Raw genomic sequence first — 57,671 nt, 5'->3', positions numbered from 1 at the left:
TCGCGAATGTCGGTGTCTTGGATGACGATCGTCAGGCCGTCGTCCCCTTCGCCCCGAATGATGCGGGGGCCGGCCGGCAACGGATTGGGCTCGGGCAGCGCGCTGGGCGCTGGATTGGGATTGGCCAGAGGATCGAGATTGCCGGGGGCGGCGCCGTTGACTGGCGGCGGGGCCATGATGCCGCCATTGAATTGGCCGCCGTTAATCGGCGCGGCGGGATTGGCTGGATTGACCGGCGGATTGGCGACATTCTCATTTTGGGCGTTGATGCCGGTTTGGGCGACGTCACGGATCGAGTCGAGCGCTTTGGAGAAGAACTGCAGGTTCTCGCTATTGCGATCGTTGGCGTCGTTGATCGACTTTTGCAGGCTTTCGATATCAACCTGCTGCGTTACCGGCGGCGCATAGGGAGCGACGGCAGGCTTCGGCGCGGCTCGCGCGGCGATGGTTGGCTCAGCAGCGACCGGCACAGCGTCGAGGGGCGTGGTTTCGCTGACGGCGGCGACTTCGGTCGGCAGCGCGAAGAGCGGGTTGTCGAGCAGATCGTCCGAATAGCGCACCAGACCTATCGCCGCAGCGACGCCGGCGATGGCGCACAAGACGAAGACCGTCGTTCGGAGAATGAATTGCATTCGACTTCCATGTCGCAAAGGAAAGGTGACTTTCCGAGTTACGGTTGCAGCGTTCCTTGCCGCATCACCAACGTTTTGTCGGATTGGTTCACGTCGTAGGTTTTGATCGGCAGATCAAACGTCTCTCCGCCGCGAGCCAGCACGACGCCGGTCGGCTGAATCTCACTGATCACAAAGTTGACCCCGCGGGCCGTCTGGATCACGTCTCCCACTTCGTAGTTCGACTGGTTGATCCGCGCGATCGCCCGTTGGCGTCCGACGATCACCGAGCGAACGAACAAATCGTCCGGCTTCGGACTCGAGGCGACCACCGGGGCGGCGACTTCCTCTTTCGGGTCCGCTTTTACGGCGATCTTCCGCGTGCGGAACGGATCGAGGCTTCCCTTGGGAATCGCGGCCGACTTCATCCGCGGGTTTTCCCTCATCCGTTTCGCCCAGGCGCGCCAATTCGTCTCTTTCTGGTTGCCGCCGGCTGAGCCTTGCGGGGTCGTGGTCGTGGTGGGAACCAGCGCGGCCGTCTCCGGCGTCGAGCTTGACTTGGAGGCCGGCAGCCACTTTTTCACCAGCGGCGCCCAAAACCACAGCGCGACCAAAAACAAGCCAGCCAGCACCGCCGCCTTCTGCGGGCTCTTCTGGATCTCTTTCTTGATGCGAGCGACCAGGGATTGCGACTTCATGGTTTTTACGAAACGTTTCCGCTTCGTCTTTCTATGTATCGGACGCTGATAGCGTTGAGCTAACCGGATTTACCGTCAAAATCGACAAAAAACTCCAAGGTTAGCTCGCACTGCAGCAAATTCTCATTTGGCGCTAGCGGCGCAAGCTCGATGTTCTTTATCCAAAGGACGTAGGGTAACTGCTCAAATCGCCGCAGCATTTCGTGAATCTGTGTGAAGTTGCCTTGGCAGCCAATCTGGACCGGCTGGGCGACCAGGCTGGCGTGACGCTCTTCGGGCATCGGCACCATGCTCAGCTTCTCGGCGCCGGCGGCGCGGGCCTGGGCGGTCAGCAGATGGTAGACGCGGCCGGCGTCGATGTCTTTCTCGGAGACGGAATGCCAGGGCGAAAGGAACTGGCTGGCCTGATCAAACTCTTTTTGGGCTTCGGTCAACTGGGCGTTGAGGTCGGTTTCGGAATCGATGGTCGTCTGCATCAGGTTGATCTCTTCGCGAAGCTTCGAGATATGACGCTGACGCGGCAAGTAGACGAACGCCGCGTACGCGACGGCGATCACGGCCACCAGGGCCACGTATCGCCAGTTACGCGGTTTCGTCGGTTTTTTGGGGGAAAATTTCGAGTCGGCCATCGCCTTATCTTTCGGGTGTCAGTTATCGCGAGGCGGTTGTCGCGGCCGGAACCGCTTTGCCGCCCAGCGGAGGCGTCAGGACGACCTGCAGTTCAAATTCGGAGCGTCCCGAGTCGTCGCCTTGGGCGACCGGTTCGACCGATTCGATATTCGCCCGCTGAATGAGCGGATGATCGTTCAACTTCACCAAGTACTCGTACAGTTCCGAAACCTCCATCACGTCGCCATTGACGTCGATCTTGGCGGTCCGAGAACCTCTCAACGACTCGAAGTAGTCGTAGTCGCGCAGCGTGGGGGATTGGCTGGCGGCGGCTTCGTCCTCTTCCGACTTCCGCCGGGCGATGGCCGTGGTCTCTTGGTAGAGTTTCAGTTCTCGGAACGAGAGAGACTCTGGCGTTTGCGCCGTAATGCAGACCAACAACTGCGTTGCCGGCCAATGACTGCACAGGGCGGCGTAAAGCCGAGCCTCGCTCCGTTGATCGGTTAGTTTCGATTGCAACGCGACCAGTTGATCGCGTTTGGCGACGGCGGCCTGGTAAGGGGCCTCCAACTGGTTGCGTTTGGACTGCAACTGATGTTGCACGCCCAACTGCAGCAAAGCGGCGATCGCCAACAGCGCGCCGATCGACGCGGCGCCAATCCAACGATACAAGTTGGCCCGGCGGCGTTTTCGCCGATCGCGGAACTTTTTAGGTAAGAAGTCGATCTCTTGCATGTTCGTATCCTGGCGTCGCCGTTAGGTTTCTCGCAGGGCGAGGCCGGCCGCGACGTCCCAGGTGCTGCGTCGGGGGATTTGTTGCGCGTCGTCGTAGACTCGTAGCGGGTCGCCCAATTCGGCGTCCAGCGCCAGCCGTTTGCCGAGGGTATCGACCAGTTGTTCGTTCGCTTCGCCGCCCGAGAGAACCATGCGAACCAGCGGCTTGCCGCGGAAGGTGACGCTATGGTAGCGGACGCACATCGAAAGTTCGGCCAGCAGCTTTTCGACGATCGGCCGCATCGCTTCGGTCAGGCTGCGGGCGATTTCGGGGTCTTGCTGCGTGCGGCGGCGATCGCCATTGTGCTTGCGCAGATCGGCCGCTTGCTGGGCCGACATATCGAGCCGCTTTTCGACCGCTTCGTCAAACTGACGCCCGCCGAGAGCGAGATACTTGATGAACAAGATCTTGTCCCCTTCGGCGATGACGACCACGGTGGTGGCGTTGCCGATGTGGACGTACATCACGCGATCGGTGACGTCCGATTCGCGGCGATATTGAGTGCAGTAGCTGCGTAGGATCGCGGCCGGCTCGACATCGACCGCCAGCGGTCGCAGACCGGCCGCTTCGATCGCTTCCAAGCGGGTTTCCAGCGTCGGCCGATGGCAGGCCATTACGACCACCTCTTGCGCGGCGACGTCTCCTTGCCGCACGTCGCAGGTGGCGAAATGCCGGATCTCGGCGTCGGTGACCGAGTAGGGAATGCGCCCCGCCGCTTCTTGCTGCACCAGCAGTTCCAGCGGCTTCGTTTCGTTCTTGGGGATGCGGATGTTTTGCAGGAACAGATCGCGGCGGCCCAGACATACGATCGCGTCTTTGCCTCGAAAGCGGCGTCCTTCCAAACAGTGATGCAGCGCCGCTTGCAGCGTCTCGCCGGTTGGTTCGGTATTCGAGCCGCCGGGCAGATCGTAGGTGGCGTATTCGTACAACGACGAGCGATCGGCGCTGAACTGCACCATTTTGATCGAGCGCGAGCCGATATCGACTCCGATCGGGCCGGTCGAATTGAAAGGAAGGCGGATCATGCGAGCTAACGAAGGCGATTCCGGAAAACGTTTCGCCGGTCGTCGTCCGCAGCGGGGCCGTTACGACTCGGGGATTTCCAGAGGGGTTTGCGTTGAATCTTCCAAAGTTGCGACGCCCGTGATCGGGTGAATTTGGACGCCTGCGTATTTGGAATCTACGCCACGCCCTGCGCGCAGCCAAATGATTGTCGGCTTTGTAGCCGTAGTTTCTCCCAAAGGGCCGAATTCGACGAAGTCGGTCGGGGTGTTGGTATTGCCGGTGATAACGGCTCCCACGATTGAAACGGTTACGCCGACATGCGGCAGGTCGGCCAGGGAGGTCACCTGCTGGGTGCGATCGTCGGCGTTGTTATGAAACGGCGAGAGGGGAAGCGTATCGAGCGTCGCGTTGCCGCCCACATGCGTCAGCGAATAACTGTTGGCCGCGACGTCAAACGTCACCCGATAGGTAGAGCCGTTGGCGATCGCCAGACTGCGGGCATAATCGAGGTCGCCGACGACAATCTCGCCGCAGCCCTGCAGTTGTTGATCAAAGGTCGGCGCAAGCTGCGGCAACACCACGGCGGTGACGATGCTGATAATCGCCACCACCAGCAGCAGTTCCATCAAGGTAAAACCACGTTGCCGAGCCGCTTGTCGCATCGACCTATTTCTCCACCAGTTGCACCTTCAGTTTGCCGCTTCGCAGCAGCGCATTCTGCTCTTTCAGCTGTTCGTTCGATTCCTTCAGCAACTGAATCATCTGCTCGCGCTGCGCCACGGCGTTGGCGAACGGCATGTTGGCGGCCGGGGCTTGCGCCTGCGATTGCCAGGTGATCATGCCGACGATCGCCAAAGCGTTCAGGCCGAGCAGCGCGAACCAGCGTTTTTCGTTAGTCATCCGACGTAAACTCCTAAATGCGATTGGTTAACCACCGCCGCCTGCGCTGCGGCGCACATATTTCCAGACCAGCCCAGCGTCTTTGGGATCCGCCAGGTATAGCGGCCGCGACAGATCGGGCCAATAGTAGCTTTTCGGCTCGGCGGGGGGAGAGATAGAGAGGTTCTTGTCCAACGGCAAGTCCTCTTCATCATCCAGCCACTGCGGAAAATAGTCGTCCGCATCGGCGCCGGTATCATCGACGAAATTATCAAGCTGATCGTCCCACTTGTTTTGGAACTGGTCCCAAGATTCGCGGGTTCCGATGGCGGTTCGCTGGGCATGTAACATGCCGGACAGAAGAAATTTCGCGTCGTCTTTCCCCTGGTCGATTTCAAACTGATCGTGGGCGATCACGGCGCCTTCAACGACCGCCTGGGCGTCGTCCACGATCACATCGTCGCGGCTGTAAATTACCGGCAACTCCCAGGGGGTTGTGTCGCCAATTACCGCGGGAAGCGTCGTCGCGGTTAGCTTGATGCCGTCCCCGCTCAAATGAATATCGGTATTGGCGGTGGGGGTGATGATCAGGCCTTCGATCGTAACGTCGTCGCCGACATCGAGTGCGCCTTGCACTCTGAGGACTCCCAGCGGATTGTCGGTCATGCTGGGAACAAACGAAACGTCTCGGATGTTGCCGTTGATCGAGGGCACGGTATACGTCTTGCCGCCGGGGAAGAGCTGGTAGGTTTCGGCGTCGGCGGTGATCTCGGATGGCGACGTGACGCTATGGTTGGCGAAATTGACGTTCAGGCCGAGCATCCGCGACAGCGTCAGCCAATGCGAGTTGGGGTTGGTCGCCGAGTTCAAGCGAATGTCGCCGGTAAAGGGGCGATAGTCCCCCTGCCCGGCGGTTTGCATCTTGAGCAGGTCGCCGAGAAACCGCGTGCGGGCGGCGCCAGGCGGATTGTCGCCGATCCAGACTTTGGCGTTGGGGTCGGTCCCGGGGGCGCCGCTGATCGAATAGCCCGAGATATACACCCCATTTTTGTAAAAGCGAAGCGCGCTACCATCGTAGGTGATAGCGACCATGGACCAGTAGCCGGGGATGACGTCGCCGCCGGCGGCGACATTGGTGTAAGCGGAGTTGCCAAAGGTAATATGCGTCCGCAACCGAGCCGAGTTCGTGTTGCCCTTCTGAAAGCCGAACATGAACGAGTGATCGCTGGCGGATGTGCCGGTCGCTTTCGAGATGATGCGGGCCCACTCGTTGGTCGAGTCGCCGGACATGGGGGCGATCCAAGCCAAAATCGTGAACTGGCCGCCGGCCGGCAATTCAAACTTACCCAGGTCCAAGTGACCGCTTTCGCCGTCGAAGTAAGCGGCCCGGTTGGCCCCAGAGACCGTCACGCCCGGCAATGTGCCGCCGTGGTAGGTTCCTGTCCGTCCACCCACTTGCGGCGCGGTGGTAGCCGAACTGGATGACGATTCGTTAAACCGCCACCAATAGCTGGGACTCTGATTGCTAATCTGCGACTGCATGGTCGAGTTGTTGCCGTTGCCGTTGAGGTACATGAACAAGAGCGACAGGTTGCTGATCGGATGATCGAAGATCGCCACCTCGTCGACCAGGCCATGAAACGGGCGTTCGGTCGCCGGCATCGCCGTGCAAAGGTCGAGGGGACCTTGAATGTGTGCGGGGCCATTGATCGAAACGGGCATCTCGATCGAGTTTGACTGCGTGCCCCACAAATAGGTCGTATAGGTCTGGGCCGAGGTAAAGTGGGCCGGGTTGTCGTTGCGCTGTTTGCGGACCAATTGCACGACCGCTTCGGCCTGGTATTCCGACTTGTAGGTCGGGTCGAGCGGATCGAAGGCGATGCCGGTCGCTTTGACCGTGATGCGATAGGGGTATTCCTGCCAATCCGGATCGGCCGGGGTTAGCTGCGCGTCTCCCGCTTCATAGGTGACGATGTAGCTTTCGACGTCGCTCAGCGAACCGGTCAGCGGAACGCCGACCCCTTGCCAGTTGCCGGAGTGCATCTTGCGCACGCCGATCGCCAAGGCCGAGTGCGCCGCATGCCGCGCCGAGCCGGTGCGATGCAGATTGCGCTCGATTTGGCTGGCGTTCATCTGGGTTCGCATCATCGCGTACGACATCGCCAGCGTGATCGACAGCAGCGCAAGCACGACCACCACGGCGATGCCCGATCGTCGTTGGCTTGCAGGTCGGCGTTGGCGGGGATGCGGGCTCATTGTTCTAACAGGTAAAAAATGGCGGCCGAACCGAAAAAAGGAGCGGCTTCGGGATCGATCGACGAGCGCTCGGCGGAGGTCTCATCGGGAGCAAGTTGAAACTGAAACGCGACCCATGATTGTCGCGTACCGGAATCGTGACTGTAGGCCCGTTGCGGCCAGCGGAGCGTGTCCCAGGCTTTGACTCCATTGCGGAAGTCGGTGATCTCGTCAAGACTGGGACGAACCCGCATTTCAAACCGGAGCGTGCTGTACGAGCGGACGGCGCCGTCGGTCATTTTGGGCGCCGCCAGCTGATCGGTCAGTTCCACCTTTTCGACATCCTCGGCGTTGATCAGTTCCTCTACCAGGTTTTGCCAGCCGGCGTTGGTGGTCGGCGCGGTGCGGGGATCGCTGGTCGCTTGAAACTCGAGCATGCGGTTCGGATCGTCCGGATCGGCGGCGAAGAACTTGAGTTCATCGATTCGCGGCCAGCCGGCGGGATCCACCGCCACGGTTTCAGGACGCCAAATGGCGATCGCCTGCGGAAAAGGATAGGTCGAGTCGTAGTAAGTGACGACCTGGGCGCCGGGAAACGTTTCGCTGGCGGTCGCGGCCGAGAAGTCGCGTTGAATGCGATCGACGATCACGCGGGCATGTTGAGCCATCACCCCCTGCTCCGCTGCGAACTCGTGCGCCATCTGCACGGCCAAAGCGATCGTGCTAAGCGCAGCGGCCATCATGCCCATAATGGCGGTCGCCACCAGCATTTCGGCCAACGTCAGGCCGCGGCGTGTCGTGCGCTTAAGTCGCGGGGGGAACATAGGTGATTACACGGCGACGAGTCAGGACTTTCCGCCAGGCGTCGCCGTCACGATGAAAGACGGAGACGGCGACGGCGCGGTACGGGCCTGAATCGCTATCGTCGAGCTCCTGGCTAAGGTCGTCTTCGTCGACGTAATAAACCTCGCACTTGCAGCGCCACCGCTGCAAGAATGTGCTGCTCATCTGAAAGCTGGCCGGCAAGTATCGCCCTGCCCCATCGGTTTGTCCAAGCGCTATTCCATCGATCGCGGTGGGCGGAGTCGACTCATAATCGTTGTAATCGTCGGTGTCGTCATATTTGGTCCGCCCGGTGCCGTTGGTCTCGGCCGCCGAGGCGCTGAGCGAAGTCGGATAGGGATCGGATTGCGATGGATCGACCCAGTCTTGTCCCAAGACTTCGTCCAGCATTTGATCGGCTAGCCCCGATGCGATCGTCATCTCTTGGGCGTCCAGCGTGGCTTCCAACGTGCTTTCGACGCTGAGCAACAGCGCCGCCGAAGTGATCGAGATCACCGTCAGGCAGACGAGCGCTTCGATCAGCGAGAAGCCGCGGCGTGGGAGTCGGGTGCGAGAGTGCATGGCCAGATCATTGGGTAAAGCAATAAAAAAAGCGCGGCGAGGTCCCCTCAAGCTCCTAGCTTCCTCGCCGCGCAGCGAACTTCACCCCTCCCCAAGGCTTCAGTTCAACTGAAAGATAGAATCTGTCTGACGAGAGTCAAATGCCAACGAAAAAAGACGTCTTGCCGCCGCCGAAACGTTGCGAAAAGGAAACAAAACGGGCCCGCAGCGCAAGCAAAAGAGTGTGGCCTGACGCAAGCAGAGAGCGACGATCCCCCGATTTAGTAGCGACTGTCTTGAACGTCAAGCGGTTGGGTGCAGCGGAGCGCAACCCAACAAAGAGCTTGCAAGCGAAAGGTGGGCCCGCGCAAGCGAGTGACGTCGATTCAAGAAGGTCACGTCTAGCAGTCCGTTGAATTTCTCGACGGACTGCGTGATCGCGAAGAGCTATGCTCTGAGCCTGGCGAGGTTGGAAAATGCCACGATGGGATTTTTCAACAGGCAGCTAGTGCGGTTGCTCCACACACCCTACAAGAAAACTACTGGGCGCTCTTCCAATCGAGACCCAGGTCGAGCGACGCGGCGCCATGCGTCAGCGCGCCAACGCTAACTCGCTCGACGCCGGTTTCCGAGATCGGGCCGATCGTTTCCAGGTTCACGCCGCCGGAAGCTTCAAGCTGAACGCTAGGCGCCAACTTGTTGCGCATTGCGACCGCCTCTTGGAGCGTCGCCGGCGGCATGTTGTCGAGCAAGATAATATCAGGCTGCGACGGAAGAACCGCGGCGAGTTGCGCCAGGCTGTCGACTTCAATCTCGATCAATTTTTCGGCGGCGGCTGCGGCGCCGAGCTGCGCGGTGAGAAACTCGCGGACTTGCGGTGTGATATCGGCCAGGGTCCGCTCGGTCGCGCTCCAGGCGAGATGGTTGTCTTTGGCCATCACTGCGGCGTACAAACCGACGCGATGGTTGACCCCGCCCCCGCACCGCACGGCGTATTTTTCCAGGCGTCGCCAGCCAGGGGTCGTCTTCCGCGTGTCGTAAACTTGCGCGGCGCCGGTCGCCGCAGCGACATAGGTGCGGGTCAGCGTGGCGATGCCGGTCAAGCGGCAGAGGAAGTTCAGGATCGTTCGTTCGCTGGTCAGCAGATCGCGGACGCTGCCCGACAGCGTCCCAATCACGTCGCCGCGGGCGATCGCGTCCCCATCGTGCTTATGCGGCGTCCAGGTCAGCTCCAACTCGGCTTCTTCGATAATCAGCGGAACGAGCGGCGCGCCGGCCAAGACGCCGTCAGCGCGAGCCGCGATGTCGGCGCTCCCTTGCGCGTCGGCGGCGACCAGCGAAACGGTCGACCAATCTTGCTCGTTGTCGAGGTCCTCGCGAAACGCCAAGCGAATCAGGTGGCGGCAATCATCGGCGAGCTGGGCGTTCCACTCGATCTGGCGATATTCTTTCGGCATGGCGGCGCTGCGGAAAACAGGAAGGGTTTAACATGCTTAACTGCCTGTTGAAAAATGCCCTCGTGGCATTTTCCAACCTCGCCAGGCTCAGAGCATAGCTCTTCGCGGCTCGCAAAATAACGACTTACGTCGCTATTTTGGGATCGCATCCCTGGGATCCAGCAGCCCGTTGAGAAAATCAACGGACTGTTAAGTCTCGCTTGGCGGGACTCTTTTGTCGATAATAGGAGGCTACTCAGAAGCCTGGAAAAGCGATGCCCGCCAATTTGCCGCCGCCGAAACCGTCCCGCCGCATGCGGTGGACGCTGCGCCGCGGCGATCAATTGGCGGCGGTAATCGTGCTGTTGCTGCTGGTAATCGGGACGACGCTTTACGTCTGGCGCGATCAGCAGCGTCGCAGTCGATCGATTCATATCGAGCAGGTCGAGCCGCTGCCGGCAACCTTTATCGTCGACGTGAACCAGGCCGATTGGCCCGAACTGACGCAGCTGCCGGGCATTGGCGAGACGCTGGCCAAACGGATCGTCGAGTCGCGATCGGACGAAGGGCCGTTTCTCGATCACAACGACTTGCAGCGCGTCCGTGGCATCGGGCCGCGAACGCTCGAGCGACTCAGGCCTCACTTGCTGCCGACTGCGAACGTAGAAAACATCGCCGGCGAGGCGCTGTCGGGCGGCGAAAGCTAACGGAAATTTCGCGGGCGCCATGCTCTTAATTCGTCGAGCCGCCGCTTTCGGTTGGCGAGGCGGACGACGGACCATGCGGCCCTTCGACTCCCTTGCCCTTGCCGTTTCCATGTCCGTTGCTCGACCGGGGCGATTGCCGCCAAGCTTGCGTCCATTCTTCGGGCGCCGAGCGAATGTGGAGGCCGGTCTGCGGGAAGGCGATCTCGATGTTCTCTTCGCGGAACGCGTCGTCAATCTGTTGATGCAATGTATGGATCGTTTCCAAACGATGATCAAAGTTCGCCAGGTAGACGCGCACTACGAACGACAACGTGCTGTCGCCAAAACCATCGAACGTGATCAGCGGTTCTGGATCGTCCAGCACATGCGGATGGTTCGAGACGATCTTCCGCAACGTCGCCTCCGCCTTGCGGGTGTCGGAACCATACGCGATGCCGACCGGAATCTCGATCCGGTTCAGCGTGCTGGTCAACGTCCAGTTCAGCACGCGGCCGGTGATAAACTCTTTGTTGGGGACGATAAACTCTTGGCGATCCCAGTTGAGAATCGTCGTCGAGCGAATCTGAATCCGGGCGATCGTGCCGGTCACCCCTTCGATCGTCACAATGTCGCCGATGCGAATCGGACGTTCGATTAGCAGGATCAAACCGGCGATAAAGTTGGCGAAGATCTCCTGGAGGCCAAAGCCGAGACCAACCGACATTGCCGCGACCAGCCATTGAATCTGGTCCCACTTCAGGCCGATCCCGCCGCAGGTGACGATCACGCCGATCGCGACCACCACGTATTGAAAGATCGTCGCCACGGCGAAACGTCCGCCTGCGTCAAGTTCGAGCCGCGGCAGAATGAACAGCTCTAACACCCCGGGCAAGTTGCGGGCGAATACATAGGTAATGAACGCCGCCAAACAGGCCAGCGCCAGTGAGCCGATCGTCAGGCGATACGTTTCGCCCCTGGACGAACTGGGCGCCACGGTCGGCAGCGACATCGACGAGGGAAGCACGCTCTGCCCTTTGCCAGAATCGGAGCTGGGCGTCGGCGCTGCGGTGGGAGCGACCACGACGTCATCGGCCGACTGTCCGAACTCGCCAATCGGATAGATCGTGGTGCGGCCCAAACTGCGCATCGCCGGCAGCACATCGTGCCAAATGAAGGTCAAGCCGACCAGCAGGATGCCGCCGAACATCACTTTGACCAGATGCCGCGTCTGTTCGCCGACGATCGAAGGGTCAAGCTCTTGCGTTTCTTGGGCGGTTCCGGCGATTTCGCTCAACTGCGTTTCTTTCTCGCTCTTTTGCAGCTGCGCCTTCAGGCGTTCGCGCAACAAGAGGGTCCGCTTCAACATGATCCAGCGGAAGAAAAAACCTTGGCCGACGCCGATCGCGATCACCAGGTACAGCGTCGAGTTCAGCGTTTCCGCGATTCGGACGGCGCCGTAGTAATAACCCCACAGGGCGGCCAGGGCCAACGCCAGGGGAGTCGCGATAAACAGTAGGAACATCGCCGGCGCCAGATAGCGGAAGACGCCGCTGCTGTAGTTCTCCATGATCCACTTGCGGGGCGCTCGTTCAGGACCGAGCACTCGCCAGAAGACGAACGAGACGATCGCGATCGAGACCACAAACACCGCCCGAGCCAACGGATCGTCGACCGCCGAGCCGCTATGTTCTTCGGCCGCGGCGTTGATGCCGGCGGCGACCGGCAACAGGTACTTCAGCGTGCCGCTGGTCCAGCGGATTTCTTTGGTCACCTCGTCGGGGACGCGGAAGTGGGCCGCCATCACGCCGTTGGGCCGCGCGAGTTGCCGGAGCATTTCGAGCGGAAAGAGCACAAAGGTTGTGGTGTAAAAGCCGGCCGAAAGGGCGGCCGCAAATGCCGACTCGGTCCGCAACAGCGACAGCGAATAGCCGATCCACATAAAAATCAACGGCCAGATCATGGCGGTCAGCGTCGTCAGCACCAACGCCTCGGTCGTCATCCGCATCGGCGACAGACGCTTCCAGGCTAGTTCCGACCCGATGTCGTTCAACCGATGTCGCATCCGCCGCTTAAAGAAGATCAAGCCTCCGAAAAAGACGATCGCCAGCAAGAACGCGTAGGGCGCTCGTTTGAACTGGTCGAACGTCAGCGTCGCTAGGCTGCTCCAATTGGTGGGCGATAGGAACCAACTGGCCGTCTTCCATACCTCGCCAAACTCTTCCCAGTCGAGCGAACTGGGGGAGCGAATCCAAAGTATTCGTTCGTCGATAAAGGTCTTGAATTCGCGGGTCACTGCGGCCAGTTGTTGTTCTTCGTCCTCAAGCTTAATCGTCTCTTTGTAGAGTTTTTCGGTCGTTTCGTTGGAGTCGGCGACAATCGTCAACTGGGTATCGTAGGCGGAGGCGATCCGCTTGACGATTTCTGGGTCACTCAGGTCCGGCGTCTGCAGCGTCGCTATTTTGCCCTCCACCTTGGCGAAGGCGAACGAGTCGTCCATTTCCGCGAAGCGGTTCAGACTGCGGGTCAAGCGGAGACGAATTCGGCTCGCCCGTTCCTTGAAGTCTTTCGGCTCGATCACGCCAGCTTCGACGTCCGATTTAAGCGCCAGCAGATCTTTGGCGGCTTCCTCGACGTCGGCCGTGTTCAAATGCAGCGTCTTGCGCTCTTCATTCAAGTTCTGCAATTCAACTTGAAACTGACGCTCTTCGATTAGCTGCGCCCGGGCTTCTCGCAGCATCAAGCCAATCGCATCGGGCGGAAGGTCCTGTCCCGCCTTGGCTTCGGTCGTTTGCTTCAGCGCGCGGAGGTCGGCCAGGCGGGCTTTGACCTTCTCTACCTCATCTTCGCGCTGCTGCAAAACGTCGAGCAGCTTGGTCCGCACCTCGAGCAGTTTGGTGTTAAGCTCCAGGGACTGGGTGATCGCATCGGAGTTTTCGGTCTGTTCTTTTTTCGCTTCTTCCAGCTGGTCCTTGGCGGCGTCCAACTGCATCTTGGCTTCCGCTTCGCGCTTCATGGTCGCCAGCTGGCGAACGCGTTCCAGTTCCTTTTTGAGGAACGCGTTTTTCTTGCTGGCCAACTCTTTTTTCAGGTCCAGCGTGCCGCTGGCGGCTTGGTACGCTTTCAGTTCGATCGCCAGGGCGTCGAGCTGCGCTTGAATCTCGGCCAGCTTCGCCTCGATCTCGGTCCGCCGCGCAAGTTGAGATCCGCTCGATTCAATCGGCGGCGGCAACATTCCCAGTTCGGACCGCAGTTTGGTCGCCTGGGCGGTCAGTTCCGAGACATCCTTCGGATTGGCGACCTGGCGTTCGGTGCGACGGTTCGACTCGGCGGTATCGGCCAGCAGGTCGTTCTGTAGCTTTGTCTGGGTGGCTTGCAGCCGCTCAACTTCCGCCTCCACGGCCGGCAGTTTCGAGAGATCGTCGACCGATGACCGGATCGATTGCTCGGCCGTTTCGAGCTGGCTTTTCAGCTTCTCGGTCTGCTGGTCGGGCTGGTCGATCATCGCCTGCCATTCCGCTTTTTTGTCTTGCCATTTTTGGGCCGACTTCAAGCTTTGGGCGGCGGCGTCAAACTGTCCTGCCAGCTTTTCTTTTTCCGCGTCTTCAATTCCGTCGAACTCGATGACCGCTTTTTTGCGGGCTTCGACGTCTTTGGACGTGATCGACCCATTTTGCGCCGGGGGGGCGGCGGCGTCTTGAGAAAGCGCAAGCGAGGGCGCCAGCAGGATCGCCGCAACAATCGCCACTGCCAGAAATGGGGTCTTTTCCGTCATTCGTTTCAGCATTTTCGTCTCCTACGGGAGAAGATTCTACGGCAACAGGCCGGTGCAGGTGAAGACGAGACGCCGCCGGAAATGGTGTGGGGATGTCATTTACCGCCGATACGGCGATAATGAAAAGATTCGCCCGGCGCTATCCCGTGACCGATAGCGCCGCTTTCTTCTGTGATGTACGAGATTGGTAATGCAGTTCGAGCTTCAAGCCCCTTTCGCGCCTGCTGGGGATCAGCCCGCCGCTATCGAGCAGCTTGTTGGCGGACTTCGCGACGGTCGCAAACACCAGACTCTGCTGGGCGTGACCGGTTCCGGCAAAACATTCACGATCGCCAATGTAATTCAGCAATTGCAGCGGCCGACGCTGGTCATTTCGCACAATAAAACGCTGGCGGCGCAGCTTTATGGAGAATTCAAAGAATTCTTCCCCAATAACGCGGTCCACTACTTCGTCAGCTACTACGACTACTATCAGCCCGAAGCGTACATCCCGCAGCGCGACATCTATATTGAGAAAGATGCGTCGATCAACGACGAAATCGATCGGCTGCGGCTCGCATCGACCAGCGCCCTGGTTAGTCGCCGCGATGTGATCATCATCGCCAGCGTGTCGAGCATCTATGGTCTCGGTTCGCCGTCGGACTACAAAGCGATGATGGTCAGCGTCGCGAAGGGGCAGATGATCGACCGTGATGAAGTTTTAGGGAAACTGGTCGGCATCCTCTACGAACGGAACGATGTGGCGTTTGAGCGCTCGAAGTTCCGCGTCCGCGGCGATTGCATCGAGATCTGGCCTTCCTACGAAGAATTCGCCTACCGGATCGAACTGTGGGGAGACGAGGTCGAGCAGCTCTCGATCATCAACCCGCTGACCGGCGAAGTGATCGCTCCGCAAGATCAGCTCTATATTTATCCCGCCAAGCACTTTGTGTTGCCGGAAGAGCGAATCGGCAAAGCGGTGGTCGAGATTAAGCACGAACTGGCGGCCCGGCTGCAAGAGCTGGAGTCGGCTGGCAAGCTGCTCGAGGCGCAGCGACTGAACGCACGCACCCGCTTTGATATCGAGATGCTGCAGGAAGTCGGTTTTTGTCCCGGCGTCGAGAACTACAGCCGCCCCCTTTCAGGTCGGCCCCCCGGCTCGGCCCCGAGTACGTTGTACGACTTTTTTCCGAAAGACTTTTTGCTGTTTGTCGACGAGTCGCATGTTACCGTCTCGCAGATTAGGGCGATGTATCACGGCGACCGCAGCCGCAAGATGAACTTGGTCGAGCATGGTTTCCGCCTGCCGAGCGCGCTCGACAATCGCCCCTTCAAATTTGAAGAGTGGGAAAACATCCTCAACCAGACGGTCTTCGTTTCGGCCACGCCCGGCGACTACGAACTGGAAAAGACTGAAGGGGAAGTGGTCGAGCAGATCATTCGTCCGACCGGGCTGCTTGATCCGGTCGTCGAACTGCAACCAGCCCGCGGTCAGGTGCCCCATCTGCTAGAGCAAGTCCGCGAACGGGTTGCGATCAAAGAGCGGGTGCTGGTGACCACGCTGACCAAACGCCTGGCCGAAGATCTGGCCAACTACCTGTGCGAACAAGGAATCGCCTGCAAATGGCTGCATAGCGAGCTCGACGCGTTTGAGCGGGTCGAGTTGCTTCGCGATCTGCGGGAAGGCAAGTTCGACTGTCTGGTCGGGATCAACCTGTTGCGGGAAGGTCTCGACTTGCCGGAAGTTTCGCTGGTGGGGATTCTCGACGCCGACAAGGAAGGCTTCCTGCGGAGCGAAACTTCCTTGATCCAGACGATTGGTCGTGCGGCTCGTAACGTCAACGCGAAGGTGATTCTGTACGCGGACAAGATGACCGACTCGATGCAGGCCGCCATCGACGAGACCGAACGTCGTCGCAAGATCCAGCAAGAGTACAACGAGAAGCATGGCATCACGCCTGAGACGGTCAAAAAGAACATCCGAAAAGGGATCGAGTCGGAAGCGGAAGCGCACCGCGCGGCCAATGCGGCGGTCGGCAAAGAGGATGACGCCGAGTACATCACCCAGGAATACATCGCCGAACTGCAGGCCGAGATGCTAGCGGCGGCCGAGAACCTCGAGTTCGAGCGGGCAGCCGCAATTCGCGATCGCATCACCAAGATGCAAGACGCCGTCGGCAAAAAGGTGAGCGAGGTCGACAACAAGGAAGCCAACAAAGGACGCGGCAAACGCCGCCGCGGAGGCGCCAAGACGCCCAGACCCAAACGGGGGTAATTGGCAATTCTGAGGGCTGAGTCAAGACCAGCAACTCTTTGCCGGTTCCCACCGCTGGCTTGTCCAGCAGTGGGAACCACGAAACGATTCAGCAAGAAATGCCACCGTTGAATCTCATGGCAATTCTTTCTTCAAAGAACTTGGAGGCCCGGCACTGCTGGACAAGCCAGCAGTGCCGCACGTGGGGGAAGGTCTGACGTGTGACGCTGCCGCTTTCGCGCTTCTTCTCCCCTTCGATTGGCGGCATTTACCGCTAGCGAAACGGCGGCTTGGCAAAGCACGTCGACTTTACCGCCGCCGTCTTGGTCGACTCTAACGGTTCGTCCAAATTATTCGAATCTGCCGGTCGAAAACGCCGAATTGAATGTTGTGCACGGACGAGTCGCGTCTGGGCTACCACCCTTGGCTGAAAACCGCCAGCGAACGAACATTGCCTGGAGTCGAATAATGAAGAAGATGATTTGCGTCGCCACGGCGCTGACGACGTTGCTGGTCGCCTCGGCCGCGATGGCTCAAGACTTGACGATCCGCGGAACCAGCAGCCCGAGCGACATGCCGGCCCAGCCGCTGGAACAAGCCCCGGCGCTGTCGTCGTCGACGCCCGATATGTGGTTCTACCTGATGGAAAACCGTCGGGCTCAAACGCCGTCGGTCCTGCGTCTGCAACGCGCCCAGTTCCAAGCCTGGCAACGGATCTCGCGGATCGAATCGCGCGAATGGTACGGCGTCTCGAAGGCTCGTCCCGAAACCAATTCGACCCCGCTGTTCCGCAACTACTCGAACCTGCGGACCAACATTTCGTACAGCCCGGAAACGCAACTGCGTTATTACACCGGCGCCCGGCCGATCTACGTGACCGAAGGGGTCCAGTTCTAAGCGACGGCTTAGAACAACTCGATTCAAGCGAAAGGGCCGAGCAAACCAGCTCGGCCCTTTCTCGTTCTTGGTTAGCCGCCATAGCTCTCGCCATCGGGGACGACGAAGTCGGCAGGAAGCATCAATTTACGGTAAGAAGACCCAAGCGAGATTCGATGTCGAACGGGATTGAAGCAGCCGACGAGAATCGAAACGCGGACTGACGCTTCCTGCAGCTGCGCCGCCGCGATAGCGGAGCTATCGCGGCTAACCCTTATCTTAAAAAGGTCGGATGAGGGCGCGGAAGAACAGCAGCGCTACATAGATCGTGCCGGTCACCAGGAAACTGACGCCGATCCAGGCGGGCCGTTTGCGGGCTCCTGCGAAGAGGGCGCCGATAACCAGCGCGACGGCGGGAGCAATCCACAACTGCTCGAACCAGGGAAAGTGATAGTCGAGGTAGATCTTGCCGATCGCCGTGATGCCAAGCATGATCCCCAGGTAGCGGAGATCGATCTTTCGAATCGGCTCGGCTTCTCCTTTCCGTTTGGACCGCAGGGGCGCCAGGAAGAAACGTTGCAACAGAGTCAGCTCGGCATCGACAGGCCGCTGTAGCCCGGTCTCTTGCGATTCCTCCCACTTCTTCATCGCCCGCTCGAGCGCCTTCTGGCTGGGCGCCACTTCCGCATCGGGAAAGCCCTCGGTTGAAAACTGAAAGCGGGCGAGTTCCGGCAGTTTTTCAATCGCCGCTTCGGTCCGCTCTTGGATCGGCGCCATATCTTCCGGCGACAACTTCGACTGGATGCCGAAGAAGGTCATTCGCTCTAGCGGGCCAATCTGCAGCAGCGCCTGGCTTGGATCGGCCAAGATCGCCACGACCCCTTCGTAGGTCCGCTCGCCGATCGTAAAGGTCCAGCTCCATCCGAGATCGCGCCAGTTCGAGAGCGTTACCTCCATTTCGTCTTCCGGCAGAAACTCGGCCGCGATCTGCTGCGCCAGTTTTTCGCCCGGCGGTTGGCCTGACTTTTCGCCGCGGTGCAGCTGAAGTAAGAAGTTGAGCGCTTTGACCGGCGCCGGATGCGGAAGGGGATGAATCTCTGGCGGGCGATTGGGGGCTGTTGGCAGCGGCGGTTCGGCCAGATCGGTGAGGGGAAACGAAAACTCGACCAGGTCATACGCGCGGACGTCCGGTACGCTACTGAATAAGACGATCGACGCCGCGTCCTTTCGGTCGGCAACCGCCGAGACCGAAACGCAGTCCAATTCGCTCGCTTTGATTCGCATCCGCAGCAACAGTTCCTCCGCCACGCCGGCATCCCGCCAAGCGGACGTCACTTCGATTCCCGCCAGGAACAACTCATCGGGACGATCCAGATGCGTCAGGTGCACGCCGGCGGCGTAACCGATGGCGATTCCTTCAACAAAACAAACGCATAACTGGTTGCGCGAGTCGGCCAAAAACCTTTCGAGCTGCTCCAAATCGAGCGAGCCGCCCAATAGGTCGTCCGGCAGGTTACGCAGTCGCGTCGACTGATCGGGGGAAAGAAAGCGAAATTCCACGAAGGGGCTCGGCAAAATTCAGAGGCGTGTCGATCTGCGATTATCGTACACGCTGGCGTCGCTACTTTCACGCTTCGAGAACAAATTATGCCCTTCAAAGGTTGTAGGTTGGGCCAGCGCTGCGCTACAAACCCAACCTACGCCGGATGGCGGCTTACGCCCGCTTGTAGACCGCCTTCATGAAGGTGCTCCACTCGCCGTCGTCGGTCTGAACGGCCGAGGTGAAGGTCCGCTGGTTGTCGTTGATCAAGTGAATCGTCTCGCGATAGTTGGCCGTTCCGGTACCGTCGAATTTGGGGCCGATCGCGTTGAGCACCAGGATCCCCTGGTCGAGATCAAGCGATCCTTCGTAAACCCACATGTGGTTCATCATCGAGCCGATCCACGTGCCGAGCATCGCCTGTTTTTCGGGCGAGTAGCCAAGCGTGATGCAGGTGTAGCCGGTCTGCGGCTTCTCTCCCTCGGGGCACGGCATTTCCCCCTGGCCTTCGCCAATCATCCAGTTGGCGCCCAGCATCCGAATCGATTCTTTGCCGGTGCTCTTATGCGTCATTTGATCGGGTTCGTCTTCCACCGTCGCTTCAAACGTCCAGTCGCCAACCAACCGCTGCAGCCACTCATGCTCTGGGGTTACTTTAACAGTCCGTTGATTTTCTCATCGGGCTGCTGGATCGCAGGGATGGTATCCCAAAATAGCGACGTAAGTCGTTATTTTGCGAGCCGCGAAGAGCTATGCTCTGAGCCTGGCGAGGTTGGAAAATGCCACGAGGGCATTTTTCAACAGGCAGTTAAAGTTAAACATGCTCGATTATCCCAAGTTGGATTCCAACGAAGTGTGAACATTGAATGTTACGAGGTCGACCCGGCCTCGCCAGGCGAAGCTTGCTTCACTTCCTCCTCGGTGATCTGCTTCAGGCTTTCCAGCCCTTCGGTAAATTGGTTGCCGCACATCTCTTCGAAGTTCATGAACAGGCTCGTTACCTTGGCCATGAAGTTGTTCTTGCCATCCATCCGCCAAGTGACGTTGGTCTGATCGCCGTCGGAAGCGAAGGTGAAGAAGACGTCATTCTCACACGCGAACGGGCGAAGGATCTTGAGGTCCATTTTGATTTTCTCGTACGGCTGCGACTCGGCGATGGTGATCGCTCCTGCGCCTACGTTTCCATCACCGTTCCAGGCATAGTAGGCGCCCTCCCCTTCGACCGTATCGCCGTAGGTCTTTTTCATGTTGGGGTCGAGCTTTTCCCAGGGAGACCAGGCTTCCCACTTTTGCAGGTTGTTGACGTGCGGGAAGACTACCTCCGGCGGAGCGGCCATCTTCATCGAACGCGCGTACGAAAACTGATTGGGACGGGTCATCGCCGCGATCAGAATGACGACGACCGCCAAGACCAGCAGTAGGACGATGCCGAGAACAATTTTGAGGATCATAAGAACGTGTCTCCACGAGAATGGATAACCAAAGCGACATCCGACATTTGTCGAGGGCTCGCGATGACGTTGAATAGAGCATCAGTTGGCTCGGGCGGCCAGTTTTTCTGCGAATTCTTTAGTCCGCTGATTTCGAAAGTCCCAGCCAGCGTTTGCGCCGTCGAAAACGTCTTGCGTGATCTGCCCCAGGCCACGATGCGTTAGCTGCAGCGTCGTCATGTCGCCTGTTTCGATCAGTCGATATTGCACGTGATTGGTGGCGGCGTAGGACATAAAGAGGGGGCCGCAGATCTCGAGCAGCTTCGGCGGTTTGATTACCTGCACGTGACCCCAGAAGTGCCCGGCGTTATCGCCCAGATCGCGGAACCAGCGTCCGCCAGGCCAGGCTTCCAGCACCATGGGAAACGGCTGCGTCTTGTCGTTGGGCATGACCCCCTCTGGGCCCATCTCGGCCAAGATCGCCTCCCAGGCGATGGCGATCGGGGCGTTGATTTCGATTTCCTGATAGATGTGAAGTACGCGGACCGCTTCGGTATCGTTGACGGCGACCATCGCTTAGATCTCCTTCGGTTTTTTCGATTTCGGCTGGGCGGCGCGCTCGGCCGCCAGTTTCTCGGCGCGTTGTTTGATTCGATCGAGCTGATTGCTCCAGAATCGTTCGTACGTTTTCACCCAGTCATGCACCGGTCGTAACTCCACCGCGTTCAGTTCGTACAGACGCTGTTTCCCTTGCTTGCGAACGGAAACGACGCCGACCTTGCGGAGCACGGCCAGGTGTTTCGACACCGCCGGCTGCGGCAACTGCAGCGCCTCGACCAGATCGCCAACCGCTTGCGGACGGCTGGCCCCAGCCAACAGGTCGATAATCTGTCGTCGCCGCGGTTCGGCAATGGCGTTGAAGACGTCGGTGGTGGTGGCGGCTCGTGGCATGGCTTTATTTATATTCCCATAAGGGAATGTGTCAACAGGCGAGGTTTCAGAAAGTTCAAATCCAGCTTGATGCATCGATCGGGCGGCCTGGGCAGGTCGCTAGAACTGACCTGATAGTTGCGCAATCCGACCAGTAGGAAGCAGTCTGGTCGGGGTACCCAAGGATAGGCGACTACGCCTGATCCTTGGCGCGATGGATCGATAGGACGAGCGACGTGAGCGACACACAGGTTATCAGCAGCGCCAGCAAGAGGAACGTCCAGTGGATCCAGAACAGCAGGAGAAAGAGAAACTGCTGATTGTCTGAAATGATCGAAAGGCGAAAAAATCGTGGAGGACTCGATTGCAGCCAGGCGAAGCAACTGGCGATCAGCGCCAACAGCGCGGCGAGAAACAGATCGACGCCGGCTTGGTAGATTCGCTTTCGCGTCACTTCCGAAGCGAAGTTATGCGTAGCGCGGCTCCAGTTGAACGATGACGCGCTGAACGTCAGGATGACCAGAAACGAGGTGAGCGACAGGACCTCTTGCCGCGATGTGATTTCCGTAAACTGCCAGATCAAGACGATCACTGCGACCAACAGCAGGAAAATCGGTGCGATCAGGCACGCGATCCAGCGCAAGACTTGTTGAATTTTCGAGATCATGTCTTGTCGTGGGGCATTCATGGCGGGCGGCGGATCGAGTTTTCAAGACTTCGCGGTATTACGATAGCGAACGAGCGAACCAACTGCCATAACAATTTGTCTCGCCAACTTCCCCCGTCATTTCTCGCCAGAGCCGTTTGCATGAACGACGATCTCTCCCAAGTTCGCCAAGGCGATGATCGCTGGGCGCCCCACTACGACCATGACTTGAACCCGATGCAAGGGATGGAGCAGTCGCACATCCAGCCGGCGCTAGGCGAACTGCTGGCGAAACGCCTCATACGTCTTCTTCTCTGACGTGAAATCAAGCACCGCGAAGTCAACCTTGGCAAACGCCCCGACAAACCGCGGGTCTTGCGTCAGCGCTTCGTGCATCCAGCGGGCGACCTCGCCCGGATCGTTGCGGAAGACGCCGCATCCCCACGCTCCCAGGACGATCGCATCGTGCCCATGTGCAAGGGCGACCGCCAAGACATGGGCTAGTCGCTCGCGCATTACCGGCTCGATCTGGGTGACGTTTTGCGGCTCGTTCTGGCGAACCGCTCCGGCATTGACCGCCGGCGAGGTGATGATTGACGTCGCGTACGGCTGCGGCAGCAGTTGGTCGTCGTCATCCCGAAAGACCGGCGCCCGCGGCGAGTAGATCAAGTGATGCGTGTACAAGCAACTGCCGCCGGCGCGATTCACTTCGTAGTAGGTTGGCGCCTTCTGCAAGCTGGCGTATAGACCGGAAGCCCGGGCCAGGGATTCTTCTTGAGCCTGACTTCCGCCCAGGAATCCGCCGCCCTGGTTTTTCGCCGAGGCAAAGTTCAGGCAGACCGGATCGCGGAACCCTTCGGCAATCTGCCGGCGGACCGCGGCGAAGGTGGTGCAGTTGTCGACCCGCAGTTGCGTGTTGTGCGGCGAATCGGGCGCGGCAAGCTTGGCGGCGAGCGATTCGGCCTGCTCGGGTGTGTAGAGTCTTGTGCCGGCGAGAGACTCGGTTAATTGGGGTTCGATGGAGACTTGTTCGCCGTTCGATACGTAAGTTCCGCGGTCGAGAATCTCGACCGTTTCGCCGGCGATCGACCGGCGAGTGCTGCGACTTGTCATTTCTCGCGCTTTCTTTGTGTTTGTGTTACACTATCTTGTTGCCGGTAGGTCACCAGAGAAAGTCCAAAGGTTCGCGCGGCGAGATTTCTCCTTATGCAAGCGCTGGAAATGTCGTCGCGACGGTAGTAAGTTAGGAGCGGCGGAACGCACCTGGGACTAGTCGCACGCAGAAACCGAAGAATTGCACCATGGGATTATTTCTCTCGATGTCCGGCGTCATCGGTAAAGACGTCGCCGCCGTAGAAGCGGCGCTGTCCGCCTTCGCCGATGAAAAAGAGGGGGACTTTGCCGAGGCGACCCGCACGATCGTCGACGAAGACTGTCTGGTGCTGGCGGGCGACGGAGATCGGACGTCGGTCCTCTACCCGAGCGACTTCTTCGATTGGGACGCCGCCAGTCAGTACCTGTCGCGGAAGCTGGCCGCCCCGGTATTTTCGTTTCACATCCACGATGAAGATCTGTGGATGTACCTGCTGTTCCGCAAGGGACAGCCGATCGACGCCTTCAATCCGATCCCCGACTATTGGGACGACAATCTGAGCGAAGAAGAGATCAAATACTGGGCCGGCGATCCCCAGCAAGTCGCGCAGGCAGTCCCTGGGCTCGCCTCTGGAGAAATCGAACAGTACTTGATCCGCTGGGAAGACCCCGACTACGACGAAGTCCGCCGCGCCTACGCCGACGACGAGTTTGGCTCGGCCGATTGCTGGCAACTGCTCGACTTCATGAAGAAGCTCGGCTTCGAATACCCGATTACCGTCGAAGGACGGATCGAAGGCAAGACGTTCCGTTTTGCCTGTGAGACCAAAGGGGAAGGCGTGTAGCTCCCAGGGCGCCTTCCGAGCCCGTCGCCTAGTGCCCAAGTTTGCAGGTCGGAGCGGCTGAATTTTCTCAGAGTAGGCTGCCGACGTCGCCGAGCAACGTACGCAGACTTGGCAATCGATTCAATTCTGACAGCAAGAGAGAAGACTTGGCTGCTTCGTACACCCGCGGTAAATGGCTTTACTTTGCGATTGCGATTCCGGTCGCGCTGCTCGAAATGACCAGCCTCGCGCTGGCGTTGATCGGGCCTTGGAACGAGATCGCCTGGTCGCGATTGAGATTGACTTTGATACCGAATCGCAACAGGCGAGCATGGAGTCGTTACTCGGCGGCCAAGCGAAAACGTCGGTAGCTCCGCAACAGGAAAGTCACCGCGCCGCTAACAAGGGGAGCGCGGCGATTGGGAATGACGAATGCACCACACTGATTCGTCATTCCGGTTTCGACATTAATCATTTGGTCGGAAGCATTTCCCTCGCTCGCGCGTTGGGCTACTTGTGGCGATTCGCGCTTCCGTCTTGGGCCGATTTAAAAGCCGAGCCCCGGTCCGTTAAGCGCCGCCGTGCCGACCGTTCCATCGGTGATGTGGAACATGCTGGGGAATCGCTTCGCCCATTCGACATTGCCGGCCGGGCAGTATTGGCGGCCGTTCCCTTCGATCGCGGCGATCGTCGGCAAGCGGGCCGCCAGGCTGGCCGAGTGGAGGAATGAGTAGCCGGGGCAGGTCAGATCTTGCACGCAGAGAAACATCCCAAACTTCTGCGCCGCGGCGCCCATCAGCAGCGCTTCGCTTTGTCCCTTACAGGCCTTCAGGGCGACGCCGCTATAACCTTGTTCGCGAGCCAGCAACAGCGACTCGTAATCGATCAGCGACTCGTCGATCACCACCGGCTTGATCTTGGCGGCGGCGTGCATGCGGTTTTCGGGATTGGCTCGCAGGTCGCGACTAGTCGGTTGTTCGATGTACTGCACCCGATCAAGCGCCGTCGGGCTCGACTCGTTCAGCTTGGCGAGGAAGTCGAGAATGTACTGCACATTGGGGCAGCGCTCGTTGAAGTCGAGCGAATACTGCCAGGTCGTGACGCCACGCTGCGTTTGGGCGGTGGTGGCGACCGCGTCGATCTTGGCGACGCGGGCCGCGTCCCAATCGAGATTGTCGCCGTTGAGCTTGATCTTCAGGTGGGTCAAACCGTCGGCCAGGATCCAGTCCCCCAGCGTCTCGGGCAGGCCGTCGCCGACCGGGTTTTCGAGCTCGTCCTGATCGAGCGGATCGAGCGCGCCGATCAGATGATAGAGCGGCATCTTGGCCTGGGGCGTGCGCGACGTGTATTGATCGAGATATTCGCCGGCGAACTCGCTGGAGAGATAGGTCGCGATGTCGGTGTTGGCGTACTCGGCGCCGAGTACGTTGTAGCTGTTCTGCCCCAGCGCTTTGCCGTAGGCGTCATGGATCGCCGCTTCGGTCGGGCTGGCCGCGACCAACGCCGCCAATTTGGGGACCGCTTCGGTAATGCCGGCGTCCTGGGCGATCTTGGCGGCGATGTCGCCATACTGCGTATGCGCGGCGGCGGTCAGTTCTAGCGGATGGCCGCTTTGGTCGAGCTTTGGCCCTGACTCGGCGATGGCGGTACCGATGTCGATCATCGCCTGCAGAGTCGCATCCCCCGAGGTAAGCGAAGTTGGCCACGCCCAGACGTTGCCCATCGGCATCGAGCCAAACCCCGTGCCGCGGCGACCATCGGCCGTTTCGACATCGAGCTTGACGTTCAGAAGCGTCACGTCGGTCACCACGCGTCCCCCAAACTTGATCGGGGTGCGGTAGTTGATGTGCTCCGCCGAGATGCGGACGTCGCGAATACGGATATCGGTAGGTTTGGCCATGCGGTTGCTCCTAGGTTCGACGTGAGCGGATTCATTCCGCCGATTTGAAGAACCGTAGAATATGGCGCGAGACAGGCTCCGCCGCAACCAAGCTAAGAGGCTTTTAGACTGTTGCATCTCAGGAAAAACGCCCGGATGACGTTTTTCCACATCGCCAAGCTGCTGGCGAAGTCTCTCGCGGTTTGCAAACGAACGTCCTACGTCGTTAGTTGCGGAACGCATGGATGCACTACAGCAGCCCGTCGCAAATCAACGGGCTGCTATTCCCCGGTTGAAAACATCAACCGGATGCTAGAGCGTTTTTCTGATAGCTCTTCGCGGCTCCCAAAATAACGACTTACGTCGCTATTTTGGGATCGCATCCCTGCGATCACGCAGTCCGTCGAGAAAATCAACGGACTGCTAGACCAAACCTTTGCGAACCGCCCACACTGCCGCTTGCGTACGATCGGAGACGCCGACTTTGCGCAGAATGTGTTGGACGTGTTCTTTGACCGTCTCGTAGCTGATGTGCAGCGCTTGAGCGATCTCTTTGTTCGTCAGCCCCAGGGCGAGTTGACGCAACACTTCGCTTTCCCGTTGGGTTAGCGGCACTTCGACGTCGGCGTTCAAACGCGGGGTGGCCAGGGCGCCGGTCACGCGACGCAGCTCATCTCGCGTCCAGGCGCTTTCGCCATTGGCGGCGGTGTGGATCGCATCGACCAGACGGTCGCGGGGATCCCCTTTCAAGACGTACCCATTGGCGCCAAGGGCAACGGCCCGGGCGACGTAGGTGGGGTTGTCGTAGGTCGACAAGATCAGGATCGGCAGGTCGGGCCGTTCCAGCTTGATTCGTCCCAGGGTGGTCAGGCCATCCCCTTCGGGCATGCGGATATCAAGCAGAACGACGTCGGGATTAACGGAGGTAACCATCCGCACCGTTTCTTCGCCGGTTCGGGCTTCTCCCGCAACTTCAATGTCGGTGCCCGAAACCAGGCTCTTTAAACCGCAGCGGACGACTTCGTGATCGTCGGCAACTAACAATCGAATGGTCATTCAACACTCCAGATGCAACGCTCGACTTATCGATTTTAGACTTATTGTACCCGCCATCGGTGTTACTGACGGGGCTGCACTAGCATCTTTTCGGAAAACCATCCGGTTTTACGACAAATTTCTAGCACATCCGGCGCCAAGTAGCTTCATTGGGGTTTAGCTGGCTGTCGGCAGCGGGTGTGAAAGCCTAAAAGCGATAAAAAATTGGTTATTTGGGGCTTGGCGATTTGGCTGAGATTCCACAGGGGGGAATGCTTGCCCTCTTCCCACCTTTCAAATCATTACGACATCCAGCGTTTGTTGCTACAGCGGGTTTCCGCGTAATCTTCACAAACTACGTGTTTTTCAAGGAAAAAGCAGAGCACTTTCGACTTGTGTGCAAAATGGTGCGGTCGATGCGCATTATCTTGCACCGATGTCTAGATGCTCTACCTCCTATCTACTCGACTGTGAGCCGAACTGGGCCGACCAAAATTGCGCTCAAACTGTAGATAGATGATAAGAAAAAAATGGCAGGAAAAAAGGTGGATCTTTTTTCGGTGATCCCCGCTAGTGGAGGACCGGGCAAACGTCAAACCATTGCCGCCCTTGTTTGTACATCCACTTGGTCGACTCTTCCGGTCCCCAACCGCCGGGCTCGTATTTCATCAAAGGCGATGCGGCTGGGCTGTTCCAAGCTGCCAGGATCGGATCAACGATGCCCCATGCGAGTTCCACTTCGTCACTGCGGGCGAAGAGACTGGCGTCGCCTTGAATCGCGTCCAACAACAGTCGTTGGTAGGCGTCCGGCAGGTCGCCGGCGAACTGTCGGCGGAACCGGAAATCGAGGTCGGTCGTGCGGGTCCGCATCCCGGCGTCGGGAACCTTGCTTTGAATATGGACCTGCAGTCCTTCGGCCGGCTGGATTTGAATCACCAGGCGGTTTCCTTCCAGCGACTCGCAATGCTCAAACAGCGTCAGCGGCGGCTCTTTGTACTGAATGACGATCTGCGTGGTGCGGCAGGACATCGCTTTGCCGCTTCGTAGATAAAACGGAACGCCCTGCCATCGCCAATTGTCGACCCACAGCTTTAGCGCCGTGAAGGTGGGCGTTTGGCTATTGGACGGAACCCCTTCTTCGTTAAGGTAACCGTCGTATTGGCCGCGCAGCGTGTTTTGGGCGAAGTCGGCGCCGGTCATCGGGCGAATCGCCTGCAGCACTTTGACTTTCTCGCCGCGAACCATCGACGCGTCAAAGCGGACCGGCGATTCCATCGCGGTGATCATCATCAATTGCAGCAAGTGGTTTTGCACCATATCTCGCATGACGCCGGAAGTGTCGTAATAGCCGCCGCGGCGACCGACGACCACTTCTTCGGCCACGGTGATCTGCACGTGATCGATGTAATTGCGATTCCAGAGCGGCTCAAAAATCGAGTTGCCGAACCGCAGCACCAACAGGTTTTGGACCGTCTCTTTGCCCAGGTAATGGTCAATGCGATAGACGTGATCTTCCGCGAAAACCTTATGAACGCGAGAGTTCAACTGCTGGGCGGTCGTCAGGTCGGTGCCGAACGGCTTTTCGATCACCACGCGACGTGGGCCTTGCGATTGATCGGCCATGCCGGCGGCGCCAATCATTTCGACGGCGATCGGATAGAGCTTCGGCATCGTGGAGAGATAGTAGATACGGCTCGCCTCGCCCCCTTCCAGTTCGTTCAAGAAACCGGCCAGGGTTTCCATATCGCCCGAGTCTTGCAGGTCGCCTGGCTGGTAATAAACCTGGGCCGCAAACTCGGTCCACGCGGCGGCGTCGAACGAGTCGCCGGTGAATTTCCTGGTCGTTTCTTCGAGGTCCGCCCGCCAGGCGTCGGACGTAAACGTGGTCCGGGAGACGCCGACCACGCGAGTCGACTCGGGCAAACGACCTTTTTTGTGAAGCAGATACAGAGCGGGTATAAGCTTGCGGCTCGTCAGATCGCCGGAAGCGCCGAAAATCACGATTGTGTGCGACATGGTTGCTTTCGTGGAGTGTTCGGACAGGACGCGCGCAGTGCGATCTGGTTATTCTAGGTTTTCTTGAGCAAGATGCGAAACCCGGCAGTGGCCGAGCGACGCATCACGTGAAATCTAGAACCGCATCGCCGTAAAGCCGCCATCGACGTAGATTGTCGCGCCGGTAATGAAACTGCCCGCGGTGGGAGATAAGAGAGTGATCGCCGCCCCTACTAGCTCTTCCGGCTCACCGAAACGCTTCATCGGGGTTTGCGCCATGATGTTGGCGACGCGATCTTGATCCAAGATTTTTCGGTTTTGCTCGGCTGGGAAGAAGCCGGGGCAAAGGACGTTGACGCGAACCTTTTGCGTGGCGTACTCACGCGCGACGTTCTGCGACAGATTGACGACCGCCGCTTTGGAGGCCGAATAGGCGTAGACCCGCGACAGCGGCAAGTGGGCGGTCACGCTGCCGATATTCAAAATCGACCCACCGCCAGGCTGTTTGGCCATGAAGGGAGCAAACAGCTGGCAGGCTAAGTGGGTTCCGGTCAGATTGGTCGCCAGGACGCGGTCCCAATCTTCTTCGGTGATTTCTTCGTACGGAACGGACGAGTTGACGCCGGCACAGTTGACCAGCATGTCGATCGAACCGAATTTTTCGAGCGTTACGGCTTTCAACTCTTCCAGCGACGCCTTGCTGACGGCGTCGACTGGGTGAAAAATCGCTTCGCCGCCAAGTTCGGCAATGCGGGTCGCTTGCGCATCGCCCCGCTCGGGGTTCATGCCAGATACGACGACCTTGGCTCCGGCTTGGGCCAGCCCTTCGGCGATGGCCCCGCCCAAAACGCCCGTGGCGCCGATAACGATGGCTGTTCGACCTTCGAGACCGAACAAGCCCCGCAAATAACTATCCGACATTTCGCCCTACTTTCTCGTCCGTTGATGCTAACTCACGCGGTTGGTAACCAGCGGCGCCGATTAGGCTTCCGGCTCTTTCCGCAGTTTCAGCCATTCGGCGTGGAAGGTCCCTTCCTCGTCGGTTCGCTGGAACGTGTGGGCGCCAAAGTAGTCGCGCTGGGCCTGCAGCAGGTTGGCCGGCAGGTTGGCGCGACGGTAACCGTCGTAGTAGGCCAAGGCGCCCGCGAACGCCGGAGCCGGGATGCCAAGCGTCGCCGCGGTGGCGACGACGTTTCGCCAGCCCGCTTCCGCCTTCTTGACGGCGTCGGTGAAGTACGGAGCCAGCAGCAGGTTCTCCAGGTTCGCGTCGGCGTCGAACGCTTCTTTGATGCGATCCAGGAACTGAGCCCGAATGATGCAGCCGCCGCGCCACAGCAGGGCGCAGTCGCCGTAGTTGAGCGGCCAGTCATGCTCGGCCGCAGCCGCTTGCAGTTGGACGAAGCCTTGGGCGTAGCTCATGATCTTCGACGCGTACAGGGCGTCACGAACATGGTTGATGAACTCTTGCTTGTCGCCGCTGTAGGTTTCGGTCGGACCCGACAGCACTTTGCTGGCGCGAACGCGGGCTTCCTTAACGGCCGAGAGCGAACGAGCGTAAACCGCGGTCGTCACCAGCGTGCTGGGAACGCCCAGGTCGAGCGCCAGTTGGCTCATCCACTTGCCGGTACCCTTGGCGCCGGCGCGATCCAGGACCTTGTCGACCAGGAAGTCGCCGGTCTTTTCGTCTTTGACGCTGAAGATGTCGCGGGTGATCTCGATCAGGTAGCTTTGCAGCTCGCCCTTGTTCCACTCGGCGAAGACGTCGTACAGCTCTTCGTTGGTCAGGCCGATGCCATGCTTCAGCAGGAAGTAGGCTTCGCAGATCATCTGCATGTCGCCGTACTCGATGCCGTTGTGGACCATCTTCACGTAGTGGCCGGCGCCGCGGGGACCAACCCATTCGCAGCACGGGATGTCGTCGTTCGGACCGACCTTGGCGGCGATCGACTGGAAGATCTCTTTCAGTTCCGGCCAGGCCGCTTCGCTACCGCCCGGCATCAAGCTCGGACCCTTCAGGGCGCCTTCTTCACCGCCCGAAACGCCGGTGCCGGAGTAGAGCAGACCCTTCTCTTCGACATACTTGGTGCGGCGTTCGGTGTCGCTGTAGAGCGTGTTGCCGCCGTCGATGATGATGTCCCCTTTGTCCATCAGCGGCAGCAGCGATTCGATGATCGCGTCGACGGCCGGGCCCGCTTTGACGAGCATCATCACCTTGCGGGGCGTCTTGAGCGACTTGACCAGGTCTTCCAACGTGTGGCACCCGACGAACTTCTTGCCGGCGGCGCGACCAGCGATGAACGCGTCGGTCTTCTCGGTCGTGCGATTGTAGACGGCGACGCTGTAGCCGCGGCTTTCGACGTTCAGGGCGAGGTTTTCGCCCATGACGGCCAAACCGATCAAACCGAAATCACATTTTTCGGACATGGTTGTTCACTTTCTTGCAAGATGACGGGTCCGACGCCATAGCGCGGACAGGCGGATACTATTTTAAAATCTTGACGGGTTGGTTTAGCAGTCCGTTGATTTTCTCGACGGACTGCGTGATCGCATGGATGCGAGCCGCGAAGAGCGATGCTCTGAGCCTGGCGAGGTTGCAAAATGCCACGAGGGCATTTTGCAACAGGCAGTTAGTCTTCGACCGGCCAGCTGGGACGCGACGGCAGGTAGCGATCAAATTCGTCGAGCAACGCCTGTTGGTAGTCGCCGGCGAATTCGCCGCTGAGGAACTTGTCGACGCCTTCATCGCGGAATCGCTTCCAGCTGTTTTCTTCATCGCCCGGGTTGATCGGGTAGAAGAGGCAGTTGTTGGCCTTGGCGGCGGCGTAGTCGCCGGGGGCGTCGCCGATCATCAGGGTGTGGTTCTCGGCGTACTTGGTCGCGTTGGTCAGCGTCTCTTTCTTGTTGCCGGCTTCCTGGCCGCAGATGGCGGTGACGTACTGCGTCAGGCCATGTTCCGACCACTCGGCTTCGAGCGCTTCGTTCGGCGTGGCCGAAACGACCAGCATGTCGGCGCTGTCTTTCAGCTTTTCGAGCGACTCTTGCACATACGGGAACGGCGGAACGCCGCGGACCATGCCGGCTATCATTTCGTTGACGGCGACCGACCACTTCAAGGCGTGGGCCAGTTCTTCGTCACCCGTTTCGGCAACCTTCTTTTCGAGCGCCGGGTTGCCGAGCTTCGTCTCTTCCTTCATCCATTTGACGACCGCCTGCGGGATCTTGATTTCGTAGCCGCGCGACTTCACTTCGGGACGCTTCGACAGCCACTCCATCGCTTCGATCAAAGCCGGAAAGCGGTTGATGCCGCGGCTTTTACTGTAGAGATTAACGAACTCGGCCGCTTCGCGAGCGTACTTGCTGACGCCTTGCAGTTCGTAGTAGTTGATGATGTTGGGGATGAAGCATTCTTTGTGCTTCAGTTCCATCGTGTCGAAGACGCAGCCGTCAGAGTCGATGCCGACGAGGAACTTTTTGCTCGGTTCGATTTGATAGGTCATCGTATTGATTCAGTTCGTGTGTGGTGGATTGGGGTAAACGCCAAGATCGGCCGGTTACTTCGGCGCCTTTTGGCGATCGGCTTGCGGCACGTAAGCCGGCAGTTTTTGGTCGGCGAAGATCGGCTGCAGGCGGGTCATGCGTTGACGGCCATCGATCATCGGCAGCGAGACCATCCCTTCGCCCAGCAGCGGCTTGGCGTAAGCGATAAAGTCGTCGGTGACGTCGTAGCCGTTCGGCGTGATCCATTCTTTGGGGAAGGTGCGTTCGCTGTTGGCGACTTCCGACAGCGGGGCTTTGTCGTAACGGACGCTGTAGACCGGCCCTTCGTTACGCAGGATGGTCGACATGAAGCCCGACTCGCGATTCGAGGCCAGCAGCGCCGCTTGTTGGCCGGCGTGGTAGGCTTCGTCCAGGTCGACGCTCGAAGCGTAGGCCATCGCGTGACGTTGATCCGTACCCGAAACGTTGCAGCGAGCGGCGCCCTTGGCGGCCAGGCCCTTTTGGTTCAGGAAGTTGGTGACCGTTTGAGCGACGGTGATTTGGCTCGAGCTGAACGAGGTGTGCCCGAACGCGTCTTTCACTTCGCCAATGTCGCCCACGTTAAAGCCTTCGCTGATGACGACCATGCAGCGGCCATCTTTCTTCAGCTGTTCGTTGACGTTTTGGTGCAGCTCTTCCAGCGAGCAGGGAGACTCGGCCAGGTAGATCTGCAGCGGCATTTCGCGGTTCGGATCGGCCAACCGAGCGGCGGCCGGAATGTAACCGATCTTGCGACCCATCGCCTGCATGACGAGAACCGGGTCAGCCGGGCTGCTCCCTTGGTTTTCTTCGTTGGCGTACTGAACCATGTGCATCCAGTACTTGGCGGTCGACGCATAGCCGGGCGTATGGTCGATCAACTTGAATTCGCTGTCGCCGACGTCATTGTCGATCGTCTTGGGGCCGCCGATGCCGATCAGATCGAGCCCGCGCTCTTGGGCCATGATCGCCATCTTGTTGGCGGTGTCCATCGAGTCGTTGCCGCCGATGTAGACGAAGTAGCCGATGTTGTGGGCCTTGAAAACTTCGATCACGCGATCGAAATCTTCGTTCTGCCAATCCTTCAGCTTGTAGCGGCAGGTGCCGATCGAACCGGCGGCCGGCGTGTAGCGGAGCAGCGAGATTTCTTCGGCCGGCTGATCCGACAGACTGATCAATTCTTCTTTCAGCACCCCTTCGATGCCATGGTGCGCGCCGTAGACCGTTCCGATGTTGTCCATGTCGCGGGCCATCTCGACAATGCCGCGCAAGGTGTTGTTGATCACCGGACTCGGGCCGCCGCTCTGGGCGACGATCATATTCTTGGGAGCGCTCATTAGGTAACTCAAGCAGCAAAGGGGCGAGGAAAACGGACGACGCTGGTCTCCAATAGTGAAACCAAGAACCGCGACAAAACCGCCAATTTTAGACGAGTAAAAAGAACCCGACAATTAGGGGCGAGAGAACCCAGGCAAGCGCCAGCGATGGCGGGATTGGGGAGTGGATTGGGAGATTAACCCCAGAAAAGTGGAAATGGCCGAAGGGCGTGCCGTAGGGTCCGCTGTGCGGACCAATCGCGAGCTTGGCCGACTCAGGGGACCCTGGGCGGGGAATTTGCCATCGAGAACGCATTTGGTCCGCACAGCGGACCCTACGTTAACAGTCCGTTGATTTTTTCGACGGACTGCGTGATCGCACGGATGCGATCCAAAAATAACGACGTAAGTCGTTATTTTGCGAGCCGCGAAGAGCGATGCTCTGAGCCTGGCGAGGTTGCAAAATGCCACGATGGCATTTTGCAACAGGCAGTTAAACCATTGTTTTCCGGCCGGCGCGGGCGTAGGCGCCCAGCAGTTTCAGCACGTGACGCCCCGCCAATTGCTTGTCTCCGCCGGCGGCGGCGTTGCAGACCGAGCCCGCGATTTCGGCAATTTCGGGGTAGCCGTAGACTTCGCTGCAGCGATAGATGAAGTGGCTCAAGCGGCCCGCTTCGGTCCAATTTTTGTCTTTAACCGCGGCGACCAGTTCGTCAATGTGCGGGGTGAGCCCATCCAAAAACTTCTGCACACGGACGTTGTCGAGCGCAAGTCGCAGCGAGGTACCCGAAATGTCGGGTAGTTGAGTGTCGGTCAAGGTCGGGGGCTCCATGCTGGGAGAGGGAGAAAAGTCGTTTGGCTACGCCGCATTGGCGAGACGGATGTAATCTCGCGGCTGATCGGCGGTTGGCTTTAGCAGTTCGGAGACGAGCATCAGCGCCAACGACGCGTCATACAGACGCTCGCGATGGCGAATCACCAGGTGACGCTCGGCGCCCCGCACCTTGTCGAGTTCGGCGTGAATTGCCGCAGCGGCCCGAGCGCGAACAAATCCTCGGAATTCGGCGTCCGACATATCACGACATTCGTCATCCAGACGGCGTCGGACCACAGGAATCGCTGCGGTAGCGATTTTGGCGGATAATTCAGCAACCACGCGACGTCGCGAGCAACCCCAAGGGTTCAGCCACTCCATGGCGTTCCCTCCCCTGTTAAGGCGGTACTGGAAAAAATGCATTCGCCCGGCCAGACGCCGGTTTAACGCATCTCCCATTTTCGAACCAAGCGGCCCTGGGCGATCAAACTTCTCGCCGCGGGTCTCGTTAGAGCGTCCAGCGAATTCGGTCCGCTCGTAACTTTCGTAACATTTAGATCAAGCTGAACGATCATGACGCCGATATTCATCCTTGTCGCTTGCCAGCAATCGCTACGATCGGAACTGCTACCGCCACTTGACCAGCAGAAGCAGTTTCTCTAAGTTTGCGTGAATGACACCGCGGCGCCGTGGCCAAGTGGCTAAGGCAACGGATTGCAAATCCGTCATCCCCGGTTCGAATCCGGGCGGCGCCTCTTGCTAAAACCCAAGTCGGATAACGACTTGGGTTTTTTATGCGCAATTGGTGAGTGCAGATTTTGCGACGATTTTTCGGCCGCAATTTCACGGCATTCCTATCTTTTCTGGATTGCCTGTCTTCTCGGCGTTCGGGGGTGTCTGGGGCCCATCTTGCTCGTGCGGTCGCGGGGGGGCGAATTCGCAGGAAAGCCGCTGGCGGCAGCAAAGTGCCCGTAGTTTGAGCCTGCCGCGGCCGGAAAAGCTCCACCAGGACTCAATTGGCAGGTAAGCTTGTGGTATCTCGTCGAATTATTCCGCCCCCCTGCTCTTCCTGCGAAACGAGCGTATGTCTACTTCTGACGACCCGCTTAGCGACTCGAATATTGGCGAAACGATCGCCCATACCGAAGGTGGAGATTTCAGCAAAGAGCAGCAAGATATCGCCATGTCGGCGCTATTGCTGCGCTCTGGCGCGCTGACCGAGCGGCAGTTGGCCCAAGGTTTCGCCTCGTGGACGATCCATGGCAGCCTGCCGCTGAACGATCATTTGCTGGCGCTGGGGTTAATTGACGACGATACGAACCGAAAAATTGCCCGCAGCGCGCCACGCTTGCTGGAAGAAGTCGAGGCCGGGGCCGAGCGAAATTCTTCGGTCGAATGCGTCGTCGCCCAGACGCTCGATGCGGTCGACCCGGCCGGCACGATCGCCCGGCTGATGGGCATTCGAGCCGTTGCCGGAGCGGGCGCTGCTGACGTTACCGGCATGCGCGCCTCGGAAGCTCGCTTCAAACTCTTGCGAAAGCTCGGGCAAGGTGGCTTGGGCCGCGTCTGGCTCGCCTACGACGAACATCTCAAGCGTCCAGTCGCCGTCAAAGAAATCACGGCGATCGATCAGCAGACGGCGCTCGAGCGGTTTCGCCGCGAAGCGGAGATCACCGGCCGGCTTGAGCATCCCGGCATCGTGCCGATTTACCAGTTGGGAGAAGACGCCGCGACCGGTCAGGCGTTTTACGCGATGCGGTTTCTCGGTAAGACGACGCTGCATGATTCAATCATGGAGTACCACGAGCGACTCGCCGAAGGAGATCATAGCCCGATGCTGCTGCGGCGGCTGCTGACCGACTTCGTCAACATTTGCCAGGCGATCGGTCACGCCCACTCGCGCAAGGTGATTCACCGCGACTTGAAGCCCGAAAACGTGGCGATCGACAGTTTTGGTCAGGTGATCGTGATCGACTGGGGGATCGCGAAAGTGATTGACGAACTGCAGTCGCTCGACAACCTGGCGGGCAGTCAAAGTGTGGCCGGCAGCGGCAACAGCACGATCGAAGGGCAGATCTTAGGGACGCCCCTTTACATGGCGCCGGAACAAGCGGCGGGCCGCGTCGACGAACTGGACGAGCGGACCGATATTTACGGCCTCGGAGCCATCCTTTACGCCATCTTGACCGGCGCCGCGCCGCACGAACAAACGCGAGAAACTTCGAAATCGACCAATGGTCGTCAATTGTTATCGGCCATCGCCGGCCGCCCCTCGCCCAATGCCCGCGATGCGAACCCGCACGCCGACCCCGCGCTGACGGCGATCTGCGCAAAAGCGATGGCTCGCCGGCAATATGCTCGGTATCAAAGTGCGACCGATCTTGCCGACGACGTCGAACGCTGGATGGCGGGAGAGAACGTCAGCGCCTATCAAGAGAAACCGCTGCAGCTGCTGGCGCGCTGGATTCAAAACAATCGCATCCTGTCGCAAGCGATCGCCCTGGTGGTGGTGACCGCCATTGTCGGTGTGGCGGTGATGATCGTCACCTCGCATCAAGCGTCGAGATCGAATCGTCAGATCCGCTTCGACGAAATGCGCGCCTACAGCCGCGAATTGGAAGTTCAACTGCAGTCGACCGCCGAGCAGGTCTCGAAAGACGCCCGCTTCATGTCGAGTTTGCCGCCAATTCAAGCGTTGATCCCGGCGAAGCCGGATGCGGCGGTTGGCGAATCGCCCGAAGTGTGGCGTAGCCGGCTCGAAATGATCTATGAAGAGTTCTTGCGGGCGAATCCGGACTATGTGTCGATCGCGTACATGCAGCTAACCGAGGAAGCGGCGACCGATATTGTCCGCGTCGAGCGGAATACCGACGATCCCGCCTACATCCGGCGAGTGCCGGCAAGCCGTTTGGCGAAGTTTGAAGAGCAAAGCGTGCTGCAGCAGACGTTGAAGCTAGAGCCGGGCGACATTCAACTGGTGCTGCGCGACGCCAATGATGATCCGGCCGACGCGGTGACTGACGGCGTGCGGCTGTTTGCGGCGACGCCGGTTTACGCGGCAGAATCGGGCGACCTGTTTGGCGTGGTCGTGGTTCAGGTCAATTTACTGCGTCGGCTGACGCAGTTTCTGACGCGGGTCGAACAAAATACGGCGATCATCGACGTCACCGATGGCGAAGGTAACGTTTGGATCAGCGACACGCCGAGCGAAGGAGTCATCGCCAATCCGAAGATGGTGTCGATTGGCAGTCAGATTCCAAGTCTCAAGCAGTTCTTCAGCAGCCCGGAAGAGAAGACGAAGGTCGATCTGGAAAGTGGCTTGATCGCTTCCAAGCTATCGCTCAATCGGTTTGACGACTCGACATCCGTTGGGGTCGTGCTGAAGCTGATGGAGTAGCGTAGGTCCCTAGTTCCCTCAAAGTTGCTGTCTCGCCATGTCGGCCGAGTTGATTCGCTCGCTAATGTGTTGCATCTTACCGAAGCCTTCCCCTCAACTTCGGTAGCATGGGCGGTTCGGTCACGGTTTGCAATTCGATTGGCAAGTTGGGTCGTTTCACGCCCTAGTTCCCACCTTTCCGCATGTTGCGGGCATTCTGCTGCAAATTAAGCTCCTCTTATTCCCCTGAGAGAGCTGTTTTTTGGTTGATGTGTAAACAAATGTCCGCAAATCTATGTTCCATGGAAAACATTCCTAGGCGAATCGTTAGCGTGTAGTATAAGATTGCCGCAACGAGATCACGCTGGGCGCATTACGTGTCTGGAAAACTCCAAAATGTCCAAGCAGTCCCTCAATCAGTCGCTTGCCTCTATGAAAAACAGCCAAACTCCATTCCTTGTCTTGGCCCTCGCAATATCAGGCGGATTCGGTTTCGCGGCCTTCTCGGGCTGCCAACCGGCAGCCGGTCCGGCGATGACCAAACCTGTGCCGACGGTCACCGTGGCGCAGCCGATTCGTAAAGAAGTTGTCGAGTGGGACTCGTACACCGGCCGGCTCGAGCCGATCGAGTTTGTCGAGATCCGTTCGCGGGTCAGCGGTTATCTCCAATCGATTCACTTTGACGAAGGCCAGATGGTCAATGCGGGCGACTTGTTGTTCGTGATCGATACTCGCCCGTTCGTCGCCGAATTGAATGGCGCCAAGGCGGCCTTGAATCAGGCGAAATCGCAACTCTCGCAAGCCAACGCTCAGATGGACGAGTCGGAAGCGCAGCAGCAGCAAGCTGACGCCCGATTGAAGCTGGCCGTTTCGCGCGTCGAGCGAGCCCGCAAGCTGCGAACCTCGGCCGCGATTTCGCAAGACGAACTGGACGGGCACGAGGCCGAGATCGAACAAGCCCAGGCCGACGTCGCCGCCGCCGAGGCGGGAATCGGTTTGGCGGCCGCCGGCGTCGCCACCGCCCAAGCCGCGATTGAGTCGGCGCAAGCGGGCGTCGAAACGGCCGAGCTGAATCTCCGTTACACGCAGATTCATGCCCCGGTCGCGGGACGGATCAGCCGCGAATACGTCACTGAAGGGAACCTGGTGAGCGGCGGCACAGCGACTTCGACGCTGCTGACGACGATCACTTCGATTCAACCAATCTACTGCACTTTCGACATCAACGAGCAGCAGGCGCTGAAGTACATTCGCCTGGCCCAAGCCGGCAAACGGGTCAGCTCGCGGGTTGCGAAAAACCCGGTCTACCTGGGGCTGGCTGACGAAGAACGATTCCCGCACGAAGGGCACATGGACTTTGTTGACAACCGTTTTGACAACGACACCGCCTGCATTCGGGTCCGCTGCATTTTCCGGAACGAGAAAGAAGACCTGGTGCCGGGGATGTTCGCTCGCGTGCGCTTGCCCGGCAGCGCCGCCGAAGAGCGGGTCTTGATTCCCGATTCGGCGATCGGCACCGATCAATCGACGCAGTTCGCGTACATCGTCGTCGACGGCAAAATCGAACGTCGCGACCTGAAGTTGGGCGCGATCGTCGATGGTCTGCGAGTCGTTCATGACGGCTTGAATGGCGACGAAGCGCTGGTGATCGAAGGTCTGTTGATGTCGCGACCCGGGATCGAGGTGAACGTGCAAGCCGAGACGATTCAAGTCGCTGACGACGGTTTGCCCGATACGTATCAGCCGTTGCCGCCGGAACGCTGGATTTCGGCCGGCCTGACCTCGTTGCCGGAGACGGAAGCGACGGCCGTCTTGCCGGATATGGATGAAACGGCCAACGCAGCTCGGCAGAAGCGGGAGCAGGTTCAGTGAAGTTTCCTCACTTTTTTATCGAGCGGCCGATCTTTGCGTCGGTGCTGTCGTTCATCATCGTGCTGGTCGGCGGCATTACGTACCTGACGCTGCCGGTCTCGCAATATCCGAACGTCGCGCCGCCGACGATTCAGGTGCGAGCCAGCTATCCTGGCGCCACGCCGCAGGTGATCGCCGACACCGTCGCGACGCCGATCGAGCAAGAGATGAACGGCGTCGACGACATGCTTTACATGGAGTCGTCCTCTAGCGCCGACGGCACGATGCTGCTGACGGTGACGTTTAAACTGGGAACCGACCTGGACGACGCCCAGGTGTTGGTGCAAAACCGCGTTTCGGTCGCATTGCCCCGCCTGCCGGAGGCGGTTCGCCAAATCGGGGTGACGACCACCAAGCAGATTCCCGACATGCTGCTGGTGGCGCACCTCACTTCGCCCGACGGCAGCCGCGATCAGCTGTACATCAGTAACTTCGCCTTCTTGCGCGTTCGCGACGCCTTGATGCGTTTGGATGGAGTCGGCGACGTGCGGATCGCCGGCGGTAACGAATACGCGATGCGGGTCTGGCTCGATATCGAGCGGATGACCTATCTCGACTTGTCGCCGGGCGACGTCGTGGCGGCGGTTCGTGGTCAAAACGTGCAAGTCGCCGCGGGCGTGATCGGCCAACCGCCGACCGACGATACCGGCGCCTTCCAGTTGAACGTGACGACGCAAGGTCGTCTGCAAGAACCGGAAGAGTTTGAACAGATCATCGTCAAACGGGGAGACGACGGCCGCGTGACGCGGTTGGGCGACATCGCCCGGTTGGAGCTGGGCGCCCAAGACTACTCACGGATCAGCTATCTCGACGGCAAGCCGGCGATTGCTGTGATCGTGTATCAGCGTCCTGGAACCAACGCCGTCGACACGACCAATCAGATCAAAGCGACGATGGCCGCTTTGGAAAAAGACTTCCCGCAAGGGGTTGGCTACGAGGTCGCCTACAACCCGACCGACTTTGTCGAAGAGTCGATCGCCGAGGTGTTTGAGACCCTGGTCATCACCACGGTGTTGGTTGTGCTGACCGTCTTCTTGTTCCTGCATGGCTGGCGCCCCACGATCATTCCGGTGATTGCGATTCCGATCTCGTTGATTGGTACGTTCGCTGCGATGCAGTCGCTGGGGGTGACGCTCAACACGCTGTCGCTGTTTGGTCTGGTGCTGGCGATCGGCATCGTGGTCGACGATGCGATCGTTGTGGTGGAGAACGTCGAGCGTTTGATCGGCGAAGGGATGGACCCGCGAGCGGCGACGCACAAAGCGATGGACGACGTCGGATCGGCGCTGATCGCGACGACGCTGGTGTTGATCGCCGTGTTTGTGCCGACTGTGTTCGTCCCCAGCATCAGCGGTCAGTTCTATCAACAGTTCGCCTTGACGATTGCGATCTCGACCGGGTTTTCGACCTTCGTGTCGCTGACCTTGAGCCCGGCGATGTGCGCCTTGTTGTTGCGTCCCAAGGGGGAAGCTTCGAGCGGATTCCTCGATCGCGCCGGCGACATCTGCTTCGGCTGGTTCTTCCGCTGGTTCAATCGTACGTTTGACGTTTCCAGCGATTGGTACGCCTGGCTGATTGGCCGGACGATCCGCTTTTCGGCGGTCGTGCTGCTGGGCTATGTCGGGCTGCTGGTCGCCACGTGGTACAGCTTTGGCCTGGTGCCGACCGGCTTTATTCCGCAGCAAGACCAAGGCTACTTGATCTGTAGTATTCGCCTGCCCGATGGCGCCGCGCTTGCTCGAACCGACATCGTCACCAAAAAGGTCGCCGAAGTGGGCGGCAAGGTGGATGGCGTCGCGCATGCGGTCGGCATCGCCGGTCTGAATGGATCGACGTTCACGATCAGCCCGAACGCCGCGGTCACCTTCCTGCCGCTCGAAGATGCGAAGGCTCGCGCGGCTCGCGGTCGCAGTTTAGACGCGATCGTCAACGACCTGCGGGTCGAAATGGGCAAGATCAACGAAGCGCAGATCTTTGTGATTCAGCCTCCGCCGGTCCGTGGTATCGGCCGTGGCGGCGGTTACAAGCTTTACATTCAGGATCAAAGCGGCGCCGGCCTCGACGCTTTGAATCAAGTGACCAATAAGATGCTGGCCGACGCCAACGCCAGCCCCGGCCTGGTTCAGGTTTACTCCAACTACCGACTCAGCGTGCCGCAGGTCTTTGCCGACGTTGATCGGACGAAGGCCGAAATGCTGGGCATCCCGGTGAGCGACGTTTTCACGGCGCTGCAGGTTTACCTCGGTTCGGTCTACATCAATGACTTCAACTTCCTGGGACGCACCTATCGCGTGACCGCCCAGGCCGAGCCGGAGTTCCGTGACGAAGCCAGCGACATTTTACAGTTGCGGACCCGTAGCGAACGTGGCGCCACCGTGCCCCTAGGTTCGGTCGTGCAATTGCAGCGGGTGACCGGGCCTGACCGTCTGGTTCGCTACAACCTATATCCGGCGGCCGATATCAACGGCGACACGATGCCTGGTTTCAGTACCGGTCAATCGTTGGCGACGATTGAGGAGTTGGCCGATCAAAACCTGCCGCCGGGATTCGGCTATGCCTGGACCGACATCGCCTATCAGGAACGCCAGGCGGGCAACACCATCGTTTACCTGTTTCCGCTGGCGGTGCTGTTCGTCTTTCTGACGCTGGCCGCTCAGTACGAAAGCTGGATCTTGCCGCTGGCGATCATTTTGATCGTGCCGCTGTGCATCTTGTTTGCGATTGTCGGTATTTGGTTCCGCGGTATGGATAACAACATCCTGACGCAGATCGGATTTATCGTGTTGGTCGGTCTGGCCTGTAAGAACGCGATTTTGATCGTCGAGTTCGCCAAGCAGGAAGAGGATGCCGGCAAGGACCGCTTTGAAGCGGCGGTCAACGCCTGTCGATTGCGTTTGCGTCCGATCCTGATGACGGCGTTCTCGTTTATCCTGGGCGTGATTCCGCTGTTGATCGCGACTGGCGCCGGTTTTGAAATGCGTCGCGTGCTGGGGACCGCGGTCTTCGCCGGGATGCTGGGCGTGACGATCTTCGGGTTGTTTTTGACGCCGGTGTTTTACGTCGTCTTGCGGAAACTCGCCGCCAAGCCGAAGGCAACGGAAACGCCGGCTACCTAACACTCCGTTGATTTTCTCGACGGACTGCGTGATCGCAGGGATGCGATCCCAAAATACCGACGTAAGTCATTATTTTGCGAGCCGCGAAGAGCTACGCTCTGAGCCTGGCGAGGCTGAAAAATACCACGATGGCATTTTTCAACAGGCTGCTAGCGTACAGCGATCACCATGATCACGAACCCGCAGCAGAACCTTTGCGGGTCGTCAAAGCGAGAAGCGGCACGGGTTAGCCTCCGGACAAAGCCTGCATGATGAACAGCCGAGAGACGCCGTCGGTCGAATCGCTGAGCGTTTTGCGATCGCGGACGAACTGCTCGTCGAGGAAGAGGTTGACGTGCTGCCGCAGCGAACCATCCTCGTGTCGCAGGTACGAATCGATCCTCGGCGCCAGTTGCTCTAGCTGATCGAGCGCAGCGGCGACGGTCGCCGCGTTGACTTCGATCGATTCGGGAAGCGTCACCAATCGACGCAGGTGCGACGTGACTTCGATTGCAAGCATGAGCCGGGGCGACAAGATGGAATGGGCCGCCAAGCCGTTATAATTTCCGCTGGCGTCGCCGGAGGCAAGAAAGAAAAAAGGACCGACCGGTTGGGGGCAGGAAACCGGTCGATCCCCGAGTACGTCGCCTACGTAAAGTAGGCGTCTACTTGTTAGAATGTACGTGAAGCGGGCGAGTTGACATCTACATGTCTTTTGCCACCTTTGGTGGGGCTGTTCTTCGCCGCACAAAAGGGCATCGACCGAATGCGGTCTGCCGCTTTAGCGCATGCCTCCGAAAAATAACTTCTTTCTGATAAGAAGCGGCTGATGCGTCGGGCGGGCCAGTTTCCACCTCTAATCCTGCGGAAATTGCCGATTGCGTCGGCGAATTTCGTATTAGGCCAACTAGCTGTTACCGGTTATTGATGACTAACAACCAAACGAATCACATCGAACAAGCTCCCTTTGCCCCGCTTAAAATTGGCGACATCGAACTCGGGTTTCCCGTCGTTCAGGCCGCCCTCTCTGGTTATAGCGACATGTCGATGCGGGTCATGGCCCGTCGTTTTGGAGCGTCGTACGCCATTTGCGAAGTGATGCTCGATCAGTTCCTGGTCAACTTCAAGGACCGGAGTAAGAACAAGCACTATTTGGCGATCGCCGACGAAGAGCATCCGGTAGGCGGGCAGTTGATGGGCGCCGAGCCAATCCAGTTTGCCGCCGGAGCGGTCAAGCTGGTCGAGGCCGGATATGACGTGATCGACATCAACTTTGGTTGCCCGGTCAAGAAGGTGCTGGGACGCTGCCGCGGCGGGTTTCACCTCAGTCAACCGGAAGTGGCGCTGGAGATTGTCGCTCGCACCCGCAATGCGACCCCGGCCGAGATCCCGGTCACGGTGAAGATGCGCCGCGGAATCGATGACACGGCCGAGAGCCGCGATAACTTCTTTCGCATTCTCGACGGCGCGTTTGATCTGGGCGTCGCCGCAATCACCGTACATGGCCGCACGGTCGAGCAGCGTTACGTGGGACCGAGCCGCTGGGAGTTCCTCCGCGACGTGAAGGCGCACGTCGGCGACAAGACGATTCTCGGCAGCGGCGACTTGTTCACCGCGCAAGACTGCTTTGACATGATGCGGCAGACCGGCATCGATGGGGTGACCGTCGCCCGGGGCGCGATCGGCAATCCCTGGATCTTTCAGCAGGCCCGGGCTTTGTACGCCGGGCAGCCGTTGCCCCCGCCGCCGAGTTTGTTTGAGCAGCGGGACGTGATCCAAGAGCACATGCGAATCGCCGACGAGCTGTATGGCGAAAAACGTGGCTTGGGACACATGAGAAAATTCGGTATTAAATACTCTTTCTTGCACCCCGATCTCGAACAGGTCCGTGGCAAGTTCACCAAGATGCGAACCTTGGAAGACTGGTACGCGATCCGCGACGAGCACTACTGCGACGACCGCCCGGGCAACTACCTCAGTCCAAGCGTCCACGCCGGAACCTCGGAATGCTAATCCGGGAGGTGGATTTAATGGCTAGCGGGGGGCTCGTCTGTTTTGGGGCGATAAGGTGAGTTTGCTCAACGTTAAGCTCCTTGCTGTCCACCCGTTGGTGTTAAGTTGCGGGAAATACCCTCTTTAGGTGCGATCTAAAAGGCGTATTTTGCCTTTACTCGGTTGTTCAATTCTTCTATGATTCTGTGACGAATCACCACTCCCCTTCTGGGTGTTCGTCGGCCAGAGACGGCCGTAGCCCAGAAGAACCCGTCAACCCAACTGCCTGCCGTCGATCTTTCCTTCCTTTCGCCTTTAGGGACGAGTGCGCAAATGAAGCGTCGAAATTTTCTCGCCGCCGGTCTGTCGTTGCCGCTGGTGATGAGCGGACTGCTGCCGCGCAAAGCATTTTCTGAAACGATTTCCACGGACTCCGCCGCCGGTCTGGATGGCGAAGCGCTGGTCCGCGATATGCAGCGTCGCTGTTACCGCTATTTCCTTGAAGCGGCCGATTCGCAGACGCAGCTGATCGCCGACCGCGCCGCCGCCGATGGCAATGGCTACAGTGCGCACGCCAGTAGCGCTGCTTGCGGGTTTGGCCTGGCTGCGCATTCGATCGCCGCGCAACACGACTGGGTCCCGCGAGTCGAGATCGAGCGGCGAACCAAGACGATGCTCCACTCGCTGGTTCACTTGGTCGAGCACGAAAAGGGCTTCGTCTATCACTTCTTCGATGGGCGCAAAGGGACCCGGGCGATGCGCTGCGAGGCGTCGACCATCGACACCGCGTTGATGTTGGCCGGCGCGCTGACCGCACAGGTCGCCTTCCGCGACAACGCCGAGATCGACGAGCTGGCCGACCAACTGTATCGTCGCGTCGACTGGCGATGGATGCTGGGCGAGAACAACTGCCTGCACATGGGCTACACGCCGGAACAAGGCGTGCTGCCATACCAGTGGGATCACTTCAGCGAACATCTGATACTGCTTCTGTTGGCGATCGGCGCTCCCGAGAACCCGGTTCCCGGTTCGGCTTGGGAAGCGTGGCGCCGCGAACCGATGCTGGAACATGACGGCAAGAAGTTCCTCAGCTACCCGCCGCTGTTCGTGCAGCAGTACCCGATGGCGTTTTTCCAATTCCAAAACTATCGCTCGCCGAGTGGACGTAACTATTGGGACAACTCGGTCACGGCGCACCACGCGCAGATCGCGTTTCAAAATCGCCTGGCGGCCAAGTATCCGCAGCGGATGGGGCACTATGGCGCCGACTTGTGGGGCCTGACCAGCAGCGACAGCCAAACCGGCTATCGCGACTGGGGCGGTCCGTATTCCGATGGTCGCGCCGAGCCCCAGCGTGGCATCGACGGTACCGTCGTCCCCAGCGCCGCCGCCGGCGGTTTGGCCGTTGTGCCGGAAGAGGCGCTCCGTACGCTTACCTATCAGAAGGAAATGTACGGCGAGCAGGTGTACGGTCGCTATGGTTTCGCGAACGCCTTTAACCCGGTCACCGGTTGGGTCGACCGCGACGTGATCGGCATCGACACCGGCATCTCGCTGCTGATGGGCGAAAACATGCTGACCGGCGGAGTCTGGAACCTGTTCATGCAACACCCGGCCGCCACGCGCGCCCTCAGCCTGGCCGGCTTCACCGCCGCCAATTCTGCCAGTGCCGCGACCGCCCAACTGGTCAGCCACCAGCAGCCGATCGAAACCCCCAACAGCGTCCCGGTGATGGCGGACGAGACGATGGTCTCGATCCCGAGCACGCAGTAAGTAAGGCGAAGGCGGGAGCATAGTAGCCCGATGCGCAAGGGCTTGTTGATTTAATCCAATTTTCCGAAATAGCAGCAGCCTTAGCGCCGCTCGACAAGTCGTAACGGCGCTTAATTGGTTGCGGTTTTTGGGTTTGCGATTAAATCGACAAGCCCGCAAGCGAGGGAAATGCGTCCTCCAATGGAATAACGAATCGGACCGGACAATCTACGACGAAGGGTGGCCCGGCCACGTCTACCAAGACTGGCCGGGTCGCGCAGCGACAAGATGCCTCACCATTCGCTCGCACCTCCCCTAACGCCTTCGCTCCTACGCGCCTGAGTCTTTCTCGTTCGATTGGGGGCCCGCTTTGACATCGGTTTTCGCTTTCGCACAAAATGATTGCGCCGCCACCGAGTCCGTCTTACCCAACGACCACAGCCATGCCCGCACCCCAACCCTGGAACGACCGTTACCGCGATAACAATCTCCCCTGGGACACCGGGCTTCCGTCGACCGAACTGCAGGCCGCGATCCAGCGTTACCGGCTAGCCCCTTGCCGGGCCCTCGATATCGGCTGTGGCACCGGCAGCAATACGTTGTGGTTGGCCGAGCAAGGTTTTACTGCGACCGGTTTTGATCTCGCCCCGCTGGCGATCGAGCGGGCCGAGCAGCGGGCTCATGACGCCGGCTCTAGCGCCACGTTCGCCGTGGTCGACATCGTCACCGCGCCGCTCGCCGGCGGGCCATTTGATTTCTTCTTCGACCGCGGCTGTTACCACATCGTCCGCCGCGACGCCCCCGATCAATACGCCCCGGCAGTCGCCCGCTTGCTCGTCCCTGGCGCCCACGGCCTCATCCTGGCCGGCAACGCCAAAGAGCCAAGCTCTGGCCCGCCGGTCGTCACCGAAGAGGAAATCCGCAGCGAACTGGGCGGCGAGTTCGAGATTCTCGAACTGCACGAGTTCCGATTCGACGAGAGCCCGCAAAATCCGGAGCGCCCGTTGGGTTGGTCGTGTTGGGTGATAAAACGGTAGTTTAATCGTAGGGCAGGCTGCGGCGGCCGATGCGATCTGCTCTTACAAACTAGTAATCGTCATCCTCTTCCTCGTTGTCGTCGCCGCCCATGGCGAGCAGGCCGTAGTCGATCAGTTTGAATCCGATGTTGAGTTTCTCGAACCGGCGGAAGATCGACTTTAGGCGTCGGATCTGCGCGATGTCGACTTCGCGGTTGAAGTAATAAATCGGCGCGTCCCAGCCGTTGTACTCCTGCCGCGAGATTTTGACGTCTCCGTTGGGTGAGACGCAGCTATTCGTGTAGGTGATTACTTCGGCAGGTGAGGTGTCTTGATACTGCCAGCCGCCGAGGTCGGTTAGCGAGAAGGCTTCCGACAATTCGCGCAGGACGATATCTTCTTCGTCGGTCTGAAATGCAAGTTGGGTGTGCCACTTTATCTCTTCAATTGGCTCACGCGGAGCCAGGTTCGCGAGAACGTATTCGACGAAGGTGCCGGAGACTGGCTCCGGCTTCTTTGAGCCAAGCTGCAGCATGTAGACGTTTGCTTGATCATCCAGCACAAATGTGGCGTCGAGGTCTTCATCCGAAGCGAAGGCAAAGTAGCCGGCCGGCGTCCACTGCTGCATTGTGATAAATCGGCTTTCGTTCTCCGGTAAGCGGTAGCAAACGTTTTGGGGAGCTCCGACCGTTGCGAGCCATTGGCGAATCGGTTCAGGCAGCTTGCGCTGGCAATCGCTTTCGAGTTCGTCAATTTCTTCCAGTGTGAGGGGAGTGACGATGTATTGAGAGAGAATTTCAGCAGGGAGCATGGTGATATCTAGAATACGGATTGGAGGTTGATTGATTGAACTGCTTGGTAGGACTGGACCATTTCGTTTTTTTCGAGTGGGAACATGGCTCGTTAGCGCGCCCCTTCAGGGCTTTTAAATCTGTTCGGATTCCAAACCCGGGGCTGCTTTAGATCGCCCCCTTGGGGCTGTGGACTGGATCGTTTCGTTTCTTTCTTAGGTAGGGTGCGTCGAGACGCACCACGAACCTGCCGCATCGGTTGTTTCAATAACTCGCGTGGCAACCCAATCACCCACTCCATTGAGGCTGTGAGTTTATTCTCCGTCGCGACTTTTTCGCCTCGCTGCAGGAGCGGTTTTTGATTTTCTGGGGTGAACGCTCGATTTTTGTGTTTGCTGGGGCGGATGGCGGCGGTCCGTTCGAGGCCGGATCGCTTGGTTCCGCCCTGCTTGGTTCTCCTTTTTAGGCCGGTTTTAAGATTCCCAGACTCATCATCCTCAGGAAGTTGTGGGTGATGACGTACCACAGCGTCGCCGCATTCACTTTTTCTCGGCCGCGAACTCGGAACTGTTGCAGACCCCGGTTGCGGCATTCGGCGTTGGGGTATTCCGCGATCGAGGGACGTTGTTTGAGCCGGTTCTGGGCCTCTTCCGTTTTCATCCGTTCGCGGAACCCAGCCATTTCGTCGTTGTCCTTTTTTCGACGCTGGTACGGGTCGCCCCCCCGCTTTTCGATCTGCTCGACATAAGTCATCGGCGCCGTCACTTGACTGCCGGCTTGCTCGACCGCGGTGATTCCTCCCCGGCTCGCGAACCCACCGTCGACGATGTAATGCTGGGGAGTTTTGTCATAACGCTCGCAGAGCTTTTCATGCATCGGCCGCATCTGATTGCCGTCGCTGGCGTTGTTGGTGACGTCGACGCCGACGATCAAGCGCGTCTCGGCGTCGGTCGCGAATTGCACGTTGTAGGCCGGACGAAATCCGCCTCCGGCCATCTTCATGTTGCGGGCTTCCGGGTCGGTCGTACTGCAGCGCGCCTCTTTGCGCTTACTTTTATTCTGCTGGTCTTTTTGTCGCTGCACTTCCGGCAACTCTTCCAAGGCTTTGTTCACCCGCTCCAACAGCTCCCGCGCCGCCCGCTCTTGAGCCGCCTGGCGGCGCGCGTCGCTAACGCCGGTATCCGAATTGTCGTCGCTTTCGTCACGCAACTTTTTCACCTGCGCCGCCGCTTCCTCGCGACATTTTTCCAACGTCTGCCGGCGATGAAACGAACTGGTCCCGGCGCTGGCCCGCACTCGCATACCGTCCTGAGCGACCGTTTCCAGCGTGACGATATTCTGGTGCAGCAGCGTCGCGATGGTGTCGGTCAGCAGTTCGTCCAGGAACTCGCCATGCATCGTGCGAAAATCGGCAAGCAGGTGATAGTTCACGCCGACGTCGCCGCAGATCCACAGATAAGCCAAGTCGCGCTTACACAGTCGAGCCAAATGCCGGGCGCTGCTGATTCCTTCGATAATCGCGAACATCCACAACGCCATCAAGTTTTTTGGATCGACGGCGTCGCGTCCGGCCGATCCTTCGACGACGCGAATCTTCCGATAAAGGGGCGTCAGATCGAGCGAATCGACATAGGCCCAGACCGCCCGCACGCGATGATCGCGCGGAATCATCTGATCCAACGAAGCGTCTCGGAACTGAACTTGAAACCGCTCCGGCCGCTTCACGCGCACCCGAGCAACGTCTGGTTGTGAATCTGAGTTATCCATCCCCCCGTTTTAGCGCCGCGATCTGAGGTCGCCAAGGCGGGTTGGAAAAACTCACAGCCTCATTGCGTTGCCACGCGAAGGTATCCCTAGCTGCCTGTTGAAAAATGCCATCGTGGCATTTTTCAACCTCGCCAGGCTCAGAGCATAGCTCTTCGCGGCTCGCAAAATAACGACTTACGTCGCTATTTTGGGATCGCATCCGTGCGATCACGCAGTCCGTCGAGAAAATCAACGGACTGCTAGACGCAACAGCAGGCTCTCGGTGCGTCCAGACGCACCCTACCCCGGATCCTATTTCCGCACCGACTGGACCGGACCGCGTTGCTTTTTTCGTGTCATAGTGGACTCACGCCGCACACTTTTTTTCTGCTCGCCAGGTCGTCTCGCGATGGAAATCGACGCAACCCGTTAACCTCGTGAGGTTTTCGTCCCACTCGGCGATCTCCGCCGGAAACGCTTCTGAATTACACCCGGCTTCAACTGCGCGTACGCCGAAACAAACAACGTCCCCAAAAACGACGCGCAAGCGGACAGGCAACGAAGACCCAGCCAGGTAACACGCTGCAAATTCGCAGGTGACTGGTCTCTTTGTTGGGCTTACGTTTGCTCCTCTCCACTATCTCAGGCGTAAAAGCCCAGGAGCAAAGTCACCCAGCGGCAAGATCACTCCCCGTCTCCACGGGGTCGGTGAAAGGCAAATTCATGCAATTCACTCGTGGGAATTCATTCACGGCATGCCTGAACATATTTATACAAAAAATCGGGCAATCGGGCAAGCGAAAAAGGAAGAGCGGAAAGCCATACGTCCCTGCCGGATCGGTGGAATGTGCGAAAATGGGTAAAGTGCGTTCGGTTTTTGGTCGATAACAGCCCCGTAGTCCGCTGTGCTGGCTCTGATTTCAGGTCCAGCGTCACGATGGAGAGAGCGTGCAGGAAGGCGCCGTCAGAGATCGAATCAGGGAGGATGCAGCGACGACTTGTAAACATCCTCCTTGTCTAGGTGGCGTCCTATGGCGGTGATTTTCCTGCTCTACTCGGCCTGCTTTGTGCTGCTGTTTTTTCGCCGGCGCAAGGCCGCCTATGTGGCGTTATTGATTAGCACGCTCGCCAGCATCGCGATGTTCGCTTACCACACCGACTCTGCATTGGAGTTGAATTTCTGATGGCGAACAGTCAGCGACTTTACGATCTGAACGCGGCCTGCATGCTGATTGTGGTTTCGATCTTGCTGGGGGCGTTCTACTACCAGTTTGGCCTGCACGAGAATCCGTGTCCCCTCTGTCTGCTGCAGCGGATGGGAATGATTGGCGTGATCGTTGGCCTGGCGATGAACATGCAACTCGGTTTCCATCGCCTTCATTTCGCCGCGGTGAACGTGGCGTCGTTGGTGGGAGCAACCTTCTCGATTCGCCAAGTGCTGCTTCACATCTGCCCCGTGACCGGCGAGCCGACCGGATTTGGCGAACCGATGATGGGATTGCATCTCTACACGTGGGGCGTCTTGATCTTCGCCGCCAGCATCCTCGGCAGTTCGATCTTGCTGACGTTGGTCAAGGAACATCCCGAAGAGAGCGATCGCAGGCCCAGCCTGTTTGAACAGATCGTCTTCGGCCTGGCGAGCCTGGTCTGCTTCGTCAACGTAGCGGCGACCTTCGCGATGTGCTGGTTTGGTCCTTGCTGCGATGATGGTCCCTGTCCGTAGGGATGGAGCGGCGGGTTCGGTGTTGCAGGTCGGTGTTGCAGGTCGGTGTTGCAGGTCGGTGTTGCAGGTCGTGGTTGCAGGTCGTGGTTGTTGTAGGCCAGTCTGCTGCGGTCGATGGAAACCGGGATGAACTGGACAGCGGCCAAGTGGTGCTGTTTGTTGTTCTCAATCTTGGGTGCCACTGTCGTCTGCGACAGTGCTCTTCAGCCGGTTGAAGTGACTGGGTCGGCATTGAGACACGATCAGGCAATTCTAGTGGTGCTATTCTTTTGACTTCCAATGGGCGATGCAATACGGTGCTCAAGGGAGCCTCGGCCGGAAGGCAAGAGTCACTGTCGCAGACGACCGTGGCTCCCGAAGTAGAAAATCAAACAGTGCCGCCCGGCTGAAGGCCGAAAAAGGTGACGCCTAATCAAAACAACGAGTCCTGACACCTTTTCTTCGTCTGGGATCGTTTCGATCGGTACGTGCGACGACCGCCTTCACTTGGTCCCACTCGCCACTGGCGCACTGGGCGACGACGGCGTCTAGAAAAGAAGAATCTTCGGCATTCACAGTTGGTGCCTGGAAAAGATTGGTAAGGAAGAACAAAGCCAGGAAAAACATCGTCCTGGATAAACACACTGGAAAAACATGCATCTTCGGTAGTCGCCTTCACGAGTAAAGAAATGCCTGCAAGACGTTTGGCCATCCTTAGATTTCGCATTCTAAAACGCCGGTCCCTTGTTGTCCAAATTGAACGTGCTCAGCGTTCTCGTCGTGTCATCCTCAAACAAGACTTCCACCGTTCCCAAGTAGTTGTAGGTCAGGCCTCGGCCTGACGACCCTGCCGAACAACCATCGCCCCAGCATCCGCACGATCGTGCAAGGCATGCAGGGGCGTTGGTTTTGCCAATGGACAACCTACGCCGACGCATCGTCAGGCCAAGGCCTGACCTACCCGGCTAAAATTTGACACGGGCACCGCGACAGCCCCTCGGCCAAGATGCGCTCGAACGCGTCGAAATCGTCCGGCTTATCGAAGATCGCCGCCCGAGAGTTGCCTCGATTCAAGGCATGATAAATGCCGCCCGCTTCGTCTGCTCGCTTTGGTCTACCCATGACAGCAGGGTATCATGTGCTGGCGAAGGAAAAAAAGAGTCCTGACACCTTTTCTTCTTCCTTTTCTTCTTCGAAAACTACAATGCGATCGCTGATTTCATAGGCGTGTTGTTGCATGGATTGCCAGGCACTGACCTTGGCCTCAAGGAGATCAAGGGATGCGAATACAGTCCAAGCAAGCTCGAAAAGGAAGACAAGGGTGAAAAGGCACCTAGCAAGGGGCCGATCAAAGGAGATAAGTCTTGGGTCCGATGACTTTTCTTGGTCGTAGACGCTGGCAGATAGCTTGCGTTGTTGTGGCTTTCGTTTCGGCGTCATTATGCTGGATAGCAGCCGATACCGCCATTCGCCGCCATTCGCTTCGGGAGCATTTAGAAGCGGGAAGGTACGACAACGCATTTAACGAGTTGCAGGAAACCAGACCTAGCGTCGATTCGATGGATGCCGACAGCCTTTCCGCGTGCTACAAATCGCCCGGTTTTGTGCGATACTTGTTAGAGAAATGGCAGGCGGAGATGGGCCAAGATTTTCCGGACTGGGCTTGTTGGGTCATTGCATGCGGTGCTAGTGAAGGAACGCTTTCCCCCCAAGAAATCTTGGATGCGATCGACAACTTAAAACAAGAGGCGAGCAGCCAACTCAGGGACATGGAAAGTCGAAAAGAACTTGATCGCATCAATCTTATTGATCGCTGGCGACAAGGAAATCTAGCGGAAACGGACATACAAGACTCGGGGAGCGACTAGCCGCAGTGCGTCGAGAAATCAGAGGGGACGGAGGTGAATGGCACCGTCGAAACCTCCTCGACGGTGAAGAAAAGGTGTCAGGACTCTTTGTGTCAACCAGGCGCTACCTTCTTCGGCCTGCCGCGGGGGCGGAGGGTGGAATCTAGGTTCAGGCGGCGGACGGTTGATTGGGTCCAATCGGGATCGCCGAAGGGGGAGCCTCGGCGGATCGCGTGGCGGACGGCGTCGACTTCTTTCTTGGACATCGCCTGATTGACTCGGTCTTTCCAATGACCAGGTCGGGCGATCGGCCACGGCGTCAGGAGATCGGGCTTTCGCCGCGGCTTGGCCAACCAACGGGCGAGCGATCCCCATTTCCAGTCTTCGGCCAAAGTTACCAGGCCAGCCTGCCGGGCATTGCGTTCGACATAACGACATACGACCAGAAAGTGCCCGTCGTCTTGCACCGGAAAACTCTTGAACCGCCCTTGATAGATGTGCCCTTTGCCGGAAGTGTGGCAGTGCGCGTGTCGGCGCATCGTGTGCGTCAGGGTGACCCACCGCAGCAAGTCGCTCATGCCGCCGTCAGCCGTGGGGCGGACGACCAAATGCCAATGGTTGGGCATCAGTTGGTAGGCTAAAATTTGACACGGGTACCGCGACAGCCCCTCGGCCAAGATGCGCTCGAACGCGTCGAAATCGTCCGGCGTATCGAAGATCGCCGCCCGAGAGTTGCCTCGATTCAAGGCATGATAGATGCCGCCGGCTTCGTCTGCTCGCTTTGGTCTACCCACGACAGCAGGGTATCATGTGCTGGCGGAGGAAAAAAGAGTCCTGACACCTTTTCTTCGCCATCTGAAGAAGATCCAGAAACAATCCGCCGCGTCTGCAGAGAAACAATCGTAGTCCGCTTCAAGGAGTCCGCCGTCCCAGCGGTCTTCGGGTCGATGCTGCGCGGACGTAAAACGCGTTGGTCTCTTGCACAACGCTACTGCTTCGAGAAAATGCCTGAAAGGATGCGATGGAGTCGAATCCGTACCTGACACGCCGCCGTGCCGAACAGTATTGCCCCCGTCCCCTTTTCTCAGCCCAGTCCTGACACCTGTTCTTCATCGCACTTGAAAATGCGGCGCTGAGGATCTTTTACGCGATGAATGCGCAAAGACCAGTGGTCACGTTAAAGTAGATACTCGATTATTCCGTTGCCGTGATGTGTTGCAGGAGTTTTCAAGCGTCGGGCCTCACCGGCACTATCAATCCATACATATTCTGCTCTGGTGCATTCTTTCTTGCCTTCAACGAACTGCTTTCTTAGAAACAGGTGGGGCACACCAGTAATCTCCCAGAGCTTACAACCTCTAATTACTGAAGTTTGCGTAACAAATTTTCGGGTCTCGAGAGAGTCCATCTCTGATAGGAAGTCATCGATTCCCATTGTGTCTGCGAAACTTTGTTCCCACGTGTCTCGCAGAACATCGAGCCGAAACTCAGTTACCTCACCTTCGGTAACAAGTATGCGTAAAGAGTCTGTGAAGAACTTGCGATTCCAGCGAAAAGCAGGATTCTCGTCCACAGCCTTCCAAACCTGTGTAGACACTTTCCAGTTGGGTAAATATGGATTGTAGTGAAGGAAAAGTCTGGCAACTGTGCTTTGTTCGACGGAGCGGAAGTGTTGCGGCATGGTCAGGTAGTCAAGATCTCGCTGGCTGGTAACGTAGTCACGTTGATCAACTAGGAACTTGGTAATCGTCAACTTGTCACTCTTCGACAACTCTCTTCCTGACGCTGGGGCCCCGAGGTAACTTCCGTTTGAAATTGAGAAGTATCCGTGCTCGGTTGCGTTATGGTTAGGTTTCCAGGCGTAAACCCGGGAACTGCCCGACTCACACGAAATGTAGCATCGTAATGCCGGAACTTTAATAATGTTCATGTTAATTGGCAGCCTAGACGCGGCGTCGTGAGTCAGGAATGTGGTAATGAAACTTTGGTTTTCCGACACCTTGAATGTGAGGGCCTATGCCGTTCGATGATCCCAATACGTATGCGTGTCCATGCATCATTTTTTTGAAGGGTGAGCCGTAGTCCAAGGTTTCTTTGGGGTCCTTTTGTCCGTGATAATCCACTCGGAAAATACTGTGGACGATACGAGTTTTGCTATAGGGTAGGATGAAACCTATAGAAAAAAGGCTCCCTCCTTTGCCGTTTTTCGAAACGGCAAACGATAGGTTCAGCCCTGTAGAACCAAGTCTTATTCCCTTTTTTGACAACATTTGGCTTCCCTTGAAATCTCCAGGTAGAGAAGTTAGACCTACCACAATTGTTGGTCGCCGAGATTTACTTGCTGTCGATGAGTAGGCAATGACCTTTGAGAGAAGCTTTCTGTGTTCTGAGGCAATCTTTCCAAGGATTGTCATGATGTTGACTGATATTGCATTAATGACCTCGTGAATGTGTTGCTGTTCAAGTCCCTTTAGCTTAAGCCAGTCCCGAGTCTGGTTACTCGAAGTTAGGTTAATCGTATTTTGTAACTTGCGAAGATATTGAGCATAGTCTCCGGATCCCGACAGAAGTGACATGACTTCTCGAAAGGTGTTTATTGTGTCAATGATTGAGAACACATTGTCAATCTGTCTGAAGATGTGTAATACCTGCGCGTTCTGTGTTCTGAGTGAGGATTGTATTGAGCTCCCGCTGAGAATAGAAGAAATGGTGAACAATCCGGTAGGGTCTATTTCCATCACCGGGTTCCCATGAGCATACAGATACTTATGGAAACTCTGCGGATCCTGAGCATTACCTGAGAACGGGTCCAGCCGATTAAACCGCCCGGAGCTTGGATCGTAGTACCGAGCCCTCAAATACTGCTGGCCGATCCGAGAATCGAACTGCTCGCCGCTGTATAGAAGCGTGGTGAGGGCGGCGGCTTCGGTGGTTCCTACTACCCCAGCGATTGCGTTATGAATCGCCAGCATTTGGCCGTAAGCTTCGTAGGTGTAGACCTGGGCGATTGCGGCGACTGCGTCGTAGAGGACTTTGACGCTGCCATGGCCGTCGTGTCCGAAGATGTGGGTCGTTGGCGTTCCAGGGACACCGCCGGTGTACTCGGTGACGGTCTGGCTGATTTCGTCGTGGCCGAAGTTGTACTCGATGACTTTGACGACGTTGCCCTGGTCGTCGTAGATGGTCTCCTTGATCACCTGCTGGTAGCCGGTCGGGTTTTGGTGGTCGACCAGGTACTCGGTGTCGGTCGTCTCGTCCCAGGTGCCGTTGGCGTCGGTATCGACTTGATGCTTGGCACTGACGCGGATGCCGGTGGCGTCGTAGTCGTAGGTCGTNTTTTCGATTCGTGATGCAGTACCACTGGTGTAAGTGGTGACCGTGGCCGTATACAACCGACCTTGCAGGTCGTACTCANACGACGTCTGCGAAGTGTTCTGGGAAGCTGAATTGTCAAAGACCGTTTTCGACGTCTGTTGCGTATGGTCGTAGGCGTAGGTGGTGGTGACGTCGACCGTGCTGTCATTATTGACATCTCGCTCTTCGGTTTGCAAGCGATCGTTGGCGTCATACAGGTAGGCGATCGCCTCGTCGACGTTGCCATCGAAGTCGCTGTCGAGTTCCTTCTTGGTNCGATTGCCGACCAGGTCGTACTCGAACGTCTCGGTTTGATCGAACTGGTTGTGGAAGTGGTCGATCGNTTCCTGCGTCAGGCGGCCCAGGGCATCGTAGGTCCAATCGATGTCGACCGTGTGGGCCTCTGGCGTGCCGTCTTGGTTTTCGTCGAGCCAGTACGTTTCGGTAACGCCGATCCGCTTGCCATCGGCCCGCACTTCGTAGTCGAACTCAGTGAGCTTGTCGTTGTACGTCGACCGCTTGTTCGTCTACTGTCCTAAAGTCGTGGGTTATCGCAAGGCACGAACGACGTTACAGCACTGCCTAAGTCCCTAGCCAGTGGTAGAAATTGTGTAGCCGAATGCCCAAACGCACGCATGGTGAAGTTTGGACGGATGGTCATAAAGTTCGGTATATAGTAATGACACCAGTTATGGCAAATGACAACCGAGTCATTGCAAAACATAATAATATTACGAGGGTCTGATGCCACGGCGATTGCGCCATGATGGGCAATCTGCGATAATCCGGCAAATACGTCTTGGCGATTTCGCGACGTCCGTTTCGCCGCCAGGCGTTCGCTTTGCAGGGAGGTCTTCCGCATGTCTTCTTCGGC

The 57,671-nt window shown here is 58.4% G+C and carries 49 protein-coding genes, 1 tRNA gene and 1 pseudogene (1 of these 51 running past the window's edge); 15 read left to right on the top strand and 36 right to left on the bottom strand.

Annotated elements, in window-relative coordinates:
- From Enr8_RS16265 to nadC, 11 genes are all read right to left on the bottom strand, one after another.
- Nucleotides 1–632, bottom strand: the start of a protein-coding gene (locus tag Enr8_RS16265) for a type II secretion system protein GspD (protein WP_146433485.1). 1,672 nt of this gene lie to the left of the window's left edge; the window shows 632 of its 2,304 coding nt (coding positions 1–632); it begins with the start codon at nucleotides 630–632; the stop codon falls past the left edge of the window.
- A 38-nt stretch (nucleotides 633–670) separates the two neighbouring features.
- Nucleotides 671–1,309: a hypothetical protein gene (locus tag Enr8_RS16260; protein WP_146433483.1), complete on the bottom strand. Its 639-nt coding sequence runs from the start codon at nucleotides 1,307–1,309 to the stop codon at nucleotides 671–673.
- Nucleotides 1,310–1,368: 59 nt separating this feature from the next.
- Nucleotides 1,369–1,938: a type 4a pilus biogenesis protein PilO gene (pilO, locus tag Enr8_RS16255; protein ID WP_146433480.1), complete on the bottom strand. Its 570-nt coding sequence runs from the start codon at nucleotides 1,936–1,938 to the stop codon at nucleotides 1,369–1,371.
- Nucleotides 1,939–1,960: 22 nt separating this feature from the next.
- Entirely contained in the window at nucleotides 1,961–2,653 is a 693-nt protein-coding gene (locus Enr8_RS16250) for a hypothetical protein (RefSeq protein ID WP_146433478.1), read from the bottom strand.
- Between the two features lie 21 nt (nucleotides 2,654–2,674).
- Nucleotides 2,675–3,718 (bottom strand): type IV pilus assembly protein PilM, encoded by a 1,044-nt coding sequence (pilM, locus tag Enr8_RS16245; protein WP_146433476.1) that lies wholly within the window; start codon nucleotides 3,716–3,718, stop codon nucleotides 2,675–2,677.
- Between the two features lie 60 nt (nucleotides 3,719–3,778).
- Nucleotides 3,779–4,360, bottom strand: a complete 582-nt coding sequence (locus Enr8_RS16240) for a pilus assembly FimT family protein (RefSeq protein ID WP_146433475.1) — start codon at nucleotides 4,358–4,360, stop codon at nucleotides 3,779–3,781.
- Between the two features lie 4 nt (nucleotides 4,361–4,364).
- The gene (locus Enr8_RS16235; protein ID WP_146433474.1) at nucleotides 4,365–4,598 is read right to left on the bottom strand and encodes a hypothetical protein; all 234 of its coding nucleotides are present in this window, start codon (nucleotides 4,596–4,598) and stop codon (nucleotides 4,365–4,367) included.
- A 27-nt stretch (nucleotides 4,599–4,625) separates the two neighbouring features.
- Nucleotides 4,626–6,833, bottom strand: a complete 2,208-nt coding sequence (locus tag Enr8_RS16230) for a LamG domain-containing protein (RefSeq protein ID WP_146433473.1) — start codon at nucleotides 6,831–6,833, stop codon at nucleotides 4,626–4,628.
- Nucleotides 6,830–7,636 carry a PulJ/GspJ family protein gene (locus Enr8_RS16225; RefSeq protein WP_146433471.1) on the bottom strand — a complete coding sequence of 269 codons (807 nt, stop codon included), beginning with the start codon at nucleotides 7,634–7,636 and terminating at the stop codon, nucleotides 6,830–6,832. The genes Enr8_RS16230 and Enr8_RS16225 overlap by 4 nt, the downstream gene beginning before the upstream one ends.
- Nucleotides 7,617–8,216 carry a type IV pilus modification PilV family protein gene (locus Enr8_RS16220; RefSeq protein WP_146433469.1) on the bottom strand — a complete coding sequence of 200 codons (600 nt, stop codon included), beginning with the start codon at nucleotides 8,214–8,216 and terminating at the stop codon, nucleotides 7,617–7,619. The genes Enr8_RS16225 and Enr8_RS16220 overlap by 20 nt, the downstream gene beginning before the upstream one ends.
- 518 nt (nucleotides 8,217–8,734) lie before the next feature.
- Complete coding sequence (gene nadC, locus Enr8_RS16215; RefSeq protein WP_146433467.1) at nucleotides 8,735–9,652, bottom strand: carboxylating nicotinate-nucleotide diphosphorylase; 918 nt, start codon at nucleotides 9,650–9,652, stop codon at nucleotides 8,735–8,737.
- A gap of 254 nt (nucleotides 9,653–9,906) precedes the next feature.
- On the opposite strand from nadC, the gene Enr8_RS16210 reads away from it, so the two are divergent.
- Entirely contained in the window at nucleotides 9,907–10,338 is a 432-nt protein-coding gene (locus tag Enr8_RS16210) for a ComEA family DNA-binding protein (protein ID WP_222434886.1), read from the top strand.
- A 25-nt stretch (nucleotides 10,339–10,363) separates the two neighbouring features.
- On the opposite strand, the gene Enr8_RS16205 is transcribed toward Enr8_RS16210, so the two are convergent.
- A complete protein-coding gene (locus tag Enr8_RS16205) occupies nucleotides 10,364–14,101 on the bottom strand; it encodes a mechanosensitive ion channel domain-containing protein (RefSeq protein WP_146433464.1) in 3,738 nt (1,245 codons plus the stop codon).
- 178 nt (nucleotides 14,102–14,279) lie between these two features.
- Here Enr8_RS16205 and uvrB point away from each other — a divergent pair, with 178 nt between their 5' ends.
- Together uvrB and Enr8_RS16195 are read left to right on the top strand one after the other, a co-directional pair.
- On the top strand, nucleotides 14,280–16,343 hold the full coding sequence (gene uvrB, locus Enr8_RS16200; protein WP_146433461.1) for an excinuclease ABC subunit UvrB: 2,064 nt from the start codon (nucleotides 14,280–14,282) through the stop codon (nucleotides 16,341–16,343).
- A 447-nt stretch (nucleotides 16,344–16,790) separates the two neighbouring features.
- Nucleotides 16,791–17,219, top strand: a complete 429-nt coding sequence (locus Enr8_RS16195) for a hypothetical protein (RefSeq protein WP_146433459.1) — start codon at nucleotides 16,791–16,793, stop codon at nucleotides 17,217–17,219.
- A gap of 258 nt (nucleotides 17,220–17,477) precedes the next feature.
- Here Enr8_RS16195 and Enr8_RS16190 read toward each other — a convergent pair whose 3' ends face one another.
- The 6 genes and pseudogenes from Enr8_RS16190 to Enr8_RS16165 form a co-directional block, all read right to left on the bottom strand.
- Nucleotides 17,478–18,758, bottom strand: a complete 1,281-nt coding sequence (locus Enr8_RS16190; protein WP_146433458.1) for a GNAT family N-acetyltransferase — start codon at nucleotides 18,756–18,758, stop codon at nucleotides 17,478–17,480.
- A 154-nt stretch (nucleotides 18,759–18,912) separates the two neighbouring features.
- Nucleotides 18,913–19,377, bottom strand: a pseudogene (locus Enr8_RS16185) (DUF1579 domain-containing protein); the annotation flags it as partial.
- Nucleotides 19,378–19,607: 230 nt separating this feature from the next.
- Nucleotides 19,608–20,189 (bottom strand): SRPBCC family protein, encoded by a 582-nt coding sequence (locus tag Enr8_RS16180; RefSeq protein ID WP_146433454.1) that lies wholly within the window; start codon nucleotides 20,187–20,189, stop codon nucleotides 19,608–19,610.
- An 81-nt stretch (nucleotides 20,190–20,270) separates the two neighbouring features.
- Nucleotides 20,271–20,741, bottom strand: coding sequence for an SRPBCC family protein (locus Enr8_RS16175; protein ID WP_146433452.1), 471 nt, complete (start codon nucleotides 20,739–20,741; stop codon nucleotides 20,271–20,273).
- Nucleotides 20,742–20,744: 3 nt separating this feature from the next.
- A complete protein-coding gene (locus Enr8_RS16170; RefSeq protein WP_146433450.1) occupies nucleotides 20,745–21,119 on the bottom strand; it encodes an ArsR/SmtB family transcription factor in 375 nt (124 codons plus the stop codon).
- 172 nt (nucleotides 21,120–21,291) lie between these two features.
- Nucleotides 21,292–21,786, bottom strand: a complete 495-nt coding sequence (locus Enr8_RS16165; RefSeq protein WP_146433448.1) for a hypothetical protein — start codon at nucleotides 21,784–21,786, stop codon at nucleotides 21,292–21,294.
- A 120-nt stretch (nucleotides 21,787–21,906) separates the two neighbouring features.
- On the opposite strand from Enr8_RS16165, the gene Enr8_RS25520 reads away from it, so the two are divergent.
- Nucleotides 21,907–22,062, top strand: coding sequence for a hypothetical protein (locus tag Enr8_RS25520; protein ID WP_186767699.1), 156 nt, complete (start codon nucleotides 21,907–21,909; stop codon nucleotides 22,060–22,062).
- Here Enr8_RS25520 and Enr8_RS16160 read toward each other — a convergent pair.
- Nucleotides 22,018–22,857 carry a TIGR02452 family protein gene (locus Enr8_RS16160; RefSeq protein ID WP_222434885.1) on the bottom strand — a complete coding sequence of 280 codons (840 nt, stop codon included), beginning with the start codon at nucleotides 22,855–22,857 and terminating at the stop codon, nucleotides 22,018–22,020. The two genes, Enr8_RS25520 and Enr8_RS16160, sit on opposite strands and share 45 nt — an antisense overlap.
- A 188-nt stretch (nucleotides 22,858–23,045) precedes the next feature.
- Here Enr8_RS16160 and Enr8_RS16155 point away from each other — a divergent pair, with 188 nt between their 5' ends.
- Nucleotides 23,046–23,681, top strand: a complete 636-nt coding sequence (locus Enr8_RS16155; protein WP_146433446.1) for a hypothetical protein — start codon at nucleotides 23,046–23,048, stop codon at nucleotides 23,679–23,681.
- A 526-nt stretch (nucleotides 23,682–24,207) separates the two neighbouring features.
- Here Enr8_RS16155 and Enr8_RS16150 read toward each other — a convergent pair.
- From Enr8_RS16150 to Enr8_RS16110, 9 genes are all read right to left on the bottom strand, one after another.
- The gene (locus Enr8_RS16150; RefSeq protein ID WP_146433444.1) at nucleotides 24,208–25,560 is read right to left on the bottom strand and encodes a mandelate racemase/muconate lactonizing enzyme family protein; all 1,353 of its coding nucleotides are present in this window, start codon (nucleotides 25,558–25,560) and stop codon (nucleotides 24,208–24,210) included.
- Nucleotides 25,561–25,962: 402 nt separating this feature from the next.
- Entirely contained in the window at nucleotides 25,963–26,595 is a 633-nt protein-coding gene (locus Enr8_RS16145) for a response regulator (RefSeq protein WP_002652771.1), read from the bottom strand.
- Nucleotides 26,596–27,144: 549 nt separating this feature from the next.
- Nucleotides 27,145–28,590: a glucose-6-phosphate dehydrogenase gene (gene zwf / locus Enr8_RS16140; RefSeq protein ID WP_146433442.1), complete on the bottom strand. Its 1,446-nt coding sequence runs from the start codon at nucleotides 28,588–28,590 to the stop codon at nucleotides 27,145–27,147.
- A gap of 114 nt (nucleotides 28,591–28,704) precedes the next feature.
- On the bottom strand, nucleotides 28,705–29,490 hold the full coding sequence (locus Enr8_RS16135) for an SDR family oxidoreductase (protein WP_146433440.1): 786 nt from the start codon (nucleotides 29,488–29,490) through the stop codon (nucleotides 28,705–28,707).
- A gap of 60 nt (nucleotides 29,491–29,550) precedes the next feature.
- Nucleotides 29,551–30,993 carry an NADP-dependent phosphogluconate dehydrogenase gene (gene gndA, locus Enr8_RS16130; RefSeq protein ID WP_146433438.1) on the bottom strand — a complete coding sequence of 481 codons (1,443 nt, stop codon included), beginning with the start codon at nucleotides 30,991–30,993 and terminating at the stop codon, nucleotides 29,551–29,553.
- A 203-nt stretch (nucleotides 30,994–31,196) separates the two neighbouring features.
- Nucleotides 31,197–32,066 (bottom strand): HAD family hydrolase, encoded by an 870-nt coding sequence (locus Enr8_RS16125; protein ID WP_146433436.1) that lies wholly within the window; start codon nucleotides 32,064–32,066, stop codon nucleotides 31,197–31,199.
- A 54-nt stretch (nucleotides 32,067–32,120) separates the two neighbouring features.
- Nucleotides 32,121–33,422, bottom strand: coding sequence for a diphosphate--fructose-6-phosphate 1-phosphotransferase (locus Enr8_RS16120; protein ID WP_146433434.1), 1,302 nt, complete (start codon nucleotides 33,420–33,422; stop codon nucleotides 32,121–32,123).
- A 472-nt stretch (nucleotides 33,423–33,894) separates the two neighbouring features.
- Nucleotides 33,895–34,218: an Hpt domain-containing protein gene (locus Enr8_RS16115; RefSeq protein WP_146433431.1), complete on the bottom strand. Its 324-nt coding sequence runs from the start codon at nucleotides 34,216–34,218 to the stop codon at nucleotides 33,895–33,897.
- 42 nt (nucleotides 34,219–34,260) lie between these two features.
- The gene (locus tag Enr8_RS16110) at nucleotides 34,261–34,596 is read right to left on the bottom strand and encodes a hypothetical protein (protein ID WP_146433428.1); all 336 of its coding nucleotides are present in this window, start codon (nucleotides 34,594–34,596) and stop codon (nucleotides 34,261–34,263) included.
- A 302-nt stretch (nucleotides 34,597–34,898) separates the two neighbouring features.
- Between Enr8_RS16110 and Enr8_RS16105 the strand changes: the two genes are divergently transcribed.
- The 4 genes from Enr8_RS16105 (at nucleotide 34,899) to Enr8_RS16090 (ending at nucleotide 42,618) form a co-directional block, all read left to right on the top strand.
- Nucleotides 34,899–34,970 (top strand) — tRNA-Cys (locus Enr8_RS16105).
- Between the two features lie 329 nt (nucleotides 34,971–35,299).
- Entirely contained in the window at nucleotides 35,300–37,612 is a 2,313-nt protein-coding gene (locus tag Enr8_RS16100; protein ID WP_146433426.1) for a serine/threonine-protein kinase, read from the top strand.
- 513 nt (nucleotides 37,613–38,125) lie between these two features.
- On the top strand, nucleotides 38,126–39,463 hold the full coding sequence (locus tag Enr8_RS16095) for an efflux RND transporter periplasmic adaptor subunit (protein WP_246120118.1): 1,338 nt from the start codon (nucleotides 38,126–38,128) through the stop codon (nucleotides 39,461–39,463).
- Nucleotides 39,460–42,618, top strand: coding sequence for an efflux RND transporter permease subunit (locus Enr8_RS16090; protein ID WP_146433422.1), 3,159 nt, complete (start codon nucleotides 39,460–39,462; stop codon nucleotides 42,616–42,618). Before Enr8_RS16095 ends, Enr8_RS16090 begins: the two co-directional genes overlap by 4 nt.
- A gap of 226 nt (nucleotides 42,619–42,844) precedes the next feature.
- On the opposite strand, the gene Enr8_RS16085 is transcribed toward Enr8_RS16090, so the two are convergent.
- Nucleotides 42,845–43,117 carry a ubiquitin family protein gene (locus Enr8_RS16085; protein ID WP_146433420.1) on the bottom strand — a complete coding sequence of 91 codons (273 nt, stop codon included), beginning with the start codon at nucleotides 43,115–43,117 and terminating at the stop codon, nucleotides 42,845–42,847.
- A gap of 407 nt (nucleotides 43,118–43,524) precedes the next feature.
- Between Enr8_RS16085 and Enr8_RS16080 the strand changes: the two genes are divergently transcribed.
- The 3 genes from Enr8_RS16080 (at nucleotide 43,525) to Enr8_RS16070 (ending at nucleotide 47,378) form a co-directional block, all read left to right on the top strand.
- Entirely contained in the window at nucleotides 43,525–44,610 is a 1,086-nt protein-coding gene (locus Enr8_RS16080) for a tRNA dihydrouridine synthase (RefSeq protein WP_146433418.1), read from the top strand.
- 312 nt (nucleotides 44,611–44,922) lie between these two features.
- Nucleotides 44,923–46,362 carry a glucoamylase family protein gene (locus Enr8_RS16075; protein ID WP_146433416.1) on the top strand — a complete coding sequence of 480 codons (1,440 nt, stop codon included), beginning with the start codon at nucleotides 44,923–44,925 and terminating at the stop codon, nucleotides 46,360–46,362.
- 422 nt (nucleotides 46,363–46,784) lie between these two features.
- The gene (locus tag Enr8_RS16070) at nucleotides 46,785–47,378 is read left to right on the top strand and encodes a class I SAM-dependent methyltransferase (protein WP_146433414.1); all 594 of its coding nucleotides are present in this window, start codon (nucleotides 46,785–46,787) and stop codon (nucleotides 47,376–47,378) included.
- A gap of 49 nt (nucleotides 47,379–47,427) precedes the next feature.
- On the opposite strand, the gene Enr8_RS16065 is transcribed toward Enr8_RS16070, so the two are convergent.
- The gene (locus tag Enr8_RS16065) at nucleotides 47,428–48,168 is read right to left on the bottom strand and encodes an SMI1/KNR4 family protein (protein WP_146433412.1); all 741 of its coding nucleotides are present in this window, start codon (nucleotides 48,166–48,168) and stop codon (nucleotides 47,428–47,430) included.
- A 442-nt stretch (nucleotides 48,169–48,610) separates the two neighbouring features.
- The gene (locus Enr8_RS16060) at nucleotides 48,611–49,879 is read right to left on the bottom strand and encodes an IS1182 family transposase (RefSeq protein WP_246120117.1); all 1,269 of its coding nucleotides are present in this window, start codon (nucleotides 49,877–49,879) and stop codon (nucleotides 48,611–48,613) included.
- A gap of 1,046 nt (nucleotides 49,880–50,925) precedes the next feature.
- Between Enr8_RS16060 and Enr8_RS25515 the strand changes: the two genes are divergently transcribed.
- Both Enr8_RS25515 and Enr8_RS16055 read left to right on the top strand, forming a co-directional pair.
- The gene (locus tag Enr8_RS25515; protein WP_186767698.1) at nucleotides 50,926–51,078 is read left to right on the top strand and encodes a DUF5993 family protein; all 153 of its coding nucleotides are present in this window, start codon (nucleotides 50,926–50,928) and stop codon (nucleotides 51,076–51,078) included.
- Complete coding sequence (locus tag Enr8_RS16055; RefSeq protein WP_146433407.1) at nucleotides 51,078–51,617, top strand: disulfide bond formation protein B; 540 nt, start codon at nucleotides 51,078–51,080, stop codon at nucleotides 51,615–51,617. Before Enr8_RS25515 ends, Enr8_RS16055 begins: the two co-directional genes overlap by 1 nt.
- Before the next feature lie 936 nt (nucleotides 51,618–52,553).
- Here Enr8_RS16055 and Enr8_RS25510 read toward each other — a convergent pair.
- Entirely contained in the window at nucleotides 52,554–52,718 is a 165-nt protein-coding gene (locus Enr8_RS25510; RefSeq protein WP_186767759.1) for a hypothetical protein, read from the bottom strand.
- A gap of 242 nt (nucleotides 52,719–52,960) precedes the next feature.
- Between Enr8_RS25510 and Enr8_RS16050 the strand changes: the two genes are divergently transcribed.
- Entirely contained in the window at nucleotides 52,961–53,464 is a 504-nt protein-coding gene (locus Enr8_RS16050) for a hypothetical protein (RefSeq protein WP_146433405.1), read from the top strand.
- 92 nt (nucleotides 53,465–53,556) lie between these two features.
- Here Enr8_RS16050 and Enr8_RS16045 read toward each other — a convergent pair whose 3' ends face one another.
- The 4 genes from Enr8_RS16045 to Enr8_RS25840 form a co-directional block, all read right to left on the bottom strand.
- Nucleotides 53,557–54,237, bottom strand: a complete 681-nt coding sequence (locus tag Enr8_RS16045) for a transposase (RefSeq protein ID WP_146433403.1) — start codon at nucleotides 54,235–54,237, stop codon at nucleotides 53,557–53,559.
- A 383-nt stretch (nucleotides 54,238–54,620) separates the two neighbouring features.
- Nucleotides 54,621–55,196, bottom strand: a complete 576-nt coding sequence (locus Enr8_RS16040) for a hypothetical protein (protein WP_146433401.1) — start codon at nucleotides 55,194–55,196, stop codon at nucleotides 54,621–54,623.
- 190 nt (nucleotides 55,197–55,386) lie between these two features.
- Nucleotides 55,387–56,640: an RHS repeat domain-containing protein gene (locus tag Enr8_RS16035; RefSeq protein WP_456236734.1), complete on the bottom strand. Its 1,254-nt coding sequence runs from the start codon at nucleotides 56,638–56,640 to the stop codon at nucleotides 55,387–55,389.
- A gap of 692 nt (nucleotides 56,641–57,332) precedes the next feature.
- A partial coding sequence (locus tag Enr8_RS25840) for a hypothetical protein (RefSeq protein ID WP_222434884.1) occupies nucleotides 57,333–57,671 on the bottom strand: 339 nt, incomplete at its 5' end.

Origin of the sequence: Blastopirellula retiformator, assembly GCF_007859755.1 — a bacterium.
Classification (GTDB): Bacteria; Planctomycetota; Planctomycetia; order Pirellulales; family Pirellulaceae; genus Blastopirellula; species Blastopirellula retiformator.
This window is presented reverse-complemented; position numbering and strand designations above follow the sequence as displayed.

Excerpts from the sequence above, each read along its gene's own strand:
- Enr8_RS16260 (WP_146433483.1), bottom strand. The coding sequence starts at position 1,309 with ATGAAGTCGCAATCCCTGGTCGCTCGCATCAAGAAAGAGATCCAGAAG.
- pilO (WP_146433480.1), bottom strand. The coding sequence starts at position 1,938 with ATGGCCGACTCGAAATTTTCCCCCAAAAAACCGACGAAACCGCGTAAC.
- Enr8_RS16250 (WP_146433478.1), bottom strand. The coding sequence starts at position 2,653 with ATGCAAGAGATCGACTTCTTACCTAAAAAGTTCCGCGATCGGCGAAAA.
- pilM (WP_146433476.1), bottom strand. The coding sequence starts at position 3,718 with ATGATCCGCCTTCCTTTCAATTCGACCGGCCCGATCGGAGTCGATATC.
- Enr8_RS16240 (WP_146433475.1), bottom strand. The coding sequence starts at position 4,360 with ATGCGACAAGCGGCTCGGCAACGTGGTTTTACCTTGATGGAACTGCTG.
- Enr8_RS16235 (WP_146433474.1), bottom strand. The coding sequence starts at position 4,598 with ATGACTAACGAAAAACGCTGGTTCGCGCTGCTCGGCCTGAACGCTTTG.
- Enr8_RS16230 (WP_146433473.1), bottom strand. The coding sequence starts at position 6,833 with ATGAGCCCGCATCCCCGCCAACGCCGACCTGCAAGCCAACGACGATCG.
- Enr8_RS16225 (WP_146433471.1), bottom strand. The coding sequence starts at position 7,636 with ATGTTCCCCCCGCGACTTAAGCGCACGACACGCCGCGGCCTGACGTTG.
- Enr8_RS16220 (WP_146433469.1), bottom strand. The coding sequence starts at position 8,216 with ATGCACTCTCGCACCCGACTCCCACGCCGCGGCTTCTCGCTGATCGAA.
- nadC (WP_146433467.1), bottom strand. The coding sequence starts at position 9,652 with ATGCCGAAAGAATATCGCCAGATCGAGTGGAACGCCCAGCTCGCCGAT.
- Enr8_RS16210 (WP_222434886.1), top strand. The coding sequence starts at position 9,907 with ATGCCCGCCAATTTGCCGCCGCCGAAACCGTCCCGCCGCATGCGGTGG.
- Enr8_RS16205 (WP_146433464.1), bottom strand. The coding sequence starts at position 14,101 with ATGCTGAAACGAATGACGGAAAAGACCCCATTTCTGGCAGTGGCGATT.
- uvrB (WP_146433461.1), top strand. The coding sequence starts at position 14,280 with ATGCAGTTCGAGCTTCAAGCCCCTTTCGCGCCTGCTGGGGATCAGCCC.
- Enr8_RS16195 (WP_146433459.1), top strand. The coding sequence starts at position 16,791 with ATGAAGAAGATGATTTGCGTCGCCACGGCGCTGACGACGTTGCTGGTC.
- Enr8_RS16180 (WP_146433454.1), bottom strand. The coding sequence starts at position 20,189 with ATGATCCTCAAAATTGTTCTCGGCATCGTCCTACTGCTGGTCTTGGCG.
- Enr8_RS16175 (WP_146433452.1), bottom strand. The coding sequence starts at position 20,741 with ATGGTCGCCGTCAACGATACCGAAGCGGTCCGCGTACTTCACATCTAT.
- Enr8_RS16170 (WP_146433450.1), bottom strand. The coding sequence starts at position 21,119 with ATGCCACGAGCCGCCACCACCACCGACGTCTTCAACGCCATTGCCGAA.
- Enr8_RS16165 (WP_146433448.1), bottom strand. The coding sequence starts at position 21,786 with ATGAATGCCCCACGACAAGACATGATCTCGAAAATTCAACAAGTCTTG.
- Enr8_RS25520 (WP_186767699.1), top strand. The coding sequence starts at position 21,907 with ATGAACGACGATCTCTCCCAAGTTCGCCAAGGCGATGATCGCTGGGCG.
- Enr8_RS16160 (WP_222434885.1), bottom strand. The coding sequence starts at position 22,857 with ATGACAAGTCGCAGCACTCGCCGGTCGATCGCCGGCGAAACGGTCGAG.
- Enr8_RS16155 (WP_146433446.1), top strand. The coding sequence starts at position 23,046 with ATGGGATTATTTCTCTCGATGTCCGGCGTCATCGGTAAAGACGTCGCC.
- Enr8_RS16150 (WP_146433444.1), bottom strand. The coding sequence starts at position 25,560 with ATGGCCAAACCTACCGATATCCGTATTCGCGACGTCCGCATCTCGGCG.
- Enr8_RS16145 (WP_002652771.1), bottom strand. The coding sequence starts at position 26,595 with ATGACCATTCGATTGTTAGTTGCCGACGATCACGAAGTCGTCCGCTGC.
- zwf (WP_146433442.1), bottom strand. The coding sequence starts at position 28,590 with ATGTCGCACACAATCGTGATTTTCGGCGCTTCCGGCGATCTGACGAGC.
- Enr8_RS16135 (WP_146433440.1), bottom strand. The coding sequence starts at position 29,490 with ATGTCGGATAGTTATTTGCGGGGCTTGTTCGGTCTCGAAGGTCGAACA.
- gndA (WP_146433438.1), bottom strand. The coding sequence starts at position 30,993 with ATGTCCGAAAAATGTGATTTCGGTTTGATCGGTTTGGCCGTCATGGGC.
- Enr8_RS16125 (WP_146433436.1), bottom strand. The coding sequence starts at position 32,066 with ATGACCTATCAAATCGAACCGAGCAAAAAGTTCCTCGTCGGCATCGAC.
- Enr8_RS16120 (WP_146433434.1), bottom strand. The coding sequence starts at position 33,422 with ATGAGCGCTCCCAAGAATATGATCGTCGCCCAGAGCGGCGGCCCGAGT.
- Enr8_RS16110 (WP_146433428.1), bottom strand. The coding sequence starts at position 34,596 with ATGGAGTGGCTGAACCCTTGGGGTTGCTCGCGACGTCGCGTGGTTGCT.
- Enr8_RS16100 (WP_146433426.1), top strand. The coding sequence starts at position 35,300 with ATGTCTACTTCTGACGACCCGCTTAGCGACTCGAATATTGGCGAAACG.
- Enr8_RS16095 (WP_246120118.1), top strand. The coding sequence starts at position 38,126 with ATGACCAAACCTGTGCCGACGGTCACCGTGGCGCAGCCGATTCGTAAA.
- Enr8_RS16085 (WP_146433420.1), bottom strand. The coding sequence starts at position 43,117 with ATGCTTGCAATCGAAGTCACGTCGCACCTGCGTCGATTGGTGACGCTT.
- Enr8_RS16080 (WP_146433418.1), top strand. The coding sequence starts at position 43,525 with ATGACTAACAACCAAACGAATCACATCGAACAAGCTCCCTTTGCCCCG.
- Enr8_RS16075 (WP_146433416.1), top strand. The coding sequence starts at position 44,923 with ATGAAGCGTCGAAATTTTCTCGCCGCCGGTCTGTCGTTGCCGCTGGTG.
- Enr8_RS16070 (WP_146433414.1), top strand. The coding sequence starts at position 46,785 with ATGCCCGCACCCCAACCCTGGAACGACCGTTACCGCGATAACAATCTC.
- Enr8_RS16065 (WP_146433412.1), bottom strand. The coding sequence starts at position 48,168 with ATGCTCCCTGCTGAAATTCTCTCTCAATACATCGTCACTCCCCTCACA.
- Enr8_RS25515 (WP_186767698.1), top strand. The coding sequence starts at position 50,926 with ATGGCGGTGATTTTCCTGCTCTACTCGGCCTGCTTTGTGCTGCTGTTT.
- Enr8_RS16055 (WP_146433407.1), top strand. The coding sequence starts at position 51,078 with ATGGCGAACAGTCAGCGACTTTACGATCTGAACGCGGCCTGCATGCTG.
- Enr8_RS25510 (WP_186767759.1), bottom strand. The coding sequence starts at position 52,718 with ATGGGTAGACCAAAGCGAGCAGACGAAGCGGGCGGCATTTATCATGCC.